Source organism: Streptomyces sp. NPDC059201, from assembly GCF_042754585.1.
Lineage (GTDB): Bacteria > Actinomycetota > Actinomycetes > Streptomycetales > Streptomycetaceae > Streptomyces.
This window is the reverse complement of record NZ_JBHZBB010000006.1, coordinates 168769-224787: the sequence shown is the minus strand read 5'-3', so window position 1 is coordinate 224787 and position 56019 is coordinate 168769. Positions and strand designations below refer to the sequence as shown.

General features: G+C 73.1%; 50 protein-coding genes and 1 pseudogene (1 of these 51 only partly in view). 14 read left to right on the top strand and 37 right to left on the bottom strand.

Features of this window, described 5'->3' with window-relative positions:
- Positions 1–296, bottom strand: the start of a protein-coding gene (gene infC / locus ACFXMG_RS21150) for a translation initiation factor IF-3 (protein ID WP_383825432.1). It extends 409 nt beyond the left edge of the window; only the first 296 of its 705 coding nucleotides appear in the window; it begins with the start codon at positions 294–296; the stop codon falls past the left edge of the window.
- Positions 297–601: 305 nt separating this feature from the next.
- On the opposite strand from infC, the gene ACFXMG_RS21145 reads away from it, so the two are divergent.
- Positions 602–991: a DUF1844 domain-containing protein gene (locus ACFXMG_RS21145; protein ID WP_384901785.1), complete on the top strand. Its 390-nt coding sequence runs from the start codon at positions 602–604 to the stop codon at positions 989–991.
- A 22-nt stretch (positions 992–1013) separates the two neighbouring features.
- On the opposite strand, the gene ACFXMG_RS21140 is transcribed toward ACFXMG_RS21145, so the two are convergent.
- Genes ACFXMG_RS21140 through ACFXMG_RS21130 form a run of 3 tightly spaced genes read right to left on the bottom strand, consistent with a single transcriptional unit; the run spans position 1014 to position 3704 of the window.
- Entirely contained in the window at positions 1014–1748 is a 735-nt protein-coding gene (locus ACFXMG_RS21140; RefSeq protein WP_383825426.1) for an SseB family protein, read from the bottom strand.
- 46 nt (positions 1749–1794) lie between these two features.
- Complete coding sequence (gene mycP / locus ACFXMG_RS21135; protein WP_383825423.1) at positions 1795–3000, bottom strand: type VII secretion-associated serine protease mycosin; 1206 nt, start codon at positions 2998–3000, stop codon at positions 1795–1797.
- The gene (locus ACFXMG_RS21130) at positions 2997–3704 is read right to left on the bottom strand and encodes a hypothetical protein (protein ID WP_383825421.1); all 708 of its coding nucleotides are present in this window, start codon (positions 3702–3704) and stop codon (positions 2997–2999) included. Before ACFXMG_RS21130 ends, mycP begins: the two co-directional genes overlap by 4 nt.
- Positions 3705–5082: 1378 nt before the next feature.
- Between ACFXMG_RS21130 and ACFXMG_RS21125 the strand changes: the two genes are divergently transcribed.
- Positions 5083–6285: an amino acid deaminase/aldolase gene (locus ACFXMG_RS21125; protein WP_383825418.1), complete on the top strand. Its 1203-nt coding sequence runs from the start codon at positions 5083–5085 to the stop codon at positions 6283–6285.
- A 3-nt stretch (positions 6286–6288) separates the two neighbouring features.
- Here ACFXMG_RS21125 and ACFXMG_RS21120 read toward each other — a convergent pair whose 3' ends face one another.
- The 3 genes from ACFXMG_RS21120 to ACFXMG_RS21110 are packed head-to-tail and all read right to left on the bottom strand — an operon-like array spanning position 6289 to position 9826.
- Positions 6289–7077, bottom strand: a complete 789-nt coding sequence (locus ACFXMG_RS21120) for a 3-oxoacyl-ACP reductase (RefSeq protein ID WP_383825415.1) — start codon at positions 7075–7077, stop codon at positions 6289–6291.
- A gap of 6 nt (positions 7078–7083) precedes the next feature.
- Positions 7084–8439 carry an aldehyde dehydrogenase family protein gene (locus ACFXMG_RS21115; RefSeq protein ID WP_383825412.1) on the bottom strand — a complete coding sequence of 452 codons (1356 nt, stop codon included), beginning with the start codon at positions 8437–8439 and terminating at the stop codon, positions 7084–7086.
- 22 nt (positions 8440–8461) lie between these two features.
- Positions 8462–9826: a glutamine synthetase family protein gene (locus tag ACFXMG_RS21110; protein ID WP_383825409.1), complete on the bottom strand. Its 1365-nt coding sequence runs from the start codon at positions 9824–9826 to the stop codon at positions 8462–8464.
- A 41-nt stretch (positions 9827–9867) separates the two neighbouring features.
- On the opposite strand from ACFXMG_RS21110, the gene ACFXMG_RS21105 reads away from it, so the two are divergent.
- Positions 9868–10656 carry a FadR/GntR family transcriptional regulator gene (locus ACFXMG_RS21105; RefSeq protein WP_383825406.1) on the top strand — a complete coding sequence of 263 codons (789 nt, stop codon included), beginning with the start codon at positions 9868–9870 and terminating at the stop codon, positions 10654–10656.
- Positions 10657–10761: 105 nt separating this feature from the next.
- Positions 10762–11457 (top strand): gamma-glutamyl-gamma-aminobutyrate hydrolase family protein, encoded by a 696-nt coding sequence (locus tag ACFXMG_RS21100; RefSeq protein ID WP_383825404.1) that lies wholly within the window; start codon positions 10762–10764, stop codon positions 11455–11457.
- Positions 11458–11518: 61 nt separating this feature from the next.
- Here the strand turns inward: ACFXMG_RS21100 and ACFXMG_RS21095 are convergent, their stop codons facing one another.
- The gene (locus tag ACFXMG_RS21095) at positions 11519–12964 is read right to left on the bottom strand and encodes a purine-cytosine permease family protein (protein WP_383825401.1); all 1446 of its coding nucleotides are present in this window, start codon (positions 12962–12964) and stop codon (positions 11519–11521) included.
- A 67-nt stretch (positions 12965–13031) separates the two neighbouring features.
- On the opposite strand from ACFXMG_RS21095, the pseudogene ACFXMG_RS21090 reads away from it, so the two are divergent.
- Both ACFXMG_RS21090 and ACFXMG_RS21085 read left to right on the top strand, forming a co-directional pair.
- Positions 13032–13658, top strand: a pseudogene (locus ACFXMG_RS21090) (TetR/AcrR family transcriptional regulator); the annotation flags it as partial.
- Positions 13659–13980: 322 nt separating this feature from the next.
- Complete coding sequence (locus tag ACFXMG_RS21085) at positions 13981–15612, top strand: amidohydrolase (RefSeq protein ID WP_383825398.1); 1632 nt, start codon at positions 13981–13983, stop codon at positions 15610–15612.
- A gap of 346 nt (positions 15613–15958) precedes the next feature.
- Here ACFXMG_RS21085 and ACFXMG_RS21080 read toward each other — a convergent pair whose 3' ends face one another.
- Entirely contained in the window at positions 15959–17029 is a 1071-nt protein-coding gene (locus ACFXMG_RS21080; protein WP_383825395.1) for a LysR family transcriptional regulator, read from the bottom strand.
- Between the two features lie 70 nt (positions 17030–17099).
- Between ACFXMG_RS21080 and ACFXMG_RS21075 the strand changes: the two genes are divergently transcribed.
- Complete coding sequence (locus tag ACFXMG_RS21075) at positions 17100–18260, top strand: TDT family transporter (RefSeq protein ID WP_383825392.1); 1161 nt, start codon at positions 17100–17102, stop codon at positions 18258–18260.
- On the opposite strand, the gene ACFXMG_RS21070 is transcribed toward ACFXMG_RS21075, so the two are convergent.
- From ACFXMG_RS21070 to ACFXMG_RS21055, 4 genes are all read right to left on the bottom strand, one after another.
- Complete coding sequence (locus ACFXMG_RS21070; protein WP_383825455.1) at positions 18187–18990, bottom strand: helical backbone metal receptor; 804 nt, start codon at positions 18988–18990, stop codon at positions 18187–18189. The two genes, ACFXMG_RS21075 and ACFXMG_RS21070, sit on opposite strands and share 74 nt — an antisense overlap.
- Before the next feature lie 26 nt (positions 18991–19016).
- The gene (locus ACFXMG_RS21065) at positions 19017–19568 is read right to left on the bottom strand and encodes a helix-turn-helix domain-containing protein (RefSeq protein WP_383825389.1); all 552 of its coding nucleotides are present in this window, start codon (positions 19566–19568) and stop codon (positions 19017–19019) included.
- A 327-nt stretch (positions 19569–19895) separates the two neighbouring features.
- Positions 19896–21704 (bottom strand): ABC transporter permease/substrate binding protein, encoded by a 1809-nt coding sequence (locus ACFXMG_RS21060; protein ID WP_383825386.1) that lies wholly within the window; start codon positions 21702–21704, stop codon positions 19896–19898.
- A complete protein-coding gene (locus tag ACFXMG_RS21055; protein ID WP_383825384.1) occupies positions 21697–22755 on the bottom strand; it encodes a glycine betaine/L-proline ABC transporter ATP-binding protein in 1059 nt (352 codons plus the stop codon). The genes ACFXMG_RS21060 and ACFXMG_RS21055 overlap by 8 nt, the downstream gene beginning before the upstream one ends.
- Before the next feature lie 392 nt (positions 22756–23147).
- On the opposite strand from ACFXMG_RS21055, the gene ACFXMG_RS21050 reads away from it, so the two are divergent.
- Positions 23148–24068: a 5'-3' exonuclease H3TH domain-containing protein gene (locus ACFXMG_RS21050; RefSeq protein ID WP_383825452.1), complete on the top strand. Its 921-nt coding sequence runs from the start codon at positions 23148–23150 to the stop codon at positions 24066–24068.
- Positions 24069–24167: 99 nt separating this feature from the next.
- Positions 24168–25016, top strand: a complete 849-nt coding sequence (locus ACFXMG_RS21045; RefSeq protein ID WP_383825381.1) for a siderophore-interacting protein — start codon at positions 24168–24170, stop codon at positions 25014–25016.
- A gap of 83 nt (positions 25017–25099) precedes the next feature.
- On the opposite strand, the gene ACFXMG_RS21040 is transcribed toward ACFXMG_RS21045, so the two are convergent.
- Positions 25100–25753: a MerR family transcriptional regulator gene (locus ACFXMG_RS21040; protein WP_383825378.1), complete on the bottom strand. Its 654-nt coding sequence runs from the start codon at positions 25751–25753 to the stop codon at positions 25100–25102.
- A gap of 135 nt (positions 25754–25888) precedes the next feature.
- Between ACFXMG_RS21040 and ACFXMG_RS21035 the strand changes: the two genes are divergently transcribed.
- The gene (locus tag ACFXMG_RS21035; RefSeq protein WP_383825375.1) at positions 25889–26854 is read left to right on the top strand and encodes a hypothetical protein; all 966 of its coding nucleotides are present in this window, start codon (positions 25889–25891) and stop codon (positions 26852–26854) included.
- A gap of 10 nt (positions 26855–26864) precedes the next feature.
- Here ACFXMG_RS21035 and ACFXMG_RS21030 read toward each other — a convergent pair whose 3' ends face one another.
- From ACFXMG_RS21030 to ACFXMG_RS20970, 13 genes are all read right to left on the bottom strand, one after another.
- On the bottom strand, positions 26865–28244 hold the full coding sequence (locus ACFXMG_RS21030; RefSeq protein WP_383825372.1) for a cytochrome P450: 1380 nt from the start codon (positions 28242–28244) through the stop codon (positions 26865–26867).
- A gap of 169 nt (positions 28245–28413) precedes the next feature.
- Entirely contained in the window at positions 28414–31242 is a 2829-nt protein-coding gene (locus ACFXMG_RS21025) for a DEAD/DEAH box helicase (protein WP_383825369.1), read from the bottom strand.
- A 71-nt stretch (positions 31243–31313) separates the two neighbouring features.
- The gene (locus tag ACFXMG_RS21020) at positions 31314–32213 is read right to left on the bottom strand and encodes a diacylglycerol kinase (protein ID WP_383825366.1); all 900 of its coding nucleotides are present in this window, start codon (positions 32211–32213) and stop codon (positions 31314–31316) included.
- 83 nt (positions 32214–32296) lie between these two features.
- Complete coding sequence (tatC, locus tag ACFXMG_RS21015) at positions 32297–33208, bottom strand: twin-arginine translocase subunit TatC (protein ID WP_383825364.1); 912 nt, start codon at positions 33206–33208, stop codon at positions 32297–32299.
- 127 nt (positions 33209–33335) lie between these two features.
- On the bottom strand, positions 33336–33623 hold the full coding sequence (gene tatA / locus ACFXMG_RS21010) for a Sec-independent protein translocase subunit TatA (protein ID WP_383825362.1): 288 nt from the start codon (positions 33621–33623) through the stop codon (positions 33336–33338).
- 185 nt (positions 33624–33808) lie between these two features.
- A complete protein-coding gene (locus ACFXMG_RS21005; RefSeq protein WP_383825359.1) occupies positions 33809–34006 on the bottom strand; it encodes a hypothetical protein in 198 nt (65 codons plus the stop codon).
- 35 nt (positions 34007–34041) lie between these two features.
- Positions 34042–34287 carry a hypothetical protein gene (locus tag ACFXMG_RS21000; RefSeq protein ID WP_384901770.1) on the bottom strand — a complete coding sequence of 82 codons (246 nt, stop codon included), beginning with the start codon at positions 34285–34287 and terminating at the stop codon, positions 34042–34044.
- Between the two features lie 92 nt (positions 34288–34379).
- A complete protein-coding gene (locus ACFXMG_RS20995; RefSeq protein ID WP_383825354.1) occupies positions 34380–35333 on the bottom strand; it encodes a helix-turn-helix transcriptional regulator in 954 nt (317 codons plus the stop codon).
- Positions 35334–35349: 16 nt separating this feature from the next.
- Entirely contained in the window at positions 35350–36306 is a 957-nt protein-coding gene (locus ACFXMG_RS20990; protein ID WP_383825351.1) for a helix-turn-helix transcriptional regulator, read from the bottom strand.
- 129 nt (positions 36307–36435) lie between these two features.
- A complete protein-coding gene (locus tag ACFXMG_RS20985; RefSeq protein ID WP_383825348.1) occupies positions 36436–36816 on the bottom strand; it encodes an FKBP-type peptidyl-prolyl cis-trans isomerase in 381 nt (126 codons plus the stop codon).
- Positions 36817–36911: 95 nt separating this feature from the next.
- Entirely contained in the window at positions 36912–37850 is a 939-nt protein-coding gene (locus ACFXMG_RS20980) for an FKBP-type peptidyl-prolyl cis-trans isomerase (protein ID WP_383825346.1), read from the bottom strand.
- Positions 37851–37968: 118 nt separating this feature from the next.
- Positions 37969–39330 (bottom strand): Pup--protein ligase, encoded by a 1362-nt coding sequence (pafA, locus tag ACFXMG_RS20975; RefSeq protein ID WP_383825344.1) that lies wholly within the window; start codon positions 39328–39330, stop codon positions 37969–37971.
- A gap of 69 nt (positions 39331–39399) precedes the next feature.
- Positions 39400–40671, bottom strand: a complete 1272-nt coding sequence (locus ACFXMG_RS20970) for an MFS transporter (protein WP_383825341.1) — start codon at positions 40669–40671, stop codon at positions 39400–39402.
- 145 nt (positions 40672–40816) lie between these two features.
- Here ACFXMG_RS20970 and ACFXMG_RS20965 point away from each other — a divergent pair, with 145 nt between their 5' ends.
- Complete coding sequence (locus ACFXMG_RS20965; RefSeq protein WP_383825339.1) at positions 40817–41836, top strand: LacI family DNA-binding transcriptional regulator; 1020 nt, start codon at positions 40817–40819, stop codon at positions 41834–41836.
- Positions 41837–41897: 61 nt separating this feature from the next.
- On the opposite strand, the gene prcA is transcribed toward ACFXMG_RS20965, so the two are convergent.
- The 5 genes from prcA to arc all read right to left on the bottom strand — a co-directional run bounded on the left by prcA (position 41898) and on the right by arc (position 47538).
- Positions 41898–42650 (bottom strand): proteasome subunit alpha, encoded by a 753-nt coding sequence (gene prcA / locus ACFXMG_RS20960; protein WP_383829308.1) that lies wholly within the window; start codon positions 42648–42650, stop codon positions 41898–41900.
- Between the two features lie 46 nt (positions 42651–42696).
- Entirely contained in the window at positions 42697–43536 is an 840-nt protein-coding gene (prcB, locus tag ACFXMG_RS20955) for a proteasome subunit beta (RefSeq protein ID WP_383829311.1), read from the bottom strand.
- Positions 43537–43698: 162 nt separating this feature from the next.
- Complete coding sequence (locus tag ACFXMG_RS20950; protein ID WP_189976572.1) at positions 43699–43911, bottom strand: ubiquitin-like protein Pup; 213 nt, start codon at positions 43909–43911, stop codon at positions 43699–43701.
- 167 nt (positions 43912–44078) lie between these two features.
- Positions 44079–45590 (bottom strand): depupylase/deamidase Dop, encoded by a 1512-nt coding sequence (dop, locus tag ACFXMG_RS20945; RefSeq protein ID WP_383829315.1) that lies wholly within the window; start codon positions 45588–45590, stop codon positions 44079–44081.
- A gap of 181 nt (positions 45591–45771) precedes the next feature.
- Entirely contained in the window at positions 45772–47538 is a 1767-nt protein-coding gene (gene arc, locus ACFXMG_RS20940; protein WP_383829318.1) for a proteasome ATPase, read from the bottom strand.
- 240 nt (positions 47539–47778) lie between these two features.
- Between arc and ACFXMG_RS20935 the strand changes: the two genes are divergently transcribed.
- Entirely contained in the window at positions 47779–48090 is a 312-nt protein-coding gene (locus ACFXMG_RS20935) for a ferredoxin (protein ID WP_043230683.1), read from the top strand.
- A 4-nt stretch (positions 48091–48094) separates the two neighbouring features.
- Here ACFXMG_RS20935 and ACFXMG_RS20930 read toward each other — a convergent pair whose 3' ends face one another.
- The 3 genes from ACFXMG_RS20930 to ACFXMG_RS20920 all read right to left on the bottom strand — a co-directional run bounded on the left by ACFXMG_RS20930 (position 48095) and on the right by ACFXMG_RS20920 (position 50907).
- The gene (locus tag ACFXMG_RS20930; protein ID WP_383829321.1) at positions 48095–48688 is read right to left on the bottom strand and encodes a hypothetical protein; all 594 of its coding nucleotides are present in this window, start codon (positions 48686–48688) and stop codon (positions 48095–48097) included.
- 178 nt (positions 48689–48866) lie between these two features.
- The gene (locus ACFXMG_RS20925) at positions 48867–49754 is read right to left on the bottom strand and encodes a tRNA (adenine-N1)-methyltransferase (protein ID WP_031013975.1); all 888 of its coding nucleotides are present in this window, start codon (positions 49752–49754) and stop codon (positions 48867–48869) included.
- Positions 49755–49773: 19 nt separating this feature from the next.
- Positions 49774–50907, bottom strand: coding sequence for a site-2 protease family protein (locus ACFXMG_RS20920; RefSeq protein WP_383829352.1), 1134 nt, complete (start codon positions 50905–50907; stop codon positions 49774–49776).
- A 177-nt stretch (positions 50908–51084) separates the two neighbouring features.
- Between ACFXMG_RS20920 and ACFXMG_RS20915 the strand changes: the two genes are divergently transcribed.
- Positions 51085–51987: a RecB family exonuclease gene (locus ACFXMG_RS20915; protein WP_383829324.1), complete on the top strand. Its 903-nt coding sequence runs from the start codon at positions 51085–51087 to the stop codon at positions 51985–51987.
- 10 nt (positions 51988–51997) lie between these two features.
- Complete coding sequence (locus ACFXMG_RS20910) at positions 51998–52675, top strand: response regulator (protein WP_383829327.1); 678 nt, start codon at positions 51998–52000, stop codon at positions 52673–52675.
- Positions 52676–52747: 72 nt separating this feature from the next.
- Here ACFXMG_RS20910 and ACFXMG_RS20905 read toward each other — a convergent pair whose 3' ends face one another.
- Together ACFXMG_RS20905 and ACFXMG_RS20900 are read right to left on the bottom strand one after the other, a co-directional pair.
- Entirely contained in the window at positions 52748–54322 is a 1575-nt protein-coding gene (locus tag ACFXMG_RS20905) for an ABC transporter substrate-binding protein (RefSeq protein WP_383829330.1), read from the bottom strand.
- A 67-nt stretch (positions 54323–54389) separates the two neighbouring features.
- On the bottom strand, positions 54390–55982 hold the full coding sequence (locus ACFXMG_RS20900; protein WP_383829355.1) for an ABC transporter substrate-binding protein: 1593 nt from the start codon (positions 55980–55982) through the stop codon (positions 54390–54392).
- Positions 55983–56019: the final 37 nt, after the last annotated feature.

Below are 56019 nucleotides of genomic sequence, written 5' to 3'. Positions count from 1 at the left end.
TGCGCCTGGTTCTTGCGCGCCTCACGGGCCTTCATGGCCGACTCGTACTTGAACTTCCCGTAGTCCATGAGCTTGCACACGGGCGGACGGGCGTTCGCCGCGACCTCGACAAGATCGAGGTCGTACTCCTGCGCGAGCTCCAGGGCCTTGGCAAGGGGGACGATGCCCACCTGCTCGCCGCTGGGGCCGACAAGACGCACCTCGGGAACGCGAATCCGCTCGTTGATGCGGGGCTCGGCGCTGATGGATCCTCCTCGGTAGCACCACGCGACCGCCTTGGCGGACGGACACGTCACGTCAAATCACTGTGACCAACCGCGCGGCAACATGAAAAATGCCCCGGACGGGACACAGGCGGGGCTCCAAAGACAAACCGGAGCACCACCACGGTCAACCGCGGGGCGCACATCGGGCGGCTCCATCGTCCGTACGGAACGATGGGCGCCACCTGACCGGTGACCCGCCGCCCGTGAGGGCGGTCAGGTGGGAGATCGGAGCCTCCACTTGTGGGCCGGGCACATAGGTGTCCGGCCGGTCGTTACACAAGGTTAGCAGGACCCGGCGGTCGGCGCGAACCGCGCGCCCGCTTATCGTGTGGGGCATGAGCGAGACCCCCCAGAACGAGTCCACGACCGCCGCCGACCCGGCCGGCGACACCCCCGACTTCGAGGCCATGGCCCGCGACATCGCCGAGGTCCCGGCGGTCGAGGTGATCGTGACCGTCGCCGTCAATCTGATGAGCGCCTCCGCGGTCAAGCTGGGCCTCACCGAGGAGGGCGACGAGCACAAGGAGCTCGACGAGGCGCGGAAGCTGATCCACGCGCTCGCGGGCCTGCTCGACGCGAGCACCACGGAGATCTCGTCCTTCCACGCGGCTCCGCTGCGCGACGGCCTGAAGTCCCTCCAGCTCGCCTTCCGCGAGGCGTCGGTCGTCCCGGACGAGCCGGGTCAGGGTCCGGGCGAGAAGTACACGGGGCGGGTCCTCGGCTAGAGCGCTCGGATCGCTTCTCGGATCACTTCTTTACGTAGAAGGGCTCGCCCGGGGGCGTGGCCGTGACCGGCAGGAGTGCCAGGTCGAGGCCCCGCACCAGGCGGGCCCTCAGTGTTTCGTCGGCGGCCAGGGCGCGGGCCACGCGCTGCGCGGCCTCGGCGGGGGCCGCGTCCTCGGCGAGGACCAGGGCGAGGGTACCGTCGGCGGTGCCGGGGCCCAGGTGGGCGCGGAGGACGGCGGGCTCGGCGGCGACCGCGGCGCGGACCGCGTCCCGTACCGCCGGGTCGTCCAGCGGGTCGGTGCTGGTGCGGCCCTCGGCGAGGGCAAGCAGCGCGGCGCCGCTCACCTGGTAGGGCACCGGGCCGGCCATGTCGAGGACCAGGGTGTCGGCCTTCTCGTGGACGAGGGCGGCGAGCGCCTGCTGGAGGGGGACGGCGACGGGGCGGGCGGCCGGGTCCCACAGGGCGAGCGAGGCGATCGAGGTGAAGGCGGGCAGGCCGCGCCGGTCGCCGGCGGTCAGCGTCGGCACCGCCATGTCGCTGGTCTTCTCGCGCTTCAGCCCCGTCTCCGGGTCGGTCTCGACCTCGCCGAGGACGGCGACGACGGGGACGAGGAGCCGGGCGCCGCGCAGCGCGTCCAGGACGGGTCCGTGCGCGGTTCTGTCCTCCGCCCAGGCGGCGAGTGCCGCGGCGAGCGCCGGGTCGGCGGTGCCGTCGTCGTCGGAGAAACCGGGGTCCGGGATGTTCTTGAGCTCCACGCCCCGAGCCTAACGGGCCGGGTACGGGGCTCGGGCCGCCGGGCCGTCAGCGCGTGCGGCCCGCCCGGTGGAGGACGAGGGCGGTCAGCAGGAGGAGGGCGCCGAGGCCGCCGGCGAGGGGGGCGAGGAGTCCGGGGGCGCCGCTCTCCTCGGGGGCGGGGAGGGGGCCGGGGCCGAAGTACGGGCCGCGGTGGCCGGCGGTGGCGTTCTTCGGGTCGCCTGCCTTGAGCGCGGCACCGGCCTCGATGGCGGCGGCCGGGTCGACCGTGCCGTAGCCCTTGGCGTCGCTGCGGCCGCCCTCGGGCCGGTCTCGGGCGGTGTCGACGAGGAGCTTCTTGACCTGGGCGGGGGTCAGGTCGGGGTGGGCGGAGCGGACGAGCGCGACGGCACCGGAGACGAACGCGGCGGCGGCACTGGTGCCCCAGCCCTCGTAGTACTTGCGGTCGGGGTCGGCGATGACGATGTCGACGCCAGGGGCGCTGACCGTGGCGTACCAGCGGCGGGTGGAGAAGGAGGCACGGGTGCCGTAGCGGTCGACGGCGGTGACCGCGATGACGCCGGGGTAGGCGGCCGGGTAGGAGATGTGGTCGCCCTTCTCGCCGCCGTTGCCCGCGGAGGCGACGACGGAGACGCCCTTGGCGAGGGCGTACTGGACGGCGGCGTCCTCGCCGGGGTCGGGGTGGGCGGACTTCGAGTCGTCGCCGAGGGAGAGGTTGATGACGTCGGCGCCGTGGTCTGCGGCCCAGCGGATGCCCTGGGCGAGGGCGGTGCCGCGGGTCTTGCGGGCCTTGTCGCGGGCCTTGTCCTTGCCTTCGAGGATGACGCGGACGGGCAGGATGCGGACGCCGGGGGCGATGCCGAGGACGCCGCTGTCGTCGGCCCAGCCGTGGCCGTGGCCCGCGATGATGCCGGCCATCGCGGTGCCGTGGCGGGCCCAGGCGGGGTCGCCCTCGGTGGCGCCGAAGCCGATGAAGTCGTGGCCGGGCAGGACGGAGCCGGTGAGGTCGGGGTGGTCGGCGTCGACGCCGGTGTCGAGGACGGCGACGGTGATGCCCTCGCCCTTCGTGGTACGCCACGCCTCTTCCGTACGGAGGGTGTCGAGGCCCCACTGGCGGTCCCGGATGGCGTCGGCGTGGGCGGGCGCGGCGGCGGGGAGCACGGAGAAGGCGGCGGCGAGGAGGATGGCGGCGGGCGCGGTGACGGCCGTGCGGACGCGGGCACGGGGCCGGGCGGGCGTACGGGGCCGGGTCACCGTTGCTCCTCTTCCTTCGCGGCGTTCAGGGCGGTGGTGCGGAGCTGCTTCTCCAGGCGCTCGGCGATCCCGAGGGCCTCGTGGCCGAGGCCGGACTGGGCGACGGCGTCGGTGCGGCCCTTCCTCATGGCCTGGTCGGCGGGGACCGCGCGGTCGACGGCGCGGCCGTCGGCAAAGCCGGAGACGGCGGTGACGACGACGGGCAGGTCGGTCGGGGCGGTCACCCACCAGCCGGCGCGCTGGCCCGGGCCGAACCCGGCGGCGACGGTACCGGGCCCGGGCAGCGAGGGCGGCACGTCCTGCCCGAGGCGCCCGGCGAGCTTGGGGCCTTCGAGGGCGCGCTGAGCGGTGACGTCGGCACGCGTGAAGACGAGCCCGACGGTCAGGACGCTGCTGGCGGTGGCGTCGGTGTACGTGGCGCGCAGCACGCGCTCGCAGCCGAGGGGCCGCAGCGCGGCGAGCAGCCTGGGGGCGAGGGAGGCGGAGGCGCAGGGGGCGTCCGGGGCGACGACGACGCGGGTCCAGGTGCGAGCGGAGGGGCCGGGGCCCGCCTGCGGGGCGGTGAGCGTGCGCGGGAAAAGAGTGTCGACCGGCGCGTTGTGCCAGAGCTCCTTGGCGACGGCGTACCCCGGGGGCTCGGCAGGCTGCCCCCCGCCGGACGCGGCAAGCCACACCCCGGCAAGCGCCCCGCCGATCAGCCCCATCCCAAGCACCACACAGGCCCCGACAACCACCCCCCTCCCCCGCCGCCCCTCCCGTATAGGCCGCAGCCGGGTGGTCGTCTCGACAGCCGTCTCCCCCAGGTCGTACGCAGGCACCCGCACGGGGCGCAGGCGGGTGGTCGTCTCGACGGGCGGGGCGGGGGGCGCGGCAGTGGCGGAGGCGGCCGGGCGCTGCGGGGCCCGCGCCGGCGGGAGCGGGGCGGTGGTGGAGGGGCGCCGGGGGGTGGTCTCCGCCGGGGCGGGCGGGGCGGCCGGGGCCGTACCGGACGGGCGCCGGGGCGCCGCCACCGGCGGAGCGGCCGGGGCCGCGGCGGGCTGCGGGGGCCGGGCGGGGGACGGCACCGTCGGACTGGCGGCGGGGCGCGGGGTGGTCGCCGGGCGCGGCGTGGTCGCGGGGCGCGGGGGCGTCGCGGATGGGCGCGGCGGGGTGGATGCGGGGGGTTGTGCGGCGTCGGCGGCGGTGCGCGGGGCGGACGCCGGGGACTGCCCAGCCGGGACGGCGGTGGAACGCGAGGCCGTCGCGGGGCGCGGCAGCGTCGCGGGCTCGGGCGGGGGCGTGGACGCCGGGTGCGGCGCAGCAGGGGCGGCGGGACGAGGGGGCGTCGCCGGGCTCTGCCGGGCCGTGGGCGCCGCCGGGCGCGGCAGGGCAGGCGCCGGAGACATCTCGGGGCGCGGGGCGGTCCTCGGGCGCTGCTCGGACACGGCGTCCTGCGTGGACGCCGGGCGCGGCGGCATCGCGGGCGCGGGCTGGCGCGGCGGCGTGGACGCCGGGGGCGTCGCAGCCGGGTCGGCGGCGGGACGCAGGGCTGTCGCCGGGCTCTGCTGGCTCGCGGGGCGCAGCGGCGTCGCGGACTCGGGCGGGCGCGGCGTGGAAGCCGCGGGCGGTACAGCCGGGCCGGCGGCGGGGCGTGGGGGCGTCGCCGGGCTCTGCTGGGCCACGGGCTTCTGCGTGGTCGCAGGCTCCACCGGGCGCGGCGCCGGGGGCGGCACGGCCGGGCCCGCGGAGCGAGGGGGCGTCGCCGGGCGCGGTGGCGGCGCGGGCTCCGCCGCGTGCGGGGCCGGAGGCTGCGCGGCCGGGGCGGCGGCGGGCTGCGTGGCCCGGGCGGCGGGGCGTTGCGCGGTCGCGGGGGTGGGCGCGGGAGCCGTGGGGGTGGGCGTGGGGGTGAGGGTGGTGGTGAGGGTGGAGAGGGCGCTGGTGGGGGGGGTGGGGGTGGGGGGGAGGGGGGGTGTGCGGGGGTTGTGCTCGTTGGTCATCCCGCCCCCTGCTCCTGCCGACAATGCCCGTCACTCTACGGGCTGTTCCCCGCCGCGCGGGAACCCAGGGGTACCGACCCCCCTGACGGTCTGGCAAGCTCGGGCCATGACTCCCCGTGCCGCCGACCGGGCCCGGTACGACCGGGCCACCGCCGCTCTGGACGCGCCGCTGGCGATCGTCGATCTTGAGGCGTTCGACGCCAACGCGGAGGATCTGGTGCGGCGGGCGGGCGGGAAGACGATCCGGGTCGCGAGCAAGTCGGTGCGGTGCCGGGCGCTGCTGGAGCGGGTGCTGGCGCGGGACGGTTTCGCCGGGGTCATGTCGTTCACGCTGGCCGAGTCGCTGTGGCTGGCGCGGGCCGGGTTCGAGGACGTCCTGCTCGCCTATCCGTCGGCCGACCGCGCGGGTTTCGCTGAGCTGGCGCGGGACCCGAAGCTCGCCGCCGCCGTCACCGTCATGGTCGACGACGTGGCGCAGCTCGACCTCGTGGACGCGGCCCGGGCCGGCGGCACCGAGGAGGTGCGGGTCTGTCTGGAGATGGACACGGCGCTGCGGCTGCTGGGCGGCCGGGTGCGGATCGGGGCGCTGCGGTCTCCGCTGCGGACGCCCGTACAGCTGGCGGAGCTGGCCCGGTCGGTGGTCCGGCGGCCGGGGTTCCGGCTGGTCGGGCTGATGGCGTACGAGGGGCATGTGGCGGGTGTCGGGGACGCGGTGGCCGGGCGGCCGCTGCGGTCGCGGGCGGTCCGGGCGATGCAGGCGGTGGCCCGCCGGGAGCTGGCCGGGCGGCGGGCGGCGGTGGTCGGAGCCGTACGGGCGGTGGCGCCGGACCTGGAGTTCGTGAACGGCGGTGGCACCGGCAGCGTGCAGCACACCGCAGCCGAGGCGGCCGTCACCGAGATCGCCGCCGGTTCGGGGCTCTTCGTGCCGCGCCTCTTCGACGGTTACTCGTCCTTCAGCGGCCGCCCGGCGGCGCTCTTCGCGCAGCCCGTGGTGCGGCGCCCCGGCGTCGGGGTCGTCACCGTGCTCGGCGGCGGCTATCCGGCGTCCGGCGCGGCGGGGCGGGACCGGCTGCCCGTGCCGTACCTGCCGGAAGGGCTGCGGTACGACCCTCAGGAGGGCCCCGGCGAGGTGCAGACCCCGCTGCTGGGCTCGCCGGCCGACGATCTGCGGATCGGCGACAAGGTGTGGTTCCGGCACGCGAAGGCCGGCGAGCTGTGCGAGCGGTTCGACGCGCTGCGCCTGGTGGAGGGGGACCGTGTGGTGGACACGGTCCCGACCTACCGGGGCGAGGGCCGCACCTTCCTCTAGGGACTACAGCGGGGTGACGTAGGCGCCCGAGATGCCGCCGTCGACCAGGAAGTCGGCGGCGTTGACGAACGAGGAGTCGTCGCTCGCGAGGAAGGCGACGGCGGCGGCGATCTCCTCGGCCTCGGCGAAGCGGCCGACGGGGATGTGCACGAGCCGGCGGGCGGCCCGCTCGGGGTCCTTGGCGAACAGCTCCCGCAGGAGCGGGGTGTTGACCGGGCCGGGGCAGAGCGCGTTGACGCGGATGCCCTCGCGGGCGAACTGGACGCCGAGCTCGCGGGACATGGCGAGGACGCCGCCCTTGGAGGCGGTGTAGGAGATCTGGCTGGTGGCCGCGCCCATGACCGCCACGAAGGAGGCGGTGTTGATGATGGAGCCCTTGCCCTGGCGCCGCATGTATGGCAGGGCCGCCTTGCAGCACAGGTAGACGGAGGTGAGGTTGACGTCCTGGACGCGCCTCCACGCCTCCAGGCCGGTCTCCAGGATGGAGTCGTCGTCGGGCGGCGAGATGCCCGCGTTGTTGAAGGCGATGTCGACGGAGCCGTACGTGTCGTGGGCGACCCGGAAGAGGATCTCGACCTCCTCCGGGTCGGTGACGTCGACCTGGACGAAGGTGCCGCCGACGGCCTCGGCCGCGGCCTTCCCGGCCACCTCGTCGATGTCGCCGCACACGACGTGCGCGCCCTCGGAGGCGAGCCGCCGGGCGGTGGCGAGTCCGATGCCGCTGCCGGCCCCGGTGATGACGGCGGTGCGGCCGACGAGGCGGCGGCAGACGTTCTCTTCGGTGCTGGTCATGGGTGCTCAGCCTTCCGTGCTGATGAAGACGTTCTTGGTCTCGGTGAAGGCGGTCAGGGCGTCGGGTCCGAGTTCGCGGCCGAGGCCGGACTGGCGGAAGCCGCCGAAGGGGGTCCAGTAGCGGACGCTGGAGTGGGAGTTGACGGAGAGGTTCCCGGCCCGGACGGCGCGGGAGGCGCGCAGGGCGCGGCCGATGTCGCGGGTCCAGATGGAGCCGGAGAGGCCGTACGGGGTGGCGTTGGCGAGCCGGATCGCGTCGGCCTCGTCCTCGAAGGGGAGGACGACGGCGACGGGTCCGAAGACCTCCTCGACGGCGCAGGGCGCGTCCTCGGGGAGGCCGGTGAGGACGGTCGGCGGGTACCAGAAGCCGGGGCCCTCGGGGGCCTTGCCGCGGATGGCCTCGGCGCCCTCGGGGACGTAGGAGCGGACGCGGTCGAGCTGGGCGCGGGAGATCAGCGGGCCCATCTGCGTGCGCTCGTCGAGCGGGTCGCCGACGACGGTCTCCTCGACGGCGGGGGCGAGCAGTTCCAGGAAGCGGTCGTACGCGCTCCGCTGCACGAGGACGCGGGTGCGGGCGCAGCAGTCCTGGCCGCTGTTGTCGAGGAAGGCCATGGGGGCGGCGGCGGCCGCGGCCTCGATGTCGGCGTCGGCGAAGACGATGTTGGGGCTCTTGCCGCCGAGTTCGAGGGTGAGGCGCTTCACCTGGTCGGCGGCCGTGGCCATGATCTTCTTGCCGGTGCGGGTGGAGCCGGTGAAGACGATCTTGGCGATGCCGGGGTGGGTGACGAGGGCGTGCCCGGCGATGGGGCCCTCGCCGGGGAGGACCTGCAAGAGGTGCTCGGGCAGGCCGGCCTCCAGGGCGAGTTCGGCGAGCCGGAGCGCGGTGAGGGGGGTGGTCTCGGCCGGTTTGAGGAGGACGGCGTTGCCGGCGGCGAGGGCGGGTGCGGTGGCCCAGGCGGCGATCGGCATGGGGAAGTTCCAGGGCGCGATGACGCCGACGACGCCGAGGGGTTCGAGGAGGGTGACGTCGAGGCCGCCGGGGACGGGGATCTGGCGTCCGTTCAGGCGCTCCGCTCCCCCGGCCGCGTAGTCGAGGAGGTCGCGGACGTTTCCCGCCTCCCAGCGGGCGTTGCCGATCGTGTGGCCGGCCTCGCGGACCTCCAGGAGGGCGAGTTCCTCGGTGTGGGCGTCGACGACGGCGGCGAAGCGGCGGAGCAGGCGGGCGCGGTCGGCGGGGGCGGCCGCGGCCCACGCGGTCTGGGCGGCGGCCGCCCGGGTGACGGCGGTGTCCACGTCGGCGGGGGTGGCGGCGGGGACGGTGGCGACGAGTTCCTCGGTCGCCGGGTTCAGTACCTGGAGCAACTTCCGTTCCTCTCGGAGGGGTTCAGAGGCGTTCGAAGGAGCGGCGCAGTTCCCAGTCGGTGACCGCCGCGTCGAAGGCGGCGAGTTCGACGCGGGCCATGTTGAGGTAGTGGGCGACGACCTCGTCGCCGAACGCCTCCTTGGCGATCTCGCTGGTCTCCCAGAGCTCGGCGGCCTCGCGCAGGGTGGTGGGGACGTGGGTGTGGTCGGCGGTGTAGGCGTTCCCGGCGCAGGGCGACGGGAGTTCGAGGCCCCGCTCGATGCCGTGGAGGCCGGCGGCGATCATCGCGGCGACGGCGAGGTAGGGGTTGACGTCGCCGCCGGGGACGCGGTTCTCGAAGCGGGTGGAGGGGCCGTGGCCGACGACGCGGAAGGCGCAGGTGCGGTTGTCGTGGCCCCAGGCGACGGCGGTGGGGGCGAAGGAGCCGGGCTGGAAGCGCTTGTAGGAGTTGATGTTCGGGGCGTGGAGGAGGGAGAGGTCCCGCATCGCGGCGAGCTGTCCGGCGAGGAAGTGGCGCATGGTCGCGGACATGCCGTGCGGGTCGTCGCCGGCCATCACGTTGGTCCCGGTCGCGTCCTGGAGGGAGAGGTGGATGTGGCAGGAGTTGCCCTCGGCCTCGTTGTACTTGGCCATGAAGGTGAGCGCGACGCCTTCCTGGGAGGCGATCTCCTTGGCGCCGGTCTTGTAGACGGCGTGCTGGTCGCAGGTGACGAGGGCCTCGTCGTAGCGGAAGGCGATCTCGTGCTGGCCGGGGTTGCACTCGCCCTTGGCGGACTCGACGGTGAGTCCGGCAGCGGTCATCTCGTTGCGGATGCGGCGCAGGAGGGGTTCGACGCGTCCGCCGCCGAGGACGGAGTAGTCGACGTTGTACTGGTTGGCCGGGGTGAGGCCGTGGTAGCCGGCGTCCCACGCCTGCTCGTAGGTGTCCTTGAAGACGAGGAACTCCAGCTCGGTGCCGGCGTGGGCGGTGAGGCCGTGGGCGGCGAGGCGGTCGAGCTGGCGGCGGAGGATCTGGCGGGGCGCGGCGGTGACGGGGGTGCCGTCGGCCCAGGTCAGGTCGGCGGTGACCAGGGCGGTGGCCTCGTTCCAGGGGACGCGGCGCAGGGTGGTGAGGTCGGGGCGCATGGCGAAGTCGCCGTAGCCGCTGTCCCAGGAGGACATCGCGTAGCCGTCGACGGTGTTCATCTCGGTGTCGACGGCGAGGAGGTAGGCGCAGCCCTCGCTGCCGTGGGCGAGGACCTCGCCGAGGAAGAAGGGGGCGGCGAAGCGCTTTCCCTGGAGCCGGCCCTGCATGTCCGGGAAGGCCAGGACGACGGTGTCGATCTCGCCGTCGGCCACGAGGGAGCGCAGTTCCTCGACGGTCAGCGGGGGTGTGCGGTCTGCCACGGGACGACTCTCCTCGTTCGGCCTGCCGGGAGCCCTAAGGTATGGGGGGAGACCATTGCTTGGGAAGTGTCGGGGGAAGGGGTGGCGCGAAGGTGATCCGTACGAGTGAACCGGGCGGCCCGGGCGACCGGTTGACGCCCGTGCTGCGTCCGGTCCGGGCCGGGAACGGCTTCGAGGAGGCCCTGGAGCAGATCCTCCAGGTGGTCCGCCTGGGCCTGGTCCCGGACGGCGAGCGGCTGCCCGCCGAGCGGGAGCTGGCCGAGCGGATGGGGATCAGCCGGGTGACGCTGCGCGAGGTCCTGAAGGTGCTCCAGGAGCAGGGCCTGGTGGAGAGCCGGCGCGGCCGGTACGGCGGAACGTTCGTGCTGCCGCGCCCCCAGGGCCCCGACGAGGCGGAGCTGCGCCGCCGGATCGCCGCCGTCGACATGGAGGACACGCTGCGCTTCCGGGAGGTCCTGGAGGTGGGCGCGGCCGGGCTGTGCGCCGCGCACGGACTGGACGCGGCGGGCGGGGAGCGGCTGCGGGCGGCGCTGGCGGCCACCCATGACGCGCCGCTGGCCGACTACCGCCGGCAGGACACGCTGCTCCACCTCACGCTGGCCGAGCTCTCCGACTCCCCCAGCCTGACGGCGCGGTACGCGGCGGTCCGGGCGACCGTCAACGACCTGCTGGACTGCATCCCGCTCCTCGTACGCAATCTGGAGCACTCGCAGCACCAGCACACGGCGCTGGTGGAGGCGGTCCTGGAGGGGGACGCGGACGCGGCCCGCGAGGTGATGCGGGAGCACTGCGCGGGGACGGCGGCGCTGCTGCGGGGCTTCCTGGCGTGAAGGGCGTGACAGGCGTGAAGGGCGTGAAAGGTATGTCCTGGGTCCATTGACCGGCCGGACGTCCTAGAGTCGGCGCAGGTTCCGCGAGACCCAGGAGGCAGCCCCGTGACCAAGCCGCTCATCGGTGTGACGACCTATCTCGACCGGGCGCGCTGGAGGGTCTGGGACATGCCCGCCGCGCTGCTGCCCGCGCGGTACCCGCGGTACGTCCGGGAGGGCGGCGGGCTCGTGGTGATGCTGCCGCCGGACGAGCCGGCGGAGGCGGCCGCCGTGCTGGCCCGGCTGGACGGCCTGGTGGTGGCGGGCGGGGCGGATGTGGAGCCCGTACGGTACGGGGCCGAGCCCGATCCGCGGACCGGCCCGCCGGCGCGGGAGCGGGACTCCTGGGAGCTGGCGCTGATCGAGGCCGCCCTCGCCTCGGGCACGCCGCTGCTCGGGATCTGCCGGGGGATGCAGCTGCTCAACGTGGCGCTGGGCGGGACGCTGACGCAGCACCTGGACGGGCACGCGGAGGCGGAGGGGGTGATGGGGCTGCACCCGGTGAAGCCGGTGCCGGGGACGCTCTACGCCTCCCTCGTCCCCGAGCTGACGGAGGTGCCGACCTACCACCACCAGGCCGTGGACCGCCTCGGCGCGGGCCTGGCGCCCTCGGCGTACGCGGAGGACGGCACCGTGGAGGCGGTGGAGCTGGCGGAGCCGGCCTGGGCCCTCGGGGTGCAGTGGCATCCGGAGATGGGCGAGGACCCGCGGGTCGTCCGGGGCCTGGTGGAGGCGGCCGTACGGAGGCGGGAACGGGGCTGAGACGGGTGCGCGGGGCGGCCGGGGTGGGCGGTCCGGCCGCCCCGCTGTTCGGGGGCCGCGGTCAGGCGGCGAGGGCGGTGGCGGCGACCGAGCGGCGGCCGAGGACCACGTAGAGGGCGGTGGCGACGGCCATGCCGACGGGCAGCGAGAGGTCCATGCCGACGGCGGCGGCGACCGGGCCCGTGTAGATGCTGTCGACGCACAGGGCGCCGGCGGCGAGGCCGCCGAGCAGGGCGGTCGCGCCGGCCGGGTTGACGCCGCCGGTGTACCAGAAGGGGCTGCCGGGGGTCTCGTCGGCGAGGGCGGCGGCGTCGTAGCGGTTGCGGCGCAGCACGATGTCGGTGGCGTAGACGCACATCATCGGGCCGGTGAGGACGGTGATCACCTGGAGGGCGTTGCTGACGGTGTCCAGGAAGTTGGAGACCAGCAGCCCGTAGAGGGTGAGGGCGACGGCGACGGCGCCGTCGAAGAGGACGCTGACGGTGCGTCGGACGCGCAGGCCCACGGCCTGGAGGGCGAGGCCGGCGCTGTAGGCGGTGAGGGCGTTGATCGCGATGGTGCCGAGGACCAGGGCGAGCAGGAAGACGGGCACGAACCAGCCCGGCAGGATCGCCTGGAGCGCCGTCTGCGGGTCGGACATGTCGACGGCGGTGGCGGCGAGCGCGCCGAGCGAACAGACGATGACGCTCGGGACGAACGCGCCGAGCGCGTTCCACAGGACGATCGCGCGCGGGGAGCTGTCGCGGGGCAGGTAGCGGGAGAAGTCGGCGCTCGTGGTGTACGAGAGCGGGCCCGAGGCGATCATGGTGGTGCCCGCGAACAGCACGGCCCACAGGGCGAGTCCGGAGAGCGGCTCGGCGGGGGTGTACGAGAAGTCGGCGTGCCGGAGGACGGCGAGGGCGACGACCGCGAAGGCGCCGCTGAGGGCCAGCGTGATCGGCAGGTAGAGCTTCATGATCATCGCGTGGCCGTAGACGCTGATCGCCAGCGTGAGGGCGGCGATGACCACGACGACCGCGATCTGCACCGGGGTGTTCGCCGGTACGCCGGTCTTCTCGACGAGCGCGAAGGCGGCGGTCGCGGCGGCGGTGAGGTTGAGCGCGAAGTAGCAGACGGAGACCAGCCAGCCGCCGACGGCGTTGTTCACGCGGTTGCCGAGGACGCCGTAGAGGGCGCGGGTGACGACCTCGCTGGGCGCGCCCGCGGCCGGGCCCGAGGTGGCGAGCACACCGGTGAGCAGCCAGAAGAGGTTGCCGACGACGATCACGCCGATCGCCTGCCCGAGCGTGAGACCCATGAAGACCAGCGCGCCGCCGATGACGAGGCTGAGGTAGTTGACGTTGGCGGCGGCCCAGACGGAGAAGAGCTCGCGGGGGTGTCCGTGGCGCTCGCTCTCCGGGATGTGGTCGATGCCGTGGGCCTCGATGCGGCCGGGCCGGTCGCCGGCCGGCAGGGGTGCCGACGCGCGCTCTGTCCCGGGGCGCGGGTCGGGGATCGTGGAAGCCATGCGGCCCTCCGGTGCGTGATTGCCCACCTGGTTGCTTATTGGTCGCACACTCAATAGCATCGCCGGTATGTCGTCAAGCGTCCAGCGCAAGCGAATCCGGAAATCACCCGAGGCCAGGCGTGCGGAGATCGTGGCGACCGCCGCGCGGATCGCCCTGACCGAAGGGCTGGAATGCGTCACTCTGCGGCGCGTCGCCGAGGAGCTCGCCGTCCGGCCCGGTCTGATCAGCCACTACTTCCCCTCGGCCGAGGACCTGGTGGCCGAGGCGTTCTCGGTCGCCGCCCTCGGCGAGCTCGACACGCTGCTCCCCGCCGAGCGCGTCGACGGCACGCCGGGGCAGTACCTCGCGCGCTACTTCGCGCTGTCGTCCGGCGACGCCTACGACGACATCAGCCGCCTCTGGATCAACGCCCGGCACCTGAGCCGCTACCGGCCCGTCCTGCGCGACGTGGTCACGCGGATGGAGCTCGCCTCCGACGACCGGCTGGAGGAGCTGATCCGGGACGGCGTCGCCCGCGGCGAGTTCCGTACGGACGACGCGCGGTCGGCGGCCATCCAGATCCTCGTGGTCCTCGACGGCCTCGGCGCCCACGCCAACTCGGACCGCACCGACCGGCCCGCGGCGGTGACCCGCCTGGCCCTCAGCACGGCCGAACGCGCCCTCTCCCTGCCCCACGGCACCCTGGACGCCCCCGGCGCGACCGGCACCCTGCCGCTGGTCTACTCCCCCACCGAGGCGGCGGAGGCGGCGGTGCCGCGGGCGGCGGCGATGGCTGCGGCGGAGGCGGCGGAGGCAGAGGCGGCGGCTGAGGCTGAGGCGGCTGCTGGGGCGGCGGCTGAGGCTGAGGCAGCGGCTGAGTCCGTGGCCGGGGCTGAGTCCGTGGCTGAGGCGGCTGCCAGCGGCGCGGCTGCCAGCGGCGTGACGGCCGCCGACGACTGAGGTTCCGCCGCGCGCACCCCCGCGCGACCGGCGCCGCGATCACCCTTCTCGTACCACCACCGCAAGGAGCACCACCGTGTCCAGCCGACTCGTCCTCCACTCCGCACGACTGCTCGACCCCGCCACCGGGGGCTTCCTCGCGGCGAGCGCGCTCGCCGTGGACGAGGAGGGACGGATCTCCGCGCTCGGCGACGACCGCGAGGTGCGGGAGCTCGCCGGGCCGACGACGACGGTCGTCGACCTCAAGGGCGCCGTCGTCACGCCCGGGTTCGTCGACGGGCACGTCCACCCCGTGACCGGGGCCGAGCTGACCGGCGGCCTCGACCTCTCCCGCTGCACCGGCCTCGACGACGTACGGGAGGCGCTGGCGCGGGAGGTACGCGGGCTCGGCCGGGGCGACTGGCTGTTCGCGTGGGGGCTCGACCCGAACGTCTTCGGCGACGAGCCCGTCGGCGTCGCGCCCTTCGACGCGGTCCTCGACGGGGTGCCCGCCTTCCTGCTGCTCTTCGACGCGCACTCCGCGCTCGCCTCCCGCCGCGCCCTCGAACTCGCCGGGGTCGACGGTCCCCGTACGTTCACTCAGGCGTCCGCCGAGATCGTCTGCGACGCCGACGGGCGTCCCACGGGGCTGCTCCAGGAGGACGCCGCCTGCGAGCTGATCGAGCGGGTCGCGCCGCAGCCCACCCGCACGGAGCGCCTGGAGCGGCTGGCCACGGCGCTCGACGCCATGGCCGCGTCCGGGCTGACCGGCGGGCACGTCATGGACGCGAACGGCGACAGCCTCGACCTCTTCACCGAGCTCGATGCCGCCGGCCGGCTGCCGCTGCGGCTGCGCGTCGCCCCCTGGTGCCAGCCGGGCACGGACGCGGACGGCGTCCAGGAGCTGATCGCGCTCCAGGGCCGGGGCGGCGCCCTGTGGCAGGTCGCCGGCGTGAAGCTCTTCATGGACGGCACGATCGACAACGGCACGGCGTGGCTGGAGCGGCCCGACTGCCACGGCGAGTCCCGCCACGCGTTCTGGCCGGACCCGGAGGCGTACACCGAGATCATCGGCGCGCTGCACCGCGCCGGGGTGGCGACGGCGACCCACGCCATCGGCGACGCGGCCGTCCGGCACGTCCTCGACTCGGTCGAGAAGGCGCGGGCGACCGGCGGCGACGCGGCGGTACGGCACCGGGTCGAGCACATCGAGACCGTCCCGGACGACACCCTGCGCCGCTTCGCCGCGCTGGGCGTGATCGCCTCCATGCAGCCCACCCACTGCTGCGACTTCACCCGCGCCGACCACACCGACAACTGGTCGCGCCGGCTCGGCGAGGAGCGCGCCGGACGCGCCTGGCGCTGCCGCGACCTGGTGGACTCCGGGGCGACCGTGGTGCTCGGCTCGGACTGGCCGATCGCCCCGTTCCCCCCGTTGGGCGTGCTGGCCGGCGCCGTGCACCGCCGCCCCACCCGCGACCTGACCCAGCCGCCGCACGGCCCCGAGCAGGCCCTGACCCCGCTGGAAGCACTCCGCGGCCTCACGACGGCCGCGGCCTACGCGTCCGGCGAGGAGCACCTCTCCGGCCGCCTAGCCCTCGGCCACCGCGCCGACCTGACAACCCTCGCCGCCAACCCCCTCACCACCCCGCCCTCGGACCTCCCGGACGTCCCGGTGCTACTGACGACCGTGGACGGGCGCATCACACACCGGGCGGCGGAGGTGTAGGGCCTCCGGCCCCAGCCCCGGGGCGACCGCCGACGGGACGCGGTGCGTCGGGGTCGAACCCCCACGCGCGCGTGCCGGTGCCAGTCCCGGTACGGCTGACGACGGACGCGCCACCCATCGGGCACCGCAGGTGTCGGCCCCCCGGTCCCGACCCCTGGGCCGACCGTCGGCGCACGGCGTCCCGTCGGCGGTCGGACCCCCCACGCGCGCGTGCCGGTGCCATTTCCCGGTGCCGGCCCCGGTACGGCTGACGACGGTCGACGGACGCGCCACCCACCGGGCGCCGCAGCTGAAAGCCCCGGGCCCAGGCCGGCCCCAGCCCTCGCCCCCGCCCCCGTCCCCGTGCTCACCCCCCCGGTTGCGCTCGGGTCAGGGAGAGGAGGTCTCGGGCTGGGCCGGTGGGGCGGTGGCCTGTGGGCCAGACGGCGCGGAGGTCGCGGGTGAGGCGGGCGCCGGCTACCGGGACGGCGACCAGGCGGCGCGAGGAGAGTTCCTCGGCGATGGCCAGTTCGCTGAGGACCGCCGGGCCCGCTCCGCTGACCGCCGCAGCCTTCACGGCGGTGGTGGAGGCCAGTTCGAGCAGCGGGCGGGCGAGACCGCCGTGCCCGGCGAGGGCCGCGTCGAGGACCTGCCGGGTGCCGGAGCCGTGCTCCCGCAGCACCAGCGGCGTCGCGGCCAGCTCGGCCGGGTCGATCGGGGCCCGGCGCCGGGCCCACGGATGGGAGGGCGCCGTGACGACGGCGAGCCGGTCGTGCGCGACGACCGTCCCGTCGAGCCCGTCCGGCACGGCCAGGCCCTCCACGAACCCGAGGTCCGCCTCCCCCGCGAGCAGCCGCTCCGCGACCACCGCCGAGTTCCCGGCCTGGAGCGACACCGCCGTGTCCGGCCGCTCCGCGCGCAGCGCGATCAGCCAGCCCGGCAGCAGGTACTCGGCGATCGTCATGGACGCGACCACCCGCAGCCGCGAGTCCCGCCGCCCGCGCAGCGCCTGCACCCCCGCGTCGAACGCCTCCGCCGACTCCACGATCCGCCGCGCCCAGTCCGTGACCAGCACGCCCGCGTCGGTGAGCCGGGAGCCGCGCGGCGAACGGTCGACGAGCGCCACGCCGAGCTGCCGCTCCATGGAACGGATCCGGCTGCTGGCCGCCGGCTGCGTGATGCCCACCTCGCGGGCGGCCGCGCCGAGACTGCCGTGCCGGGCGACGGCGAGCAGCAGTTCGAGCGCGCCGAGGTCGGGGACCCGGTGCGAGAGGTGCGCCGTCACCGGCTCCCGCGCCGCGGAGCCCGTACCCCTGGCGGAGCCCGTACCCCCGCCCGCCGCCGAGATCGCCGCCGCGGCCGTCCTTCGACCGCCGCCACCGCCGCCCCGCCGCGTGCCCTCGTCCGCCCCCGCGCTGTCGTCCCGCTCCCTGCTCATAAAGCCAGCTTATGACGTCATAGCCTCATGATCCCTGGTGGGGGCGCTGACCAGGGACGACGGTGGAGCCATGGCAAGCCTCGCACCCTCCGGTCCCTTCCTCGGCGCCACCACACCCGGCGTCCGCGTCTCCCGTTCGGTCCGTCACCTCGGACCCAACTGGTACGCCTCCGTGATGGGCACCTCCGTCGTCGGCACGGCGGGCGCCGCGCTCCCCGTCGCCGTGCCCGGTCTGCGTACCGTCTGCACCGCCGTCTGGGCGCTCTCCCTCGCGATGCTGCTGACCCTGCTCACCGCCCGCGCCGCGCACTGGCGCCGCCACCGCGACCAGGCCCGCGCCCATCTCCTCGACCCGGCGGTGGCGCCCTTCTACGGCTGTCTGTCGATGGCGCTGCTCGCCGTCGGCGGCGGCGCGCTGACGCTCGGCCGGGACTGGATCGGGCTTCCGGCCGCCGTCGCCCTCGACACCGTCCTGTTCACCGCGGGCACGGCCGTGGGGCTGGTGGCCGCCGTCGCCGTGCCGTACCTGATGGTGGTCCGGCACCGCGTCGAGAGCGCCTCCCCGGTCTGGCTGCTGCCCGTCGTCGCGCCCATGGTCTCCGCCGCGCTCGGCCCGCTGCTCCTCCCCCACCTGCCCGAGGGACAGGCCCGGGAGACCCTCCTCCTCGCCTGCTACGCGATGTTCGGGATCAGCCTGCTCGCGACCCTGGTCATGCTGCCGCTGGTCTTCGGCCGGCTGGTGCTCACCGGTCCGCTGCCGCTCGCGCTGACCCCGACGCTCTTCCTCGTCCTGGGCCCGCTCGGCCAGTCGACCACCGCCGCCAACGCCTTCGCGGACTCCGCCGCCGGTGTCCTGCCCGACACGTACGCGCACGGCTTCGCCGCCTTCGCCGTCCTCTACGGCGTGCCCGTCATGGGCTTCGCGCTGCTGTGGCTGGCGCTGGCCGGGGCGATGGTGGTGCGGGCCCGGCGCGCGGGCATGGGCTTCGCGATGACCTGGTGGGCCTTCACCTTCCCGGTGGGCACCTGCGTCACCGGCGCCGAGGGGCTCGCCCGCCACACCGGTCTCGACGCCTTCCGCTGGCTGGCCGTCGTCCTGTACGTGTTCCTCGCCGCGGCCTGGCTGGTGGCCGGGACGCACACCGTACGCGGCCTGCTCAGCGGAGCGCTGCTCGCAGGGCCCGCCCCAGCACCCGCGGCGCCCGCGCCAGCGACGGCCCGTACCAGGTGAGCATCCGCCCGTCGACGAGCGCGGCCGCGGCCCCGGGGAACGCCTCGGGGCCGTCGTCCGCCGTGAAGCGGTACGGCTCGTCCGGCAGGACCACGAGACGCGGACCCGCCTCGGTCAGCTCGGCGAGCGGGATCTTCGGGTAGCGCTCGGGGTGGTCCGCGTACAGGTTCCGGACGCCGAGGCGGGCGAGCAGGTCACCGGCGAAGGTGTCCCGGCCGAGCACCATCCAGGGCCGCCGCCAGATCGGCACGACGGCGGTGATCCCGCCCCCCACCGGGCGCTCCCCGACCGGCCCGTCCCCGACCTGGCCGTCGGCCACCATGCCGTCCCCCACCGGGCCGGTCCCCACCGGCCAGTCCCTCACCGGCTCCACCGTGGCCCACGCCTCCTCGGCCTCCGCCAGCCACCGGGGGCGGCAGGGCGCGCCGCAGGCGGCGAGGACGTCGCCGAGGGCGCTCAGGCCCTGGTCGAGGGTGCGGATCTCGGTGACGAGGACCTCGGCGCCGCCGTCGCGGAGGGCGTCCAGGTCGGGGGCGCGGTTCTCCTCCTCGTTGGCGAGGACGAGGTCCGGGCGGAGGGCGAGGATCGCGGGCACGTCGGGGTTCTTGGTGCCGCCGATCCGGGCGACGTCGAGGCCGGCGGGGTGGGAGCACCAGTCGGTGGCGCCGACGAGCAGCCCGGGTGCGGTGACGGCGACGGCCTCGGTGAGGGAGGGGACGAGGGACACGATGCGCGGGGTCCGGCCCCGGAGCGACGTCACTCCTCCTCCACCTCGACGTGGTCGGCGACCGCGACGACCAGGAGGCGGGTGCCGGGTTCGGTGGCGCGCCAGCGGTGCCGGACGCCGCCGGAGAGGTACAGGGTGTCGCCGCGGCCGAGCCGGTGGGCGCGGCCCTCGGCCTCCACCTCGGCGGCGCCGTCGGCGACGTACAGCAGCTCGTCGTTGCGGTGCTGGAACTCCCGGCCCGCGTCCTGCTCGCCGGTGAACTCCAGGGCGTGCAGCTGGTGCCGGGCGCGGACCAGGCGCCGGACGCCGTCCGGGAGGGCGGCGGTGCCCTCGTCTGCGCGGACGACGTCGACGGTGCGGGCGGCCTCGGCGGCGGCGAGGAGGTCGGCGGCGGTGGTCTGGAGGGCCCCCGCGACCAGTTCGAGGGAGCGGCGGCTGGGGCGGGCGCGCTCGTTCTCGATCTGGCTGAGGAAGGGAACCGAGAGGCCGCTGCGGGAGGCGACGACGGCCAGGGTGAGCTGGAGGGCCCGGCGGCGCCTCTTGACGGCCGCGCCCACCCGGGGTGCTTCCTTCTCGTCCATGGCGGCTCCCTCCCTCGGCCGGTCGCCTCGTCGCGTACCGGCCGGTTACCTGCACCTTACGCAGCTTTGGGCCGGGGTTTCGCGCCGTGGCGGAAAGGGTGCGGGAACGAGACGCGGAAAGGACGGGGGAACGGGAGCCGGGAGGATACGGGCTCGGTACGCGGAGAGGGGTGGCCGCCGATGACGTTCGGCGACCACCCCTCCGCGGCGGGTGAGAACTCCGCGGCCGGTGAGAACTCCGCTGCGGGTGAGGCCCCCCGCGCTCGCGGACTCCACGGCGGGTGCGGACCCCCGCTCGCGGACTCCGCAACGGGTGCGGACCGGTTCCTACTGCGGGGCGAGCCGCTCCGCGAGGCCGGGCTGGGCGTCGAGCCAGGTCCGGACGGCCTGCTGCTCCTTGCCCTTGCCGGTCTCCTGGATCTGCGCCTCCAGGCCGGTGAGCTGCTCCTCGGTGAGCTCGAAGTTCTTCAGCCAGGCCCCGACCTCGGGGTTGTCCGCGCTGAAGCCCTTGCGGGCGAGGGTGTGGACGCCGTCGCCCTTGCCCCACACGCCCTTCGGGTCGGCGAGCTTCGTCAGGTCGTGGGCGGAGTACGCCCAGTGCGGGGACCAGAGCGTCACGACGACCGGTTCCTCGCGCTCGTACGCGCGCTTCAGCTCGGCCAGCATGCCGGGCGTGGAGCCGTCGACGACCTCGTACTCGCCCTCCAGGCCGTACTCCTTCAGGACCTTGTCCTTGAGGATGCCCATCATCCCGGCGCTGGGCTCGATGCCGACGATCCGGCCCTTGAAGCGGTCGCCCTTGCCCTTGAGGTCGGCGAGGGACTTCACGTCCTTCACGTACGAGGGGACGGAGAGCTCCAGGGAGGTCGGGCCGTACCAGGAACCGAGGTCCTCCAGCTTGTTCCCGTACTTCTCCAGGTACGAGGCGTGGGTGACGGGCAGCCAGGCGTCGGTCTGGAAGTCGAGCTGCCCGCCGGCGAGGCCGGTGTAGAGCGCGCCCGCCTCCAGCTGCTTGGTCTCCACCTCGTAGCCGCGGCGCTCCAGGAGCTCCTTCCACAGGTAGGTGGAGGCGATGCCCTCGTCCCAGGGGATGTAGCCGATGCTGATCTTCTTGCCGTGGCCGGCGCCCTTGCCGGAGGCCGCGGTCGAGGTGGCGCCGGAGCCGCCGAGGAAGCCGGAGCCGCCCGCGACGAGCGCGAGGACGACGATGCCGACGAGCGCGGTGACGGGCTGCGGGCGGTGCGCCCACACCTGTCCGGCGCGGCGGCGGGCGGTGGCGGCGCGGGCCTTGGCGAGGGCGCGGCGGCCGAGCGGGGAGACCTGGTGGCCGAGGGCGCCGGTCATCCGGTCGAGGTACATGGCGAGGACGACGATGGAGACGCCGGCCTCGAAGCCGAGGCCGATGTCGACGTTGCCGATGGCCCGGTAGACGGCGCCGCCGAGTCCGCCGCCGCCGACCATGCCGGCGATGACGACCATGGAGAGGCCGAGCATGATGACCTGGTTGACGCCGGCCATGATCGTCGGCACGGCGAGCGGCAGCTGCACGCGCAGCAGGGTGTCGCGCGGGGTGGTGCCGAACGCCTCGGCCGCCTCGACGAGATCGGCGTCGACCTGGCGGATGCCGAGCTCGGTCATGCGGACGCCGGGCGGCAGCGCGAAGACGATGGTGGCGATGATGCCGGGGACGACACCGACGCCGAAGAAGATGATGCCGGGGATCAGATAGACCATCGCCGGCATGGTCTGCATGAAGTCGAGGACCGGCCGCAGCACCGCGCTGACCGTCTTCGACCGGGCCGCCCAGATGCCGAGGGGGACGGCGATCACCAGCGTGACGAGGGTGGCGACGAGGACCAGCGAGAGCGTCGCCATCGCCTCGTCCCACAGCTGGACGGAGTCCACCAGCGCGAAGCCGGCGAAGGAGAGCACACCGGCGGCGAGACCGCGCAGCCACCAGGCGACGACGGCGAGGATGCCGGCGAAGAGCAGCGGCTGGGGCGCCGACAGGACGGCGTCGATGCCGTCGTACAGGCCGGTGATGCCGGTGCTGACGGCGTCGAACAGCCAGGAGAACTGCGACTGGAGCCAGTCGACGGAACTGTCGACCCAGGAGCCGAGGGGAAGCTCAGGCATGCGCGGTCACCTCCTCGGCGGCCAGTCCGCCCATCACGGCGAGAAGCTTTTCCTTCTGTACGACTCCGAGGGTCGACCCGCCGGCGTCCTGGACGACCACCGGGTGCGGGCCCGCGGCCGCGAGGGCGCACAGGTCGGCGAGAAGCGTGTCGGGTCCGACGACCGGGGCGTCCGAGGACGCGGTGGCGTCGGGGTCCTCGGGGGCGGTCATCACGGCGGAGGCGGTGAGCACCCGCGAGCGGTCGACGTCCTGGATGAAGGAGGCCACGTAGTCGTCGGCGGGCCGGACGAGGATGTCCTCGGCGGAGCCGAGCTGCACGATCCGGCCGCCGCGCATGACGGCGATGCGGTCGCCGAGGCGCATGGCCTCGTTGAGGTCGTGGGTGATGAAGACGATGGTCTTCTTCAGCTTCTTCTGGAGGACGAGGAGCTGGTCCTGCATGTCACGGCGGATCAGCGGGTCGAGCGCGCTGAAGGACTCGTCCATGAGCAGCAGGTCGGCGTCGGTGGCGAGCGCCCGGGCCAGGCCCACGCGCTGCTGCATGCCGCCGGAGAGCTCGTCCGGCCAGGACTTCTCCCAGCCGGCGAGACCGCACAGGGCGAGCGCCTCGGTGGCGCGGGTCTCGCGCTCGGCGCGCGGGACGCCCTGGACCTCCAGGCCGTAGCCGGCGTTCTCCAGGACGGTGCGGTGGGGGAAGAGCGCGAAGTGCTGGAAGACCATGCTGACGCGGCGGGAGCGGACCTCGCGCAGCGCGCGGGGGGAGAGCGCCGTGAGGTCGTCGCCGTCGTAGAGGACGCGGCCCGCGGTCGGTTCGAGCAGGCCGTTGAGCATGCGCAGGAGGGTCGACTTGCCGGAACCCGAGAGGCCCATGACCACGAAGATCTGGCCCGGTTCGACCACGAACGACGCGTCGACGACGGCGGCGGTGATGCCGTCCTCGCGGAGCTCGTCGCGGTCGGCGCCGTTCGCCAGGGCGCGGACGGCGGCGGTTTCGTCGGCGGGGCGTCTGCCGAACACCTTGAACAGGTGGTCGGCCTGGAGCCTTGACACATACACCTCACGGGTAGCAGGGAAGAACGGCCCGCCACCCCCGCGACCGGGCCGTCGGAGCACGGCGGGATCTGCCCGCGCCACCCGTCGCGTACGGGGCCCCTAGCTCAGGGCCCCTTACCGGGTCCGCTCCGAGCACGCGCCTGCCCCGGCCTCCGGGGGACAAACGCGAAGGTGACGGGGGTCACGGGCGGGTGGGGGGTGAGGGTGGCGAGGGCGCCCGGGGGGGGGCGCCGGCGGTGGGACGCTCGATGGGGGCTCCTCACGCCGGCGGCGGGCGGCCCGGTGCGGGCGACAGGGGCGCTCCGCGCGGGCGGTGGGGCGCTCCGCGTGGGCGGCTCCGCCCCGCTGTCGGTGGGGTGGGGCATGATCGGGGGGTGACGCGACGCCTGATGCTCCTGGACACCGCCAGCCTCTACTTCCGCGCGTACTTCGGCGTGCCGGACTCCGTCCGCGCCCCGGACGGGACGCCGGTGAACGCCGTGCGGGGGCTGCTCGACTTCATCGGCAGACTGGTGCAGGACCACCGGCCCGACGACCTGGTCGCCTGCTGGGACGACGACTGGCGCCCGCAGTGGCGCGTCGACCTCATCCCCTCCTACAAGGCCCACCGGGTGGCCGTGGAGACGGAGACCGGGCCGGACGAGGAGGAGATCCCGGACACCCTCTCCCCGCAGGTGCCGGTGATCGAGGACGTCCTCGCGGCGCTCGGCATCGCCCGGATCGGGGCGGCGGGATACGAGGCGGACGACGTGATCGGCACGCTCGCGGAGCGGGCGAAGGGCCCGGTGGACATCGTCACCGGCGACCGGGACCTCTTCCAGCTGGTCGACGACGAGCGGGCGGTCCGGGTGCTCTACCCCCGCAAGGGCGTCGGCGACTGCGACCTGGTGGACGACGAGCTGATCCGTACGAGGTACGGGGTGCGGCCCGGCCAGTACGCGGACTTCGCCGCCCTCCGCGGCGACGCCAGCGACGGCCTGCCCGGCGTGAAGGGCATCGGCGAGAAAACCGCCGCGCAGCTGATCACCGAGTACGGCGACCTGGCCGGCGTACGGGCCGCCGCCGAGGACCGCACCTCCAAGCTCACCCCGGCCAAGCGGCGCGGGATCGTGGAGGCGGCGGCCTATCTGGACGTGGCGCCGACGGTGGTCAGGGTCGCGACGGACGCCCCGCTCCCGGAGTTCGACCCGGCGCTCCCGGCATCCCCCCGCGACCCCGCGGCCCTGGACGCGCTGGCGGCCCGCTGGGGGCTCGGCGGGGCGGTGGGCCGGCTGCTGCCGGTCCTCGCGGGCGGGCGTTCCGGGACGTGACCGCCGCCGGGGTGCTAACTTAGGCATACCTAAGTCTTGGGTGCGCCCGAGGCTTGGTGTGCCTACCGCATCACCCCCAGGCAGTCAGGAGACTCCGCCGTGGCAGAGCAGCCGGCCCGCAAGGCCCCCAGGGCCACCGAAGCGCTCGTCGTGCGCACCGAGCGGATCACCCCGCACATGGTGCGGGTCGTCCTCGGCGGCCCGGGGCTGGACGGTTTCGACGTCGGCGCGTTCACCGACCACTACGTGAAGCTGCTCTTCGCGCCCGAGGGCGTGGCCTATCCCGAGCCCTTCGACATGGACCGGATCCGGGCCGAGCACCCGCGCGAGGAGTGGCCGACGACCCGCACGTACACGGTGCGCGCGTGGGACGCGGTCCACCACGAGCTGACCCTGGACTTCGTGGTCCACGGCGACGAGGGCCTGGCGGGCCCCTGGGCGGCCCGCGCCCAGGTCGGCGAGACGGTACGGTTCCTCGGCCCGGGCGGCGGCTACGCGCCGGACCCGGAGGCGGACTGGCACCTCCTCGTCGGCGACGAGAGCGCGCTGCCCGCCATCGCGGTGGCCCTGGAGCGGCTGCCCGCCGGGGCGCGGGTGCACGCCTTCGTCGAGGTCGAGGACGCGGCCGACGAGCAGAAGTTTGCGACCGAGGCGGGCATCGAGGTGACCTGGCTGCACCGCTCGGGCCGCCCGGCCGGCGAGGCGCTGACCGAGGCCGTGCGCGAGCTGGACTTCCCGGCGGGCGAAGTGCACGCCTTCGTGCACGGCGAGGCGGGCTTCGTGAAGGACCTCCGCCGCCACCTGCGCATGGAGCGCGGGGTGCCGCGCGAGCGCCTCTCCATCTCGGGCTACTGGCGCCTGGGCAAGACGGACGAGGCGTGGCGCGCGATCAAGCGCGAGTGGAACGAGCAGGTGGAGCGCGAGCAGGAGCCTTCACAGGCCGCCTGACCGACGAGACGCCACCCCGAGGGAGGGGCGGAGAGGCCGACACGGCCCCCGCCCCTCCCTCCCCCCTTTCCACTCCCCCTTCTTCACTCCCCCTTGCCGCCGAAGTGGCGGGCCGAGGCGTCGATCTGGGCGAGGCGGCGGAGCGCGGCGAAGAGCGCGTCGCCGAGGACCATGCCGACGGCCACGCTCTCGACGAGATCCTCGCGCGTCACATGCCGGGCGACGTACTCCAGGTCCGCCCGGGCGACCCGCTCCGCCGCGTCCGCGTAGTCGTCGAGGGCCTCGGCGAACCGCTCGTGCCCGACGGACCCGAGGGCGGCGAGGGCGACCGCCAGGGCCTCGGCCGCCGGGCTGTCGGGGTAGCACCGCCACTCCCGCTCCCGGAGCAGCGCGTCGACCCGCTCGCGCGCCTCGACCAGACCGGTGTCCTCCTCCCCGTCCTCCGAGGGCTCGCCGCCGTACCGGGGCACCATGCGATCGGCCGCCTCGCCGAGCAGACCGTGGATCGGCCGGCCGGGATCGTCGACGGCTGCGATCACCTCGCGCACCGCCGCCACCGACAGCCCGCCGACGTCGATCAGGGCCCGGATCAGGCGGAGCCGCCGTACGTGCGCCTCGTCGTACGCGGCCTGGTTGGGGCTCGTCAGCCGACCGGCCGGCAGCAGCCCCTCCCGCACGTAGAACTTGATCGTGGGTACGGAGACCCCGGTCCTGCGGCTCAACTCACCGATGCGCACCGCGCGTTCACCTTTCCGCTGCACTCCCGGCCTTGCCGGACTCCCCTCCATCATAGATAGTGGCACTATCAGATAGCGGCAAGCGCCACTATCCATAGTGACTACGGGGGGATCCGTATGCCCACGCGCACACCCATGCCTGCCTCCACCTCGACCTCCCCGCCCCCGAGCGGCCGCCTGCACCGGCCCCTCGTCTGGTTCGCCGCGTCGATGGCCGTCTTCGCGTTAGTCAGCGCGGGCGGGATCCTGCTGGACGACCGGACCCTCGTCGGCGCCCCGATCTGGTCCAAGCCCTTCAAGTTCGCGGTCTCGTTCGTCCCCTACGCGCTCTCGCTCGCCTGGATGCTGAGCCTCCTGCCGCGCGGCCGGCGGTTCGGCTGGTGGGCCGGCACCGTCATCACCGCCGCCGCCGCCCTGGAGATGGTGCTGATCACCCTTCAGGTGATCCGCGGCCGGCAGAGCCACTTCAACCAGGAGACCCCCTTCGACGACGCCGTCTTCCAGGTCATGGGCCTCACCATCGTGATCCTCTGGCTGGGCGCCCTCGTCATCGCCGCCCTCCTGCTCCGCGCCCGCTTCCTCGACCCCGCCACCGCCTGGGCGGTCCGCCTCTCCTCCCTGATCGCCCTCGCGGGCGCCGCCCTCGGCTTCCTGATGGTCCAGCCCACCCCCGACCAACTCGCCGCCACCGACCCGCCGATCGTCGGCGCTCACAGCGTCGGCGTCCCGGACGGCGGCCCCTCCCTCCCGGTCACCGGCTGGGCCGCCACCGGCGGCGACCTGCGCATCGCCCACTTCTTCGGCATGCACGCCCTCCAGCTCCTCCCCCTGCTCCTCCTCGTCCTGACCGCCCTGGCCCCCCGCTTCCCCCGCCTCGCCATCCCCCAGGTCCGCCTCCGCCTGGTCCTCACCGCCTCAGCCGCCTACGCCGCCACCCTCGCCCTCCTCACCTGGCAAGCCCTCCAAGGCGAACCCCTCCTCCACCCCACCCCCACCACCCTCACCACAGCCGCCCTCATAGCCGCCGCAACCACAGCGGCGACCCTCTACTCCCTCTTCAGCGTCCGCCGGCCGCCGACCCCCGGCGCCTCGGCCTCCTGACGGGCCGGTACTACCGAGCGCCCGCCGCGCGCACCCGCACCCTGGCCAGGACCTCGCGGTCCGGCTGGAGCGTGAGGCTCGGGACCGGGCGGATGTCCTCCGGGTCGACGTCCAGGTCGTAGCGGCGGGCCAGGACGGCGAGGACGAGGACGGCTTCGACGAGGGCGAAGCGGGTGCCGAGGCAGACGCGGGGGCCGCCGCCGAAGGGGTACCAGGCGTATTCGGGGATCTTCTCCGCCGGGGCGGCCTCGTCGTCCGTCAGCCAGCGCTCGGGGCGGAAGGCGTCGGCGTCGCCGTACCAGCGCGGGTCGCGGTGGGTGGCCCACTGGCTGGACCAGACGCGGGTGCCGGGCGGGATCGGGGTGCCGCCCAGGGTGGCTCCCTCCTTGGCGATGCCGGTGAGGAGCCAGATCGTGGGGTAGAGGCGCAGGGTCTCCTTGACCACGGCCTGGGTGTAGGTGAGCGAGGCGTAGTCGTCGTAGCCGGGCTCGTGGTCGGAGAGCACCCGGTCCAGCTCGTCCGTGAGCGCCCGGCGGGCCTTCTCGTTGCGGGAGAGGAGGTACCAGGCCCAGACGAGGGTGGAGCTGGTGGTCTCGTGCCCGCCGATGTACAGCGTGACCGTCTCGTCCCGGATCTCGCGGTCGGAGAGGTGGGCGCCGGTCTCGTCCCGGGCGGTGAGGAGCCGGCTGAGGAGGTCGGGGCGGTCCTCGCCGCCGTCCCGGTGGCGGGAGACGACACGGGAGACCTCGGCGTCGATGACGGCGGTGGCCCGCTTGATGCGGGCCCGCCCGGGTGTCGGGATCCAGTCGGGCAGCAGCGCCCCGATGCCGCTGAGCTCCGCCCCGATCTCCCGCTGCGCGACGTCCATCGCCCGGCCGATCGCCTCGGCGTCGGCCGCCGTGTCCGCGCCGAAGATGGTGCGGACGGCGATGAGCTGGGTGAGGGCCGCCATCTCCTTCTTGATGTCGACCCGCTGCCCGTCGGCCCAACTGTCGGCCAGGGCGACGGCGCACTCCGCCATGGTGGCCGCGTAGGAGCGGACCTGCTTGGGGCGGACGGACGGCTGCACGAGGGAACGCTTGCGCCGCCAGTCGCGGCCCTTGGCGACGACCACGCCGTTGCCGAGAAGGGTGCGGATGGCGATGCCCAGGTCGGGCTGGTCGAAGGTGTTCTCGACCTCGGTGAGCAGTTCCCCGATGTTCTCCGGGTGGGCGATGAAGAGGGCGGGGCTGGGGCCGAAGCGCCAGCGGACGAAGTCGCCCCGCTCCCGCAGCTGTTCGAAGAAGGCGAGGGGGTCCTTCCCGAAGGCGGGGAGGTTGCCGAGGAGCGGCACTCCGCGCGGCCCCTCGGCGATGGTGATCCCGGCCTCGGCGCCGGCGTGCGTGGTCACGGACGTGCCCTCCCCCACTCGCTTTCCCTGCGTGCGAGTCCATGGAAGCGGAAGGCTCGGGCACCGCGCCACCCCTGTGGACAACCACCTGTGGACAACCGCCCGGAACGCGGCAGGAGGCCCGTGATGTCCTCCATCACGGGCCTCCCGTACGTCACTTGACGTCGCGTCAGCCGACCGAGCTGTACGCCACCACACCCCGCAGCAGCGCGTCCACGGCCTTGCGCGCGTTCTTCGCGACCGTGCTGTTCTCCCTGGGCGCCGCGGCGGCGATCTGTCCGAGGACGTCGATCACCTGCTTGCACCAGCGGACGAAGTCGCCCGCGGGCATCTCCGCCTCGCGCAGCACCTCGTCGAGGCTCTTGTCGGAGGCCCACTGGTAGGCGGCCCAGGCGAAGCCGAGGTCGGGCTCGCGCTGGCCGACGCCCTCCGCCTGGTTGATCTTGAACTCCTCCTCCAGGGCGTCGAGCCGGCCCCAGATGTGGACCATCTCGGCGAGCGCCGCCTTGGCCTGGCCGCCGGGCACCTTCGGCGCCACGGCGTCGTCGGCCTGCCGGGCCTCGAAGACGAGGGCGGAGACGCAGGCGGCGAGTTCGGCGGGGGCGAGCCCCTCCCAGACGCCCTCGCGCAGGCACTCGCTGGCGAGCAGGTCGAGTTCGCCGTAGAGGCGGGCGAGCCGCTTGCCGTTGTCGGTGACGTCGTCGCCGCGCAGGTAGTCGAGTTCGGTGAGGAGCGCGACGATCCGGTCGAAGGTGCGGGCGATGGTGTTCGTCCGGCCCTCGATGCGCCGCTCCAGCTGCTTGGTGTCGCGCTGGAGGCGGTGGTAGCGCTCGGCCCAGCGGGCGTGGTCCTCCCGCTCGTCGCACCCGTGGCAGGGGTGGGCGCGGATGGCCGTCCGCAGGCGGGCGATCTCGCGGTCGTCGGCGGCGCCGGAGCGCTGCTTGCGGTGCCGCTCGGGGTTGATGTGCCCGGCCTTGGAGCGCAGCGCGGAGGCGAGGTCCCGGCGGGACTGCGGGGAGCGCGGGTTGAAGGTCTTGGGGACGCGCATCCGCTCCAGGGCCTCCACCGGGACGGGGAAGTCGATGGAGGCGAGCCGCTTGACCTGCCGCTCGGCGGTGAGGACGAGGGGCCGGGGCCCGTCGTGGTACTCGAAGCCGCGGTGCCCGTTGGTGCGGCCCGCGGGGATGCCGGGGTCGAGGACGAGCGCGAGTCCGGCGAACTTCCCCGTGGGCACGTAGATGACGTCGCCGGGCTTCAGCTTCTCCAGGGACGCGGCGGCCTGGGCCCGCCGCTGGGCGGCGCCCTGCTTGGCCAGTTCCGTCTCGCGGTCCTTGAGGTCGCGGCGGAGCAGCGCGTACTCCTCGAAGTCGCCGAGGTGGCAGGTCATGCCCTCGCGGTAGCCCTCCAGTCCCTCCTCGTTCCGCTGGACCTGGCGGGAGATGCCCACGACGGAGCGGTCCGCCTGGAACTGGGCGAAGGAGGTCTCCAGGAGTTCCCGGGAGCGATGCCGGCCGAACTGCTCGACCAGGTTGACCGCCATGTTGTAGGAGGGCCGGAAGCTGGAGCGCAGCGGGTAGGTGCGGGTGCCGGCGAGGCCGGCGAGGTGGTCCGGGTCGAGGCCGCGCTGCCAGAGGACGACGGCGTGGCCCTCGACGTCGATGCCGCGGCGGCCGGCGCGCCCGGTGAGCTGGGTGTACTCCCCGGGGGTGATGTCGGCGTGCTGCTCGCCGTTCCACTTGACGAGCTTCTCCAGGACGACCGACCGGGCGGGCATGTTGATGCCGAGGGCGAGCGTCTCGGTGGCGAAGACGGCCTTGACGAGGCCGCGGACGAAGAGCTCCTCGACGACCTCCTTGAAGGTCGGGAGCATGCCGGCGTGGTGGGCGGCGATGCCGCGCTCCAGCGCCTCCAGCCACTCGTAGTAGCCGAGGACGTGCAGGTCCTCGTCGGGGATGGCGGCGGTGCGCGCCTCGACGATCTCGCGGACGCGGTGGCGGCCCTCGTCGTCGTTGAGCCGGAGGCCGGCGTAGAGGCACTGCTGGACGGCGGCCTCGCAGCCGGCGCGGCTGAAGATGAAGGTGATGGCGGGGAGGAGGCCCTCGTTGTCGAGCCGCTCGATGACCTCGGGGCGGCCGGGGGTCCAGATGCGGGAGCGCTGGCGGCGCTCGCGCTCCCGGTCGGCCTCGCGGACCATCTTGCCGCGGCGCCGCTCGCGGGGGTTGTACGTGCGCGAGTTCTCGGTGCGGGCGAGGCGGAGGAGGTCGGGGTTGACCTCGCGGCGGGAGGCGCCGCGGCCGCCGTGGTCGGTCTCCTCCTCGAAGAGGTCGTACATCCGGCGGCCGGCGAGGACGTGCTGCCAGAGGGGCACGGGCCGGCTCTCGGAGACGATGACCTCGGTGTCGCCGCGGACGGTGTCGAGCCAGTCGCCGAACTCCTCGGCGTTCGACACGGTGGCGGAGAGGGAGACGAGGGTGACCGACTCGGGGAGGTGGATGATCACTTCCTCCCAGACGGCGCCGCGGAAGCGGTCCGAGAGGTAGTGGACCTCGTCCATGACGACGTAACCGAGGCCGGAGAGGGCCTGGGACCCCGCGTAGAGCATGTTGCGGAGGACCTCGGTGGTCATGACGACGATCGGGGCGTCGCCGTTGACGCTGTTGTCGCCGGTGAGCAGGCCGACCTTGTCGGGGCCGTACCGCTTGACGAGGTCGGCGTACTTCTGGTTCGACAGCGCCTTGATGGGTGTCGTGTAGAAGCACTTGCGGCCCTGGGTGAGGGCGAGGTGGACGGCGAACTCGCCGACGATGGTCTTGCCGGAGCCGGTGGGCGCGGCGACGAGCACGCCCTTGCCCGCTTCGAGAGCCTGGCACGCCTCGATCTGGAAGGGGTCCAGACCGAACTCGTACATCTCTCGGAAGGGGGCCAGCGCGGTGGCCTGCTCTGCGTTGCGCGTGCGTGCGGCCGCGTACGCCTGGGCCGGGGTGAGGTCCTCTGTCATCTTGTCATCGAGCCTACCCGCCCCCTCCGACAGTGACGCGATCTTTACCGAGGGGATGAGGGCGGGCCTCGTCAGGGGGCGAGGACGGTGAGGGCGCGGGGGTCGCAGTCGACGGTCAGGGGCAGCGGTCCGAGCGGTTCGCCGTCCGCGTAGCCGGTGGTGGCGGGGGCGTCGAGGGTGATCGAGCGGGCGCGGTACGTGGTGACGGCGGGGTGGTCGAGGTGGGTGCCCTGGTACACGCGGGGGAAGACCCGGAGGAGGGTGGCGCGGCCGACGCCGCCGACGACGGTGACGTCGAGGAGGCCGTCGTCGGTGCGGGCGTCGGCGCAGATCCGCATGCCGCCGCCGTAGGAGGTGCCGTTGCCGACGGCGACGAGGGTGGCGTCGGTCTCGACGGTCCGCCCGTCGAGGACGAGCCGGTAGGGGACGGGGCGGAAGGCGGCGAGCTCGGCGAGGATCGCGAGGTCGTACTTGAAGCGGCCGGCGGGAAGCCGCATCCGGTTGCCGCGGTCGTTGACCCGGGAGTCGAACCCGGAGGCGAGGACGGTGCCGTACCAGCGGGGTCCGGTCGGGGTGGTGACGCGTCCGAGGTCGACGGTACGGGCCGCGCCGTCGCGCAGGAGCGCGGAGGCGAGGCGGGCGGCGGCGGCCGGGGCGCGGACGGGGAGGCCGAGGGTGCGGGCGAAGTCGTTGCCGGTGCCGACGGCGACCACGCCGAGCGGGGTCCCGGTGCCGGCGACGGCCTGGAGGGCGAGGGAGACCATGCCGTCGCCGCCGACGGCGACGAGCGCGGCGGTGCCGTCGTCGACGGCCTCGCGGGCGCGGCGCAGGGCGTCGGCGGCGTCGAGGCCGAGGACGGTGCGGACGGAGTGGCCGGCGGCGCGCAGGGCGTCCGCGGCGGGCTGGGCGGCGTGGGCGCCGCGGCCGCGGCCGGCGGTGGGATTGACGAAGAGCGTGATGTCGCTGGACATGGCTGGGTCCCCCCGGACGGAGTCTGGGGGGACCCTACAAGATCGGCCTGCCGCGGGGACCGCCGGTGCGGCGGCCGGCGGGGTCAGGTGATGTCGTCGTAGCCGCCCGTGCGGTGGGCGCGGGCTCCGTCGGTGTCGCCGCCTGCCTGCTCGGGCAGGGCGCGGGCGGCGGGGACGGGGTCCAGGGCGCCGACCGGCTCGGGGGTGTGGTCGAGCACCGATGCCTCGTCGTCGTCGAGCTGGGCGTCGGGGTCGCGGCGGGCCCGTCGCCGGTCGTTGAGGATCGAGAAGCCGACGGCGATGAAGTACAGGATGATGATCGGTCCGGCGAGGGCGATCATGCCGAGCGGGTCGGTCGAGGGGGTCGCGACGGCGCCGAAGACGAAGGTGCCCATCACCATGGCGCGCCACCAGCCGGCCATGCGCTTGCCGGTGACCACGCCGGTGAGATTGAGCATGATCAGCAGCAGGGGCAGCTCGAAGGCGAGGCCGAAGACGAGCACCATCCTGGTGGTGAAGTCCAGGAGGTCGTCGAGGGAGAGGAAGTTCGAGGCGACCTCGGGGGTGATGCTGATGAGGACGCGGATGCTCACCGGCATGATCAGGTACGCCGTGTAGGCGCCGGCCGCGAAGAGGGGGACGGCGATGGCGGCGAACCAGTAGGTGTACTTCTTCTCGCTCTTGTGGAGTCCGGGCGCGATGAAGGCCCAGAGCTGGTACAGCCAGACCGGGCTGGACGCGATGAGGCCGGCCAGCAGGACGACCTTCACCGTGGAGGTGAAGGGGGAGAGCACGGTCTGGTAGGCGAGGACGACGCAGCGTCCGCCGGTGTTGTCGGCCAGCGAGCTGTTCGGGGCGCACTTCGGTACCGGGGACGACAGGAAATCCATCAGCTGCTGACTGAAGAACACCGCCACCACGGAGGCGACGATGATCGCCAGCATCGCTTTGGCGAGGCGATTGCGCAGCTCGCGGAGGTGATCGGCGAGTGGCATGCGCCCCTCGGGATCCCTCTCCTTCTTCATGCGGGCAGACTTCGGCAACCCACGTCCTCATCTCGTGCGGGCAGGCCGCTGGGCGGCGTACGTGCGGGGCGAACGGTGCGGCGCTGGGTGGAGCGGGTCAGCGCTGGGTGGTGTCGGACGCCTCGGTCACGGGACGGCCGCCGGTCACGTCGCCGGGGGCGGCCTTGATGGTGCGCTGGGCGGCGGGGGTGGCCGGGTCGGCCGGCGCCTCGGCGGGAGTGGCCGCGTCCTGGTTCTCGGACTTCATGGCCTTGGCCTCGCTCTTGAGGATGCGGGCCGACTTGCCGAGGGAGCGGGCCATCTCCGGGAGCTTCTTGGCGCCGAAGAGGAGCACGACGACCAGCAGGATGAGGCTGATCTCAAGGGGACCGATCTGACGGAACATGGCTGTGGTCTCTCTTCTCACCGAGGCGGCATGGGCGTGCCCGGCCGGTCGGACATGCGTCCGGCCTCCGCGCTGTCTGCGATCGTAACCCGCAGGAGTAAACGTCGGGCAATGCCCGTGCATACTCCCGATTGCGTCCGTGGAGCCCTGATCAGGGGTGATCCGGGCAGCGTACGACAGTGGACTCAGGGCAGGGAACGGCCGGTTCGCGCCAGTCCCGTGGCGGCGTCCTCCAGCTCGTCGGCGGCGCGCTGGATGCGCTGTGTGGTGACTTCCACTTGGCGGCCGAGGCGCCGGACCTCCAGGAAGACCTTGACGGCGAGGGCGCCGAGGACGGCGAGGCCGAGGAAGCCGAGGGCGATCGCGAGCATGGGCCAGAACATGTGCCGAGCCTAGCCTTCGGTGGGTGGGGGGCCGGTCAGGCGGTGGTGTGGAGGCGGAGGGTCCGGACGCCGCCGCCGGTGAGGAGTTCGACGATGCGCTCGCCGGCGGGCTTGCGGACGGCGCTGCCGCACTCGGGGCAGGTGAAGGAGTAGAAGGTGGTGCGGTGGCTGGCCCCGATGGCCAGGCGCAGGGCGCCGGCGGCGAGTTCGAAGCGGCAGCGGCAGTCGGGGCAGGCGGCCTTGAAGAGGACCGGGGCCACCGACACCGACAGTCCGGACATCACGGACATTTCCCTCAACTCTCTCCGCCTCGAACCCGCTGGACCCTCACGGCACCCGCCCCGGCCGACCCCCGGCCGCGTACGAGGACCGCTCACACACCCTCGTACGCGGCGAGCGCGGCGGTCGCCGCCGCCCGGGCGCTCTCCGCGAGGCCGGTCGGCGACACGATCCGGCCATCGCTGCCGAGGCGCAGCGCGAGCCGCTTCAGCGAGGCCGGGTCGGGGGTGCGCAGGGTGATCCGCAGCCCGCCGTCGGGCAGCTCCTCGGCCCGGTCGTGCGGGTAGTACTCGGCGACCCAGCGGCCGCCGGGGCCGACCTCGACCACCACCTCGGGGTCGTCGGCCGAGGGCTGGACCAGCCCCTCGGACAGGTCCCGCAGCTCCAGCTCCGGCGGCGCGGCCGCCTCCTCCAGGATGCGGATCTCGGCCACGCGGTCCAGCCGGAAGGTGCGGCGCGCCTCGGAGAGCCGGCACCACGCCTCCATGTAGGTGTGGCCGACGGCGAAGAGGCGGATGGGGTCGACCTCGCGCTCGGTGAGCTCGTCGCGGGCGGGCGAGTAGTAGCGCACCCAGAGCCGCCGGCGCTCGGAGATGGCCCGGTCGACCTCGGCGAAGACGCCGCCCTCGGACTCGAAGGTGACCGAGAGGCGGGCGCTGGCGCCTGCGGCCTCGCCGGCGGCGGCCTCCAGCTTGGCGGTGGCGCGGACCAGCGCGTCCCGGTCGCCCTCGCGCAGCCCCGGCAGGGTCGCGACGGCGCGGGCGGCGACGAGCAACGCGGTGGCCTCGTCGGCGGCGAGCCGCAGCGGTTCGGCCACGTCGTCCGGATTGTGCCACCAGATCCGGTCGCCGTCGGTGTCGATGTCGAGCAGGTCGCCGCCCCGGAAGCTGGTGCCGCACATGGGCAGCACGTCCAGGTCGGAGATCAGCTCGTCCTCGGTGATGCCGAAGGCGCGGGCCACGTCGGCGACGTGGGCGCCGGGGCGCTCGCGGAGGTAGGTGACGAGGGAGAGCATCCGCCTCGTCTGGTCGATCGCGTTGGCAGCCATGCGGTTCGTCTCCCCCTCAGCCCTTGGCGACGGCGCGCAGCCGCTCCACCACGTCGGCCCGCAGGTCGGCCGGTTCCAGTACGACGACGTCGGGGCCGAACTCGACGAGCCAGGCGTCGAGGCCGTGCCCGTACGGGATCTCCAGCTCGTCCCATCCGTCGGCGCCCTCGCGCGTCTCGACGGCGCGGCCGCGCAGCGGGTAGCCGCAGCCGGCCCGGAGCCGGATCCGGGCGGAGCGGGTGGCGGTCTCCCCCGCCCAGCTCTCCACGGTCTCGCGGACGGTGACCACGTCGGGAACGGGCGCGGTGAAGGCGCCGGCCCGGGAGCGGACCTTGCCGGTGATGCGGGAGAGGCGGAAGACGCGCTCGGCGCCGCGGTCGCGGTCCCAGCCGGCCAGGTACCAGTGGCCGCGCCAGCACTCCAGCGTCCAGGGCTCGACCTGGCGGGGCTCGGGGCGGGCGGCGTTGGCCTTGCGGTACTCGAAGGAGACGGGGCGCCGGTCGCGGCAGGCGAGCATCAGCGGCTCGAAGGCGGCCTCGTGCACCGGGATGCGGGGTTCGAGGGCGCTGGGCTGGATCTCGTACGTGTCCTCGGCCTCGGGCATGCCGGCGGCGCGCAGCTTCTGGAGGGCGCCGCTGGCGGCTCCGGCGAGGCGGGCCTGCTGCCAGACCCTGGCGGCGAGGCCGAGCGCGGCGGCCTCCTCGGCGTCCAGGGTGATGGGCGGGAGGCGGTTGGAGTCGCGGCGGGCGAGGTAGCCGGTCTCGCCGTCGAGGTTCTCGACGGTCTCGATGACCAGGCCGAGCTCGCGGAGGTCGTCCTTGTCCCGCTCGAACATGCGGTTGAAGGCCTCGTCGCCGCTGGCCTCCAGGTACGCCTCGATGGAGCCGCGCAGTTCGCGCTTGCTGAGGGCGCGGCGCGTCCCGAGCAGGCACAGCGCGAGATTCATGAGCCGCTCGGCCTTGGCAATCGCCATGGACGCCTTGCACCCTCTTCCCCGGTTCCGTTCTCGGACGTCCGACCGTACCGCCCCGGGGTGTCCGGACAAAAGCCGAGGGCCCCCGCCGTGGAGGCGGGGGCCGTCGGTACGTGGCCTGGGGCCGGGTCAGCGCTTCTTCACGGAGACCAGGTCGCAGACGAAGATCAGCGTCTCGCCGGGGCCGATCTTGGCGCCGGCGCCGCGGTCGCCGTAGGCGAGGTGCGCGGGGATGACCAGCTGGCGGCGGCCGCCGACCTTCATGCCCTGGACGCCCTGGTCCCAGCCCGCGATGACCATGCCGGCGCCGAGCGGGAACTCCAGCGGGGTGCCGCGGTTCCAGGAGGCGTCGAACTCCTCGCCGGAGTCGAAGGAGACACCGACGTAGTGGACGTTGACCGTGTCCCCGGCGGCGGCGACCTCGCCGTCGCCCTCCCAGATGTCCTTGATCTCCAGGTCGGTCGGCGCTTCGCCGCCCGGGAAGTCGACCTCGGGCTTCTCGATGCTCACTGCTGTGCTCCTCATACGGGTGGAACCGCGCGGACGATGGCCCGCGCGACCCGGCCAACCTACCCCGAGGGGGGACCGGACCGCGCGGGAACCGGCTACTGCTTGGCGAGAATGTCCACCGTGAAGACCAGCGTCGACTTGGCCGGGATCGGACCCTGCGCCTGGTCGCCGTAGCCGTCGGCCGGCGGGACGACGAGCAGCACGCGGCTGCCGACCTTCTTGCCCTCCAGGCCCTTGCTCCAGCCCGGGATGACGCCGGCCAGCTGGAAGGTGGCCGGGGCGCCCCGGTCGTAGGAGCTGTCGAACTTCTTGCCGTCCTTCCAGAGCACGCCCTGGTACTGGACGGTCAGGGTGTCGGTGGACTTGACCGCCTCGCCCTTGCCCTCGATGACGTAGTTGGAGACGAGCGCCTTGGGCGCGTCGGTCTTCGGGACGGTCAGCGAGGGGGCCTTGCCGTCGGTGTTGGTGCCGACCTTGGGCAGGTCCTTGTTCTCCTGGGCGACGACGGTGCCCGTGGCGGACTTCGGGACGGTGGTCGCCTTCAGGATGTCGACGACGAAGACCAGGGTGGCGCCGCCCTTGATGCTCGGCGGGGAGCCCTGCTCGCCGTAGCCGAGCTCCGGCGGGATGCCGATCTCGACGCGGCTGCCGACCTTCTGGCCCTTCAAGCCCTGGTCCCAGCCCTTGATGACCTGGCCGGCGCCGAGGGTGAGGGTGAACGGCTCACCGCGGTCGAAGCTGTTGTCGAAGGGGGTCGTCGAGTCCCAGGTCTGACCGAGGTAGTTGACCTGGAGGGCGTCGCCGTCCTTGGTCGCCGGGCCGTCGCCCTCGCTGATGACGTTGACCTTGAGTTCCTTCGGCGGGTCGCCCTCGCCCTTCGCGAGGGTCGGCTTCTTGCCGAACTCCTCGCCCGCCGTGATGGCGGGAAGCCCGTTGGTCATCGAGGCGTTATCGGAGCCTTTGGTGTCGCTGCCGCACGCCGCTGTCGTGAGCAGCAGCAGCGGGACGACGAGAAGGCCGGCAATTCGGCGCACGTGTTCCTCAGATCTCAGACGGCACAGTAGTTGTCCGGACACTCTAGGGGACCCGCCTGTGACGTCCAGGGCCCCGCGCGTCGCACGCGCGGGGCCCCGATCCGGTCTTCCGATCGTCCTACATACCGGCGATCAGCTTCTCCACCCGGTCGTCGACCGAGCGGAACGGGTCCTTGCAGAGGACCGTGCGCTGCGCCTGGTCGTTGAGCTTCAGGTGGACCCAGTCGACGGTGAAGTCCCGGCGCTGCTCCTGGGCGCGGCGGATGAAGTCGCCGCGGAGCCGGGCCCGGGTGGTCTGCGGGGGCACCGACTTGCCCTCGAAGATCTTCACGTCGTTGCAGATCCGCGCCGCCTGCCCGTTCTTCTGGAGCAGGTAGTAGAGCCCGCGGCGGCGGTGGATGTCGTGGTACGCGAGGTCTATCTGCGCGACCCGCGGGTTCGACATGGTCATGTTGTGCTTGGCGCGGTACCGCTCGATGAGCTTGTACTTCATCACCCAGTCGATCTCCGTCTGGATGCGGTCCAGCTCCTCCTGCTCGATCGCGTCGAGCGTGCGGCCCCACAGTTCGAGCACCTGGGCGACCACGCCGGAGCGGATGCCGCGCCGGTCGACGAAGTCGGACGCCTTCTCGTAGTACTCGCGCTGCACCTCCAGGGCGGACGCCTCGCGGCCGCTGGCCAGGCGCACCTTGCGCTGGCCGGTGATGTCGTGGCTGACCTCGCGGATCGCCCGGATCGGGTTCTCGAGGGTCAGGTCGCGCATCACCGTGCCGGCCTCGATCATGCGCAGCACGAGGTCGGTGGCGCCGACCTTGAGCAGCATGGTCGTCTCCGACATGTTCGAGTCGCCGACGATGACGTGGAGCCTGCGGTAGCGCTCGGCGTCGGCGTGCGGCTCGTCCCGGGTGTTGATGATGGGGCGGGAGCGGGTGGTGGCGGAGCTGACGCCCTCCCAGATGTGCTCGGCGCGCTGGGAGACGCAGTAGACGGCGCCTCGCGGGGTCTGGAGGACCTTGCCCGCGCCGCAGATCAGCTGACGCGTGACCAGGAACGGGATGAGGATGTCCGCGAGGCGGGAGAACTCGCCGTGGCGGGCGACGAGATAGTTCTCGTGGCAGCCGTAGGAGTTTCCGGCGGAGTCGGTGTTGTTCTTGAACAGATAGACGTCGCCCGCGATTCCCTCCTCGTGCAGGCGGCGTTCGGCGTCCACGAGAAGACCTTCGAGAATGCGCTCGCCGGCCTTGTCGTGGGTGACCAGTTCGATCAGGTCGTCGCATTCCGGTGTGGCGTATTCCGGATGCGAACCCACGTCGAGGTACAGGCGGGCGCCGTTCCGCAGGAAGACATTGCTGCTGCGGCCCCATGACACGACTCGGCGGAAGAGGTACCGCGCCACTTCGTCAGGAGACAGTCGGCGCTGTCCCCTGAACGTGCACGTGACGCCGTACTCGTTCTCCAGCCCGAAAATGCGGCGGTCCATGTCTGAACATTACGCCTGACGGCCTGTGCTGAAACCGGGTTGGACGTTCCCGTTTCGATCATTTTCCGATCAGAGGGCGTTCTTTTCTGTGTGCACGGCGGTGGCGCCGCCCCCGCTCGCGGCGTGTCGCGACCGGCGGCCGGGCGCGTCGGGGTCGTTCAGCACCCGGCCGGTGGCGAGCAGCACCAGCAGGGCGACCACGCCGCCGGCGCCGGCCACGGCGAATCCGGCCACGGTCCCGGAGAGTTCGACGGCCGGGCCGGCGGCGGCCGAGCCGAGGGCGGCGCCGACGCCGAAGGTGGTGACCAGCCAGGAGAACGCCTCGGTGACGGTGCCGGCCGGGGCGTGCCGGTCGACCACGATGAACGCGCAGGCCAGTACGGGGGCGAGGAAGACACCGGCCACGGCGGAGAGGCCGGCCATGGCGAGCGGGCCGGGCATCAGCGTCAGCGGCAGGTAACAGAGCGCCAGCAGGGCTACCAGGACGCGCAGTCGCCGCTCGGGCGCGCCCGCCCACTGGCGGGCTCCGTACAGGACGCCGCCGAGGAGCGCGCCGAGGCCGAGGGCGGCCATCAGCCAGCCGTAGACGGACGGGGTGCCGCGGTCGTCGGCGTAGGCGACGGCGGCCACCGTGATGGAGCCGAGGGCGAGGCCGACGAAGAAGAACGAGCCGAGCAGGGCGAGCAGCCCCGGCGAGCGCAGCGCGCCGAGCCAGTGGGCCTCGCGGGGCGCGGAGCGCCAGGCCCGGGAGGGCTCGGAGAGGACGACGGAGAGGGCGCCGAGGACGCCGATGAGGTTGATGACGAGGAGGGCGGCGGCGGGCGACCAGAGGGCGACGAGGAGGGTCACCAGGAGCGGGCCGACGGTGAACATGACCTCCTGGGCGACCGCGTCGAGGGCGTACGCGCGGTGGACCCGGTCCTCGCGGCCCAGGACGCTCGGCCACAGGGCCCGCAGGCCGCCCTCCAGGGGCGGGGTGAAGAACCCGGCGAGGACGACGGCGGCGTAGGCGAGGGGGAGGTTGCCGATGCCGACGAGGGCGAAGAGGGCCATGCCGAGGGCGGACAGGGCGGCGGCGGGCAACTGGACGCGCGGCTGGCCCTTGAGGTCGACGGCCCGCCCGAGGAGCGGCTGCCCGATCGCGTTGGCGAGGCCGTACGCGGCGACGAGGCCGCCCGCGAGGGTGTAGCCGCCGCCCTGGTCGCGGACGAAGAGGGTCATGGCGACGGGGCCGGTGCCGTTGGGGAGCCGGCCGACCAGGGTGCCGGTGAGCAGGCGGAGCGCGTGGGGCGCTCTCAGGATGTCGCGGTAGCCGCCGTGTGCCGTGGCCTCGGTGGCCATGCGGGTCTCCCCTCCGTCGGCTCACGCCGAGGTTTTACGTATAACGTCTTCCGTCATACGTACCATGGCGGCGTGACGCGGGTCCACCCCGCGCCCGCGCACCACCGACCAGCGCACCACCGACAGCGTCCGACGCGGAGGCCCCGTGCAGACCCCTGAATCCCTCGGCGCCCCCCGTCCGACCAGCAGGGACGTGGCCCGGGCGGCGGGTGTCTCGCAGGCCACCGTCTCCCTGGTCCTCGGCGACAAGTGGCGCGGCCGTGTGTCGGAACGCACCGCCGGCACCGTCCGGGACGCCGCCCGCGAGCTCGGCTACCGGCCCAACCTGGCGGCCCGCAATCTGCGCCTGGGCCGCACCCGTACCGCCCTGCTCGTCGTCCCCGCGCTCACCAACGAGTTCTTCGCCCACGTGTACACCGGCGCCGCCGCGGTCGCCGCCGACCACGGCTTCGGCGTCGTGCTCTACCCCTCCCCCGACGGCCTCGGGCCCGCCCGCGACCCCTTCGCCTCCGCCCAGGCGGCCCTCGACGGCGTGCTGGCCTCCTCGATGGCCACCGACGCCCTGGAGGCGTTCCGCGACAGCGACCTGCCGCTCGTCATGCTCGACAGCGACCCGGCGGGCCCCGGCGCCGCCGCGCACGTCAACCTCGACGTCGCCGAGGGCATGCGGATGGTCACCGCCCATCTGCTCGCCCTCGGCCACCGCCGCTTCCTGCACCTGGCGTCGGCGGCCCCCTCCTGGACCTTCGACGTCCGCGCCGCGACGCTCGCGCACGCCCTGCGGGGCGCGCAGGTGCGCACCGTACGGTCGCCGCTCACCGTCGCGGCCGCGCGGGAGGCCGCCGGGGCGGCCCTCGCCGCGCCCGGGCCCCGCCCCACGGCGGTGATCTGCGACGACGACATCCTCGCGGCCGGGGTCTGCAAGGCCGCGCGGCGGATCGGGCTGCGCGTCCCGGAGGACCTGTCGGTCACCGGCTTCGACGACATGGCCCTGGCGACCGCGGTCGAGCCGGAGCTCACCACGGTCCGGCTGCCCGCCGAGGAGTTCGGACGGCGGGGCATGGAGGCGCTGCTCGCCGTCCTGGCGGGCGAACCGGCCCGCTCGGACGTCCTCCCCGCCGAGCTGGTCCCGCGCGGCTCCACGGGCCCGGCGCCGGCCGTCTGAGCCCCGGAACGCGCGGAGGGGCCCGGTCCTGGTGGACCGGGCCCCTCCGCGCGTCGCGCGACTACTCCTCGGACACCTCGTCCGAGGGCTCGTCCGTCTTCGCCAGGGCCGCGTTGTCCGCCTCCAGGAGGCGGACGAGCTGACGCCCGACGATCCGCTTGAACTTCCGCTGCTGCGGACGCGTCCGGTCCAGGACCGCCACCTCCAGGCGCTCCGCGGGGATCTCCCGCTCGGTGCCGTTGGTGTCCCGGGAGAGCGCCTGCACCGCGAGCTTCAGGGCCTCCGCGAGGGACATCCCGTCCCGGTGCCGCTGGTCCAGGAAGGAGCTGATCTGCTCCGCGTTGCCGCCCACCGCGACCGAGCCGTGCTCGTCCACGATGGAGCCGTCGTGCGGCAGCCGGTAGATCTGGTCCCCGGCCGGCTCGGTGCCGACCTCGGCGACGACCAGCTCCACCTCGTACGGCTTCTCGCCGGCGCTGGAGAAGATGGTGCCCAGCGTCTGCGCGTAGACGTTCGCCAGGCCGCGCGCGGTCACGTCGTCCCGGTCGTAGGTGTATCCGCGCAGGTCGGCGTAGCGGACGCCGCCGATCCGCAGGTTCTCGTACTCGTTGTACTTGCCGGCGGCGGCGAAGCCGATCCGGTCGTAGATCTCGCTGAACTTGTGCAGGGCGCGGGACGGGTTCTCGCCGACGAAGACGATGCCGTCGGCGTACTGGAGGACCACGAGGCTGCGGCCGCGCGCGATGCCCTTGCGGGCGTACTCCGCGCGGTCGGCCATGGCCTGCTGGGGGGAGACGTAGAACGGTGTCGACACCGGCGCTCGTCCCTTTCTTCTGGGCTGTGAGGGGGCGACGTACGGGTCAGAGCAGGGCGGCGCGCGGTCCGTCCGGCTGCTCCAGACGCCGCTCGGTGACCGAACGGGCCAGCTCGGAGGACTCCGCATCGGTGAGCCTGCGGAAGCCCTCTTCGGTGATGACGGTGACGATCGGGAAGATCCGGCGGGCCAGGTCCGGGCCACCGGTCGCCGAGTCGTCGTCCGCCGCGTCGTACAGCGCCTGTACGACCAGTGTGGTCGCCTGCTGCTCGGTGAGGTCCTCGCGGTACAGCTTCTTCATGGAGCCGCGGGCGAAGATCGAGCCCGAGCCGGTGGCGGCGTACCCGTGCTCCTCGGAGCGGCCGCCGGTCACGTCGTAGGAGAAGATCCGGCCCTTCTCCTTGCCCTCGTCCCAGCCCGCGAAGAGCGGTACGACGGCGAGGCCCTGCATGGCCATGCCGAGGTTGCCGCGGATCATGGTGGAGAGACGGTTCGCCTTGCCCTCGAAGGAGAGGGTGGCGCCCTCCACCTTCTCGAAGTGCTCCAGCTCCAGCTGGAAGAGCTTGACCATCTCGACGGCGAGGCCGGCGGTGCCGGCGATGCCGACCGCGGAGTACTCGTCCGCCGGGAACACCTTCTCGATGTCCCGCTGCGCGATCATGTTGCCCATCGTGGCCCGCCGGTCACCCGCGAGCACGACGCCCCCGGGGAAGGTGGCGGCCACGATGGTCGTGCCGTGCGGAGCCTCGACGATCCCCTCCGGCAGCCTCCGCCTCCCCGGCAGCGCCTCCGGCGCGTGGTCGGCGAGGAAGTCCATGAACGAGGAGGAGCCCGGCGTCAGGAAGGCCGCCGGCAGACGCCCGATGCTACGAGGGTTGGCTTCCACGCGATTCCTTCCGGGTGGGTGAGAAGGGCCCGCCCCTGACACGCGCGGGCCGATCTTGATTGCTGTGTACGGACCTTACCCGTGCCACGGCCTGTCATCCGTCCCCGTGCCCACGGCTTCTTCCGGGGCTCCGGGGACGGGGTGCGACAGGTGGGAAGGCGGCTACTCGCCGCCCTTCTGCACGAAGGACCGCACGAACTCCTCGGCGTTCTCCTCGAGGACGTCGTCGATCTCGTCCAGGACGGAGTCCACGTCCTCGCTCAGCTTCTCCTGGCGCTCCTTGAGGTCGGAGTTCGCCTCCGCGGTCGTCTCCTCGACCTCTTCCGTGGAACGCGTCGCCTTCTGCTGTCCGCCGCCGGTGTCCTTGGTCGCCATTTCCTCACCCCGCTCGAATCGGATCGCTCAGACTGGTGCTACCGGGTCCTACAAGATCAGACCCTACAAGCCGGGACTGACATCGGCCCCCGCATTTCTGCAACGTCCGGGCACTGCTTCCATGATTCCCAGGACCCGGGTATTTCAGGCCCTGGGAAGGTCTCGAATCAACTGCCGGAGAGAACCCTGACGAGTTCCTCCGCCGTGCGGCAGCGGTCCAGGAGGGCCGCCACGTGCGCCTTGGTGCCGCGCAGCGGCTCCAGGGTCGGGACGCGCTGGAGCGAGTCGCGGCCCGGCAGGTCGAAGATCACCGAGTCCCAGGACGCGGCGGCGACGTCGTCGGCGTACTGCTCCAGGCAGCGGCCCCGGAAATAGGCCCTGGTGTCCTCAGGGGGCGCCGTCTCGGCCCGTACGACCTCGGGCTCGTCCAGGAGCCGCTTCATGCGGCCGCGGGCCGCCAGGCGGTTGTACAGGCCCTTGTCGGGCCGCACGTCCGCGTACTGGAGGTCCACCAGGTGCAGCCGGGCCGCGTCCCACTCCAGGCCGTCCCGGCGCCGGTAGCCCTCCATGAGCTCCCGCTTGGCGATCCAGTCCAGCTCGCCGGCGAGGCTCATCGGGTCGTTCTCGAGGCGGTTGAGGGTGTCCTCCCAGCGCGAGAGCACGTCCTTGGTCTGGTCGTCGGCGTCCGCGCCGTACCGCTCGTCCACGTACTTCCTGGCCAGCTCGAAGTACTCCATCTGCAACTGGACGGCGGTGAGTGTCCGGCCGCTGCGCAGCGTGACGAGGTACTGGAGCGTGGGGTCGTGGGACACGTGGTGGAGGGTGCGGACGGGCTGGTCGACGGCGAGGTCGACGGTGATGAAGCCGTCCTCGATCATGGAGAGGACGAGCGCCGTCGTGCCGAGCTTGAGGTAGGTGGAGATCTCGGAGAGGTTCGCGTCCCCGATGATCACGTGCAGCCGGCGGTACTTCTCGGCGTCGGCGTGCGGCTCGTCGCGGGTGTTGATGATGGGGCGCTTGAGGGTGGTCTCCAGGCCGACCTCGACCTCGAAGTAGTCGGCGCGCTGGCTGATCTGGAAGCCGTTCTCACGCCCGTCCTGGCCGATGCCGACGCGGCCTGCGCCGGTGACGACCTGGCGGGAGACGAAGAAGGGCGTCAGGTGGCGCACGATGTCCGAGAAGGGGGTCTCCCGCTTCATCAGGTAGTTCTCGTGCGTGCCGTAGGAGGCGCCCTTGTTGTCGGTGTTGTTCTTGTAGAGGTGGATGGGCTGGGCGCCGGGGAGCTGGGCGGCACGCTCGGCCGCCTCGGCCATGATCCGCTCGCCGGCCTTGTCCCAGAGGACGGCGTCGCGCGGATTGGTGACCTCGGGGGCGCTGTACTCGGGGTGGGCGTGGTCCACGTAGAGCCGGGCGCCGTTGGTGAGGATCACGTTGGCGAGGCCGATGTCCTCGTCGGTGAGCTGGCTGGAGTCGGCGACCTCGCGGGCGAGGTCGAAGCCGCGGGCGTCCCGCAGCGGGTTCTCCTCCTCGAAGTCCCAGCGGGCGCGGCGCGCCCGGTGCATCGCCGCCGCGTAGGCGTTGACGATCTGGGACGAGGTGAGCATGGCATTGGCGTTCGGGTGTCCGGGGACGGAGATCCCGTACTCCGTCTCGATGCCCATTACTCGCCGTACGGTCATGCGGCCCTCCTTGCCCGGCGGCGCTCAGTGCGCGACTCGGCGGTACCGAAGAGCCTAGAGCGGCTCCGCGCTGGTGGGGAGATCACTTGCAGTATTTCGCGGTCCGGCCGGAAATGTGTCCGGCCGGAATGCGACGGCTGCGGATGCCCGGTTTCCGGACATCCGCAGCCGGTGTGCGCTTTTACAGGTACTGGCCGGTGTTGGCCACCGTGTCGATGGAGCGCCCGGTGTCCGCGCCCTGCTTTCCGGTGACGAGGGTGCGGATGAAGACGATCCGCTCGCCCTTCTTTCCGGAGATGCGGGCCCAGTCGTCGGGGTTGGTGGTGTTGGGCAGGTCCTCGTTCTCCTTGAACTCGTCCACGCACGCCTGGAGGAGGTGGGAGACCCGGATGCCCTTCTGGTCGTGGTCGAGGAATGCCTTGATGGCCATCTTCTTGGCCCGGTCGACGATGTTCTGGATCATCGCGCCGGAGTTGAAGTCCTTGAAGTAGAGGACTTCCTTGTCGCCGTTGGCGTACGTGACTTCGAGGAAGCGGTTCTCCTCGGTTTCCGCGTACATCTGCTCGACGACGGACTGGATCATTCCGTGCGCGGCGGCGGCCTTGGAGCCGCTGTGCTCGGAGACGTCGTCCGCGTGGAGCGGGAGGTTGGCGGTGAGGTACTTCGCGAAGATGTCCTTCGCCGCCTCGGCGTCCGGGCGCTCGATCTTGATCTTGACGTCGAGCCGGCCGGGTCGCAGGATCGCGGGGTCGATCATGTCCTCGCGGTTGGAGGCGCCGATCACGATCACGTTCTCCAGGCCCTCGACGCCGTCGATCTCGGCGAGGAGCTGGGGGACGATGGTGTTCTCGACGTCCGAGCTGACGCCGGAGCCGCGGGTGCGGAAGAGCGATTCCATCTCGTCGAAGAAGACGATGACGGGGGTGCCCTCGCTGGCCTTCTCACGGGCCCGCTGGAAGACCAGGCGGATGTGCCGCTCGGTCTCGCCGACGTACTTGTTGAGGAGTTCGGGGCCCTTGATGTTGAGGAAGTAGGACTTCCCCGCGGGCCGGCCGGTGACCTCGGCGACCTTCTTCGCCAGGGAGTTGGCGACGGCCTTGGCGATGAGCGTCTTGCCGCAGCCCGGCGGCCCGTAGAGCAGGATGCCCTTGGGCGGCCGCAGTTCGTGCTCCTTGAACAGGTCGGGGTGGAGGTACGGCAGCTCGACCGCGTCGCGGATCAGCTCGATCTGGTTGCCCAGGCCGCCGATCTTCTCGTAGTCGACGTCCGGGACCTCTTCGAGGACGAGCTCCTCGACCTCGCTCTTGGGCACGACCTCGTAGACGTAGCCGGACCTGGAGTCGAAGAGCAGGGCGTCGCCGGGGCGGATGGTGACGTCCAGCAGAGGCTCGGCGAGCCTCACCACCCGCTCCTCGTCGGTGTGCCCGACCACCAGGGCGCGCTCGCCGTCCTCGAGGATCTCCTTGAGGGTGACGATGTCCCCGGCGCGCTCGTACTCCATGGCCTCGACCACGTTGAGCGCCTCGTTGAGCATGACTTCCTGGCCGCGCCGGAGCTCGTCGAGCTCGACGCTGGGGCTCACGTTCACCCGGAGCTTGCGGCCCCCGGTGAAGATGTCGCACGTGCCGTCCTCGTTGGCCTGTAGGAAGACACCGAAGCCGGCCGGCGGCTGCGCGAGCCGGTCGACCTCCTCCTTGAGGGCCACGATCTGATCGCGTGCCTCACGGAGCGTGTTCGCCAGCCTTTCGTTCTGCGCGGACACGCCGGCCAGGTTCGTCTGCAGCTCGACGATCCGCTCTTCGAGAATCCTCGTGTGTCGCGGAGAGTCGGCGAGCTTGCGGCGCAGGACGGCGATTTCCTGCTCGAGATAGGCAACCTGGCCGGCGGGGTCTTCAGACCCTCGCCCCGGCCGGATGCCGCGGTTGATGTCGTCGTCGTGGGCTGCCACGGTCCTCACCTCCTCCAAGGGGAGCTGGACGCTTCCTGACCCTACCTGCGTGGGTGATGATTGAAACCCCTAGATCAAAAAGACTCCGGGGCGTGTCCGATCTTCACCCTTGCGCTTCCCCTCTCGCCAGGGGAATACCCACCCTTCACGCTCTGAAAGCGGGCAGTTGTATCGTCGTGAGCGGCAACACCCGCGGGTCGCGGCCTCATTTGTCCGCGCGGAGCAGAAACGGCAGAAGAGATGAGCGTGCAGCACGAGTCGCCGGCCGACGGGGCCGAGGAGGCTCTGGAGGTCTGGATCGACCAGGACCTGTGCACCGGGGACGGGATCTGCGCCCAGTACGCTCCCGAGGTCTTCGAACTGGACATCGACGGGCTCGCGTATGTGAAGAGCGCCGACGACGAGCTGCTTCAGGACGCGGGGGCGACGACCCCCGTGCCGCTGCCGCTCCTCCAGGACGTGGTGGACTCCGCGAAGGAGTGCCCGGGCGACTGCATCCACGTGCGCAGGGTCCGGGACCGCGTCGAGGTGTACGGCCCCGACGCGGAGTGACGGCTCAGGCGCCGCGTGCCTCCGCGCCCGTGGAGCGTACGAAGGCGCCGCCGTTCCAGTCCCAGCCGACCTGCTCCTTCTCGTCGGGGCAGCAGCTGGGGACGGACGGGGACGAGTAGCCGAGCAGGGTGGCGCGGACGGCTCCGTCGCGGATCGCGAGGCCGGTGACGCTGCGCTGCTCGCGCGGGTCGACGAGGGTGGCCACCACGCGCGCGGGGGCGCCGTCGCCGCGCCCGCGGGTGAGGACGTACAGCCCGGCGGGCGGGGTTCCGGATCCGGCTTCGCAGTGTACGACCGCAACGGTCTCGGGGTTCTCGTCGCCGTCCAGGTCGCCGGTGACGCGCTGGGAGATCCGGTGGGCCGCTCCCCCGCACTCGAGGGGATAGTCGGCCGTCGCGGGGTCGGGTGCGGTGGCCGGGCCGGGGGCCGCGGGGGCGGGCGCCGCCGTGGTGGCGGGGCCGGCTTCGGCGGGGCGGGGCGCCAGGGCGCCGGCGAGGGCGACGACCGCGGCGGTCGCGGTGGCGGTGGCCAGCCAGTGCAGCGGCCGGGCGTGGGTGTGTGCGTGGTCCACGGGGTCCGGGGCGGCGGAGGGCTGCACGCGAGACGTCTCCTGTGAGGGGTCGTGCCGAGGGGTTGCGGGCATCGTGCCACACGTCACAGGGCGGCGGAACAGCCGGGGGTGTCGAACAGGGGTGCCGAACGCGACGGCGCCGCCGCCCGGTTCCCCGCGGTGCGGGGTGGAGGGGCGGCGGCGCCGTCGTGGTCCTGTCGGAGTGTCAGCCCTTGTTGGGGCCGTCGTAGTCCTCGCCGTAGGCGCCCTTGGCGGGGCGGCGGCGGCGCATCGGGGGCTCGACGCCGTCCGCGAGGCGGCGGGCGGTGACGAGGAAGCCGGTGTGGCCGATCATGCGGTGATCGGGGCGGACGGCCAGGCCCTCGACGTGCCAGTTGCGGATCATGGACTCCCACGGCTGCGGCTCGGCGTAGCAGCCGATCTCGCGGATGGACTCCACGGTGCGGGCGAGCTGGGTGGTGGTGGCCACGTAGCAGCAGAGGATGCCGCCCGGGACGAGGCTCTTGGAGACGGCCTCCAGGCACTCCCAGGGGGCGAGCATGTCGAGGATGACCCGGTCGACGTCGGTGTCGGTCAGGTTGTCCTGGAGGTCGCCGACGGTCAGCTGCCAGGCCGGGTGGGGCCCGCCGAAGTAGCGCTCGACGTTGCCCTTCGCGATCTCGGCGAAGTCCTCGCGGCGCTCGTAGGAGTGCAGCATGCCGCTGTCGCCGATGGCGCGGAGCAGGAAGCTGCTGAGCGAGCCGGAACCCACGCCGGCCTCCACGACGCGCGCGCCGGGGAAGATGTCGGCGAAGGCGAGGATCTGCCCCGCGTCCTTCGGGTAGACCACGGCTGCGCCGCGGGGCATGGACAGGACGTAGTCGGGGAGCAGGGGGCGCAGCGCGAGGTAGGCGACGTTTCCGGTGGTACGGACAACGCTGCCCTCGGGGGCGCCGATCAGTTCGTCGTGCGGGAAAGAACCCTTGTGGGTGTGGAAGTTCTTTCCCTCTTCGAGCGTGAACGTGTAGTGACGGCCCTTGGGGTCGGTCAGCTGAACCTGGTCCCCGACCTTGAAGGGCCCGCGTCGGCGGGCGGCACCGGTCGGTTCGGACATGTGAACCACCATACCGGGCTCACGAGGAGGGGCGTGCCATGGCCTTGACGAAGGCGCGCTCGACGTCGGTGGTGGCGAGGACGCCGTAGATCTCGCCGGTCTCCTCGACGACCAGGTACTCGGTGGCGGGGGTGGCGCGGAGGTGGTCGAGGAGGGGCTGGCCGGTGAGTTCGGCGGGGACGCGCATGCCGGGGGTGAGGTCCTGGGCGAGGGTGCTGACGGCGACCCAGGGGCGGCGGTGCTGGGGGACGGCGGCGATGGCGGCCTCGCGGACGATGCCGGTGGGGCCGCCGGTGCCGTCGACGACGACGAGGGCGCGGGCGCCGGCCTCGTTGGCGCGGCGGAGGGCCTCGGAGAGGGGGGTGGCGGGTTCGACGGGGATGGCGCGGCGGGTGAGGGCGCGGGCGCGCAGGTCGGGGAGGTGTTCGCGGAGGCGGGCCATGCGGAGGCTGTTGCCGGCGCCGGTCCAGATGATGGCGGCCAGGATGGCGGCGAGGAGGGCGTCGGTGACGGTGGTGAAGCCGTCGATGTCGGCGGTGGAGTTGCCGAGCCAGCCGGTGCGGGTGAGGAGGGGGAGGCCGATGAGGACGGTGACGGCGAGGGCGCGGCCGACCCAGGCGGCGGCGACGGTGCCGCTCATGGGCTTGCCGGTGATCTTCCAGACGATCGCGCGGAGCATCCGGCCGCCGTCGAGGGGGAGGCCGGGGAGGAGGTTGAAGATCGCGACGATGAGGTTGGAGATCATCAGGCCGGCGAGCAGGACGCCGGGTACGGTGCCCGGTTCGACGGCGTGCATGGCGAGGTAGAAGACGCCGGCGAGGACGAGGGAGAGGAGGGGGCCGACGAAGGCGAGGACGAATTCGCGGCCGGGGGTCTCGGACTCCTTCTCGATCTCGGAGACGCCGCCGAAGAACTGGAGCTGGATGCGCCGCACCGGGAGCTTGAAGCGGAGGGCGGCGATGGTGTGGGCGAGCTCGTGGACGAGGACGGAGGCGTAGAAGGCGACGGCGAAGAAGAGGGAGACGAGGTAGCGGGCGGCGCCGAGTTCGGGCAGGACCCGTTCGATCTGGTCGCCGAAGACCCAGGTGATCAGGGCGGCGACGAGGAACCAGCTGGGAGCGACGTAGACGGGCACGCCGAAGGGCCGGCCCATGAGGATCCCGCCGCCGGGTTCCTCGGTCCGCTGCGGCTTGGGCTCGTCCTGGTTCACGGGTTCCTCTCGTCGCCGGGGTGACCACGCCGGTGCGTCACGGGTCGATCATGCAGCGCGACGGGTCATGCGTCGATGGTATGCGGCTCGCTGTCGGTGGCGGGCCGTAGGGTCTGTGTCATGAGTACGAGCGAGCGGCTCCCGGAGGGGGCCCGGGCGCCCATGTCGTTGTCGCCCTCGCGGGCGAGCGACTTCATGCAGTGTCCCCTGTTGTACCGGTTCCGGGTGATCGACCGGCTGCCGGAGAAGCCGAGCGCGGCGGCGACGCGGGGGACGCTGGTGCACGCGGTGCTGGAGCGGCTCTTCGACGATCCGGCGGTGGAGCGGACGGTGCCGCGGGCGAAGGCGATGGTCCCGGGGCAGTGGGACCGGCTCCTGGAGTCGCGGCCGGAGCTGGGCGAGTTGTTCGCGGACGATCCGGCGGGCGACCGGCTGGGGCAGTGGCTGGCGGAGGCCGAGGCGCTGGTGGAGCGGTGGTTCACGCTGGAGGACCCGGCGCGTCTGGAGCCGGCCGAGCGCGAGCTGTTCGTGGAGACGGAGCTGGAGTCGGGGCTGAAGCTGCGCGGGGTGATCGACCGGGTGGACGTGGCGCCGACGGGCGAGGTGCGGATCGTCGACTACAAGACGGGGAAGGCGCCGCGGCCGGAGTACAGCGAGGGCGCGCTGTTCCAGATGACGTTCTACGCGCTGGTGGTGTGGCGGCTGAAGGGCGTGATCCCGCGCCGGTTGCAGCTGGTGTACCTGGGGAGCGGGGACGTGCTGACGTACGACCCGGTGGAGGCGGATCTGCGGCGCGTCGAGCGGAAGCTGCACGCGCTGTGGGACGCGATCCGGACGGCGACGGAGACGGGCGACTGGCGGCCTCGGCCGACGAAGCTGTGCGGCTGGTGCGACCACCGGGCGGTGTGTCCGGAGTTCGGGGGGACTCCCCCGGTGTATCCGCTGGAGATCGTTTCCGCGCGCCCGGCGGAGTCGGGCGAATCGGCGCAGGGCAGAATGGGCGGCGACCGGCCCGCCTCGTGAAGGAGCCCCTGTGACGATTCGCGTCCTCCTGGTCGACGACCAGCCGCTGCTGCGCACCGGCTTCCGGATGATTCTGGAGGCGGAGCAGGATCTCGCGGTGGTGGGCGAGGCCGGTGACGGTCTCCAGGCGCTGGACCAGGTGCGGGCGCTCCAGCCCGACGTGGTGCTGATGGACATCCGGATGCCGCGGATGGACGGGGTGGAGGCGACCCGGCAGATCACCGGTCCCGGACGGGACGGCCCGGCGAAGGTGCTGGTGCTGACCACCTTCGATCTGGACGAGTACGTGGTGGAGGCGCTGCGCGCGGGGGCGAGCGGCTTCCTGCTCAAGGACGCCCCGGCGAACGAGCTGGTGCAGGCGATCCGGGTGGTGGCGGCGGGCGAGGCGATGCTGGCCCCGTCGATCACGCGGCGGCTGCTCGACAAGTACTCGGCGCATCTGCCGACGGGCGAAGAGCAGGTGCCGGACACGCTGGGCACGCTGACCGACCGTGAGGTGGAGGTGCTGAAGCTGGTGGCGCGCGGGCTGTCGAACGCGGAGATCGCGGCGGACCTGTTCGTCAGCGAGACGACGGTGAAGACGCACGTGGGGCACGTGCTGACGAAGCTGGGCCTGCGCGACCGGGTGCAGGCGGCGGTGTACGCGTACGAGAGCGGTCTGGTGCGCCCGGGGGGCAACGGCCAGTAGCGGCGGACGGTACGACGAAAGGGCCCGGCGCGATCGGCGTGCGCCGGGCCCTTTCGCGTACCCCGCGGGGGGTCAGCTCTTGCGGATCTCCCAGAAGCGGAAGACGGTCGAGGCGTCGAGGGTCCATTCGAGGCCGGTGATGCCGTCGCGGGTGACGGCGTACTGCTTGCCCTGCCAGAGCGGGATGAGGGGGAGCTCCTCGGCGACGGCGTCCTGGATGGCGCCGTACTCCTTGTCCGTGGCGGAGCGGTCGGCGGTGGCGGCCGTCTTGGGCAGGAGGGTGCCGGTGATGGTGGTGTTCTCGTAGTGGTTGCCGAGGACGTTGCCCTCGCCGAAGAACGGGGCGGTGAAGTTGTCGGCGTCGGGGTAGTCGGGGACCCAGCCCTTGACGTAGACGCCGTACTTGCCGGCGGCGATGTCCTTCTCGTACTGCTCGAAGGGGACGGACTTCACGTCGGCGGCGAAGAGGCCGCTGGCGTTGAGCTGGCCGGCGATGGCCTTGAGCTCGGCGTCGGTGGAGGGGCCGTAGCGGCTGGGGGTGGACCAGAGGGTCAGGGTGACCTTGTCCTTGATGCCGCCGGAGCGGAGGGCCTTCTTAGCCTTGGCCTGGTCGGGGCCGCCGTAGGTGTCGAAGAAGGCGGTGTTGTGGCCGTTGATGCCGGCCGGGACGATCGAGTAGAGCGGGGTGGCGGTCGACCGGTAGACGTCCTCGACGAGGGCGTCGCGGTCGACGAGGTGGGCTATCGCCTTGCGGACGGCGAGCTTGCCGACGACGGGGTCCTTCATGTTGAAGACGAGGTGCTGGACCTCGGCGCTGCCGCCCTGGACGATCTGGACGTCGCGGTCGGCGTCGGAGCTCTCCAGGGCGGAGATGTCGGCGGCGGAGAGGCCGCGGTAGGCGACGTCGACCTCGCCGGCGGTGAACGCCTTGGCGAGGGCGGCGCGGTCGCCGTTGTACAGCTTGAGGGCGATCTTGTCGTTGCGGCGCTCCGCGGTGCCCCGGTACTCGGTGTTGGCGGAGAAGGTGGCCTCGGTGTCGCCGAAGGAGTCCAGCTTGTAGGGGCCGGAGCCGACGGCCTTGCCGTCGGTGCGCAGCGCGTCGGCGGGGTACTCGCGGTGGTCGACGATGGAGCCGGCGCCGGAGGCGATCTTGCTGGGGAAGGTGGCGTCCGGGACCTTGAGGCGGAAGACGACGGTGCGGTCGTCGGGGGTCTCGATGGTGTCGATGGTGGAGAGCAGCGGCGCCGGGCCGGAGGGGTCGGCGATCTTCAGGGCGCGCTCGAAGGAGAACTTGACGTCCTCGGAGGTGAGCGGGTTGCCGTTGGAGAACTTCAGGCCGGGGCGGAGAGTGCAGGTGTAGACGGTGCTGCGGTCGTCGAAGCCGCAGGTGTCGGCGGCTTCGGGCTCGGGCAGGGAGCCGCCCTTGGGGAAGGCGAGGAGGGACTGGAAGACGTTGTTGAACAGCAGCCAGGAGCCGGGGTCGTAGCCGGCGGCGGGGTCGGTCGCCAGGATCTCGTCGGACATGCCGACCCGGATGGCGTCCGTCGCGTCGGAGCCCGTCCCCTGCTCGGTGCCGCAGCCGCCGAGGAGGGCGGCGGAGAGGCCCGCGGCGAGCGGGGCGGTCAGCCACTTGTGGTGCGTCTTCACAGAACTTGCCTCGTGATCTCTTGCCAGGCCGGCCGCGCGTGGCCGCGCGGCCGGTACAACGAAGGGGTCAGGCGGTGGTGCCGCGGCTCAGCTCCCAGAGCAGCAGGTCCGAAGAGGTGTTGAGGGCGTACTCGACACCGTTGATGTCGTCGCGGGCGGCGACGTACTGCTTGCCCTGCCAGAGCGGCAGGACGGGCACGTCCTGGGCGACGATCTTCTGGATCTGGTGGTAGACGGGGCTCGCGGCGGTGCGGTCGGCCTGCCGGCGGGACCGCGGGATGAGCTGGTCGCGGACGGTCTTGTTGACGTACGGGGTGCCGAGGAAGTTGTCGCTGTCGAGGAAGGGCGCGACGTAGTTGTCCGGGTCCGGGTAGTCGGGGAACCAGCCGAGGCCGTAGACGGCGTAGTCGCCGCGGCGCTGGGCGGGGCGGAACTCGGACCAGGCGGTGCCCTTGACGGTGACGTCGAAGAGTTCGCTGGCGATGAGCTGGTTCCGCAGCGTCGCGAACTCCTCGGCGGTCTCGGCGCCGTAGTGGTCGGTGGTGTAGTTGAGGGTGACCTTGACCGGGGTCTTCACGCCGGCCTTGCGGAGGATGGCGGCGGCGCGGTCGGGGTCGCCCTCGCCGTACTCCTCATAGAAGGGGGTGGCGTGGCCGGTGATGCTGGAGGGGATGAGCGAGTAGAGCGGCTCGGCGGTGGGGCCGTAGACGCGGTTGACGAGGGCGCCGCGGTCGACGACGGCGGCCATGGCCTGGCGGACGGCCTTCTCCGCGACGCCGGGTGCCTTGGTGTTGAAGGCGAGGTAGCGGATCTCCAGGCCGGGGACCTCGGAGACGCGGATGCCGTCGGCGGGGGTCTCGGTGAGGTCGCGGACCTGCTGCTGGGAGAGGGAGCGGGCCATCATGTCGATGTCCTTGCTCTCCAGGGCCTTGCCCATGGCGCCGGCGTCGGCGTAGGCGCGGAGTTCGACCTGCTCGTTGCGGGGGGTGATGTCGCCCTTGTAGCGGGGGTTGCGGGAGAAGACGAAGCGGGTGGCCTGGTCGCCGTCGCGCTCGGTCTTCAGGGTGTACGGGCCCGAGCCGTCCACCTGGAAGCCCTCGCGGAGCCGGTCGGCGGCGTACTTGTCCTTGCTGAGGATGCCGGCGACGGGGGTGGAGAGCTTGTACGGGAAGGTGGCGTCGGGCGTCTTGAGGTGGAAGACGATCTCGCGGTCGCCCTTGGTCTCGACGGTGTCGACGGTCGAGAGGAGGGCGGCGGCGCCGTTGTCGGACTTGATCGTCCGGACCCGGTCGATGGAGTACTTGACGTCCTCGGCGGTGACGGGGGTGCCGTCGGCGAAGGTGAGGCCGGGGCGCAGGACGCAGCGGTAGCTCTCGCTGGCGGTGTCGGAGAAGCCGCAGCTCTCGGCGGCCTCGGGGACGGGGTCGCCGCCGCCGCGGGGGACGTGGACCAGGGTCTGCACGGTCTGGCGGAGGATGTTCCAGGCGCCGGTGTCGTAGGCGTAGGCCGGGTCGAGGGGGGCGGGTGCCTCCTCGGTGGCGACGAACCGGTCGGTGGTTCCGACGACGATGGCTCTGCCGTCCTCTCCCGCGCCGCAGGCGGCGAGCAGGGGGGTGAGCAGTCCGGCCACGGCCGGCAGCACCAAGGTCTTGCGGTTCAACACGGGACGTTCTCCTCAGCCGGCCTGGGGTACGGCG

Coding starts and splice junctions, on each gene's coding strand:
- ACFXMG_RS21005 (WP_383825359.1), bottom strand. CDS start 34,006: ATGTTCTGGCCCATGCTCGCGATCGCCCTCGGCTTCCTCGGCCTCGCC.
- ACFXMG_RS21050 (WP_383825452.1), top strand. CDS start 23,148: ATGCTCCTGGACACCGCCAGCCTCTACTTCCGCGCGTACTTCGGCGTG.
- ACFXMG_RS21065 (WP_383825389.1), bottom strand. CDS start 19,568: ATGGACGAGAAGGAAGCACCCCGGGTGGGCGCGGCCGTCAAGAGGCGC.
- ACFXMG_RS21125 (WP_383825418.1), top strand. CDS start 5,083: ATGACTCCCCGTGCCGCCGACCGGGCCCGGTACGACCGGGCCACCGCC.
- ACFXMG_RS20990 (WP_383825351.1), bottom strand. CDS start 36,306: ATGGCGATTGCCAAGGCCGAGCGGCTCATGAATCTCGCGCTGTGCCTG.
- ACFXMG_RS20970 (WP_383825341.1), bottom strand. CDS start 40,671: ATGGCCACCGAGGCCACGGCACACGGCGGCTACCGCGACATCCTGAGA.
- ACFXMG_RS21120 (WP_383825415.1), bottom strand. CDS start 7,077: ATGACCAGCACCGAAGAGAACGTCTGCCGCCGCCTCGTCGGCCGCACC.
- tatA (WP_383825362.1), bottom strand. CDS start 33,623: ATGTTCCGTCAGATCGGTCCCCTTGAGATCAGCCTCATCCTGCTGGTC.
- ACFXMG_RS21105 (WP_383825406.1), top strand. CDS start 9,868: ATGGGGGGAGACCATTGCTTGGGAAGTGTCGGGGGAAGGGGTGGCGCG.
- ACFXMG_RS21000 (WP_384901770.1), bottom strand. CDS start 34,287: ATGTCCGGACTGTCGGTGTCGGTGGCCCCGGTCCTCTTCAAGGCCGCC.
- ACFXMG_RS21060 (WP_383825386.1), bottom strand. CDS start 21,704: ATGCCTGAGCTTCCCCTCGGCTCCTGGGTCGACAGTTCCGTCGACTGG.
- ACFXMG_RS21145 (WP_384901785.1), top strand. CDS start 602: ATGAGCGAGACCCCCCAGAACGAGTCCACGACCGCCGCCGACCCGGCC.
- ACFXMG_RS20920 (WP_383829352.1), bottom strand. CDS start 50,907: ATGGGCCGGCCCTTCGGCGTGCCCGTCTACGTCGCTCCCAGCTGGTTC.
- ACFXMG_RS21020 (WP_383825366.1), bottom strand. CDS start 32,213: ATGTCCAGCGACATCACGCTCTTCGTCAATCCCACCGCCGGCCGCGGC.
- ACFXMG_RS21025 (WP_383825369.1), bottom strand. CDS start 31,242: ATGACAGAGGACCTCACCCCGGCCCAGGCGTACGCGGCCGCACGCACG.
- ACFXMG_RS21095 (WP_383825401.1), bottom strand. CDS start 12,964: ATGGCTTCCACGATCCCCGACCCGCGCCCCGGGACAGAGCGCGCGTCG.
- ACFXMG_RS21080 (WP_383825395.1), bottom strand. CDS start 17,029: ATGAGCAGGGAGCGGGACGACAGCGCGGGGGCGGACGAGGGCACGCGG.
- ACFXMG_RS20915 (WP_383829324.1), top strand. CDS start 51,085: ATGAGTACGAGCGAGCGGCTCCCGGAGGGGGCCCGGGCGCCCATGTCG.
- ACFXMG_RS21035 (WP_383825375.1), top strand. CDS start 25,889: ATGCCTGCCTCCACCTCGACCTCCCCGCCCCCGAGCGGCCGCCTGCAC.
- tatC (WP_383825364.1), bottom strand. CDS start 33,208: ATGCCACTCGCCGATCACCTCCGCGAGCTGCGCAATCGCCTCGCCAAA.
- ACFXMG_RS20925 (WP_031013975.1), bottom strand. CDS start 49,754: ATGTCCGAACCGACCGGTGCCGCCCGCCGACGCGGGCCCTTCAAGGTC.
- ACFXMG_RS21130 (WP_383825421.1), bottom strand. CDS start 3,704: ATGGGGCTGATCGGCGGGGCGCTTGCCGGGGTGTGGCTTGCCGCGTCC.
- pafA (WP_383825344.1), bottom strand. CDS start 39,330: ATGGACCGCCGCATTTTCGGGCTGGAGAACGAGTACGGCGTCACGTGC.
- dop (WP_383829315.1), bottom strand. CDS start 45,590: ATGACCGTACGGCGAGTAATGGGCATCGAGACGGAGTACGGGATCTCC.
- ACFXMG_RS21075 (WP_383825392.1), top strand. CDS start 17,100: ATGGCAAGCCTCGCACCCTCCGGTCCCTTCCTCGGCGCCACCACACCC.
- ACFXMG_RS20950 (WP_189976572.1), bottom strand. CDS start 43,911: ATGGCGACCAAGGACACCGGCGGCGGACAGCAGAAGGCGACGCGTTCC.
- ACFXMG_RS20995 (WP_383825354.1), bottom strand. CDS start 35,333: ATGGCTGCCAACGCGATCGACCAGACGAGGCGGATGCTCTCCCTCGTC.
- ACFXMG_RS20935 (WP_043230683.1), top strand. CDS start 47,779: ATGAGCGTGCAGCACGAGTCGCCGGCCGACGGGGCCGAGGAGGCTCTG.